A 57,671-nucleotide genomic window follows, 5' to 3' on the forward strand; every position below is an offset into this window, starting at 1 on the left:
TTGATAGAAAGTAAAAAAACACTGGCAGAGCAAGTAATCGGTACAGGCGAACAATGGCTAACCGAAATGTCAGACGAAGAATTGAAGCAACTGGTATCTCTTCAATCCGCGGAATGGGGAGCTGACGAATGAGTACTATCGAGTGGACCGTAAGCAACTGGCAAGTTGATACAGGGCAGATTCAGGCTGATGTGTATCCAGCTACAGCCAAACCTACAGCAGAGTCGAAAGTGATACTGCATATCGATCTTCCTGCTGAAGAAGAAAAGCAAAAAATGCTTCAATCGTTAAGTGCTTCAGCATGGAGCATGTATCTATTGCTAAATATGGAGTCTCCTTCTTCAACAACAGCCAAAGAGATTGAGCTTATGCCCAAACATGTGCTTCAAGATGTACATGAATGGTCTGGAGCTGGAGAAGATTTACTGCTGTATACGCCTTATTTCAAAGACCAATCGTTTTCTACTATCGATCTACCTGTGCATCAAGTGGAGAGTTCATCAGAACAACAAAACTTTCAAGTGCAAGCTCTGATCGATTACTCTGGTGAACGATTATCGGCTAATCCGTTGCTTGCATGGGAATTGGCAGGGTGGAGTCCACAAGCATTATCCAAAGATATTTTCCATATCTGGGGACAGCAAGTATCGGCTCAAGCCCAAAGTGAATTTGCTATAGAAGACGGGACAATGGCGGGACAATCTTTTTCCGATGAACCTAATCTAGGCAGTTTACTGGCTGAAGCGGCTACCGCTGGAACACTGCATCAACCCGGAGAAGGTCTGGCAGAAGTAGAAGCATATTTGAATAAATCCAACAAACAATGGAACAAACAACTAGAAGGTGCCACTGCCAAAAAATTAATTCCATTTGTCGAAAATAAAGAGTTACAATTACCAGATATCGAAGCATTATTACCAGGCGTTCAAGGAGCAAGTACAGGTTATCAAGAAGTTCGTAAACAAGTGGCAGAACGTATGATGCGGAGTCATTTTGCAAAATAAAGGAGTTTTAGAATGAATACCAAAAAGCCACTACGTGTGCAGTGGAATATGATTATTCCAGCCAGTGTGCTGTTATCAGGAGTACTATTGGCAGGTTGTGGAGCAAGTGCAGAGCAATCAGCTACGACAGCTCCAACATCAGCAAGCAATACATCTAATGCAACTACCCAGACACCGTCTTCATCAGCACAGACAACAGGCACATCCAGTGCAAATGCAACAACAGCAAGCACGACCAATAGCACAGGTGATACATTACTACAACAGCGTGAAGACAGTTCGCTTCAATCGACTATTAAAAAGATGAACGGAAAAATGGTGATCACCAACCCCGAGTCGATGACTGTGATTGTAAACAAAAAGCGGTCATTACCAGATGGGTATATTCCGCCGGATTTGGTAGTACCCAAAGTAGCGTTCTCTTATGATGGTGTATTAGAAAAAAGTCATATGCGTAAAGAAGCCGCAGGCGCATTAGAAAAACTATTCGCCGCTTCCAAAAAAGCAGGGCTTGATCTAAGAGCTGTGTCTGGTTACCGTTCATATAAGCGTCAGGTGACGATCTACAATAATAATGTAGCGACCAAAGGTCAAGCTTATACTGATCGTGTGAGTGCGAAGCCAGGAACAAGTGAACACCAGACTGGTCTAGCGATTGACGTATCAGGCCCGGGTATCGGTTATGGTCTGGAGCAGTCTTTCGGAGCAACCGCAGAAGGCAAATGGTTAGCCAAACATGCAGCAGAGTACGGATTCGTGATTCGCTACAAAAAAGGTGCAGATGCGATTACCGGTTATACATGGGAACCGTGGCATATTCGTTATATTGGCAAAGAATTAGCGGAAGATGTAACAGCTAAAAATCTAACGCTTGAAGAATATTTTGACGAAGATCAGATTCAGAAATAAAGGAGGGAAGCTATGAACCATCGGCGGAAAATGACGGTATTTGCTACTATTTTACTGTTGGAAGCGACCGGATGTGCGTTTAACCCAGGCGCATCGATTCAGAAGTCGACTCCATCTGTTGAAGCGTCAGTTGCGCCATTGGTTCAAGAAGGCAAGATCAGTCTCTATGCGAGTGAGGAAAAAGATGGGCTCTATCACAATATAGCGATTGATGAAGGTCAAGGCGAGCAAGCGCAACACTATGACTGGGAGACAGTAAGCAACCCGGGTTATGAACCGATGATTCATGAACAAGATTTGAATGGAGACGGCCAAGCAGAGATTATTGTAATCACGACAAAAGGCTATGGAACAGGGGTATACATATCCGAAGCCCATGTGATTGAACCAAAACAGCAGACAGAAGTAGCAGTGGAAGATGCACTGGCATATACCAAAGCTCATGTTTCTTTTTCTGTGGTGCATAAGTCTGGCAAATCTCTGGTCAACGCCAATGTAACAGATCAACCTGCGGTAGAATTGCCTTTAGACCCTACCGATCGGAATGAGTTACCACAATTCGGTAATATTATTGATTATCATGTAGGTGAAGATCAGACATTAACAGCAGAAGTGGCGGCTCAATTAGCCGATGGTGAAGCAGTAGGCACTGCTATTTTACATTATCGGTGGGATGAAGGAACAATGAAAGTCAGTCAGATTACATTCGAAGCTGTCGCCTCCTAATATAAATCAAAAAGCATGCGTTTCTCATCTTATGATGGAGATCGCATGCTTTTTGCGTTATAGAGATATTGTAAGTAAAGAAAACAGTATCTAAATAATCAGATTAATTGGTTGATTCTTTGCGTACATAAGGCGGTGGTGGAGTCACTGAATCGTCTAACGATAAGACTTCTTTACGCAGATTCAGCATTTTGAGATCCAATTCATCTGCGGCTTTGGCGGCTTCGGTCAGTTCATGTACGATATGTGCAGGTACCTGTTTGTCATACTTATAGAAAATAATATGTTCCAGACTCGCCCAGAAGTCCATCGCCAGTGTACGCATTTGAATCTCCACTTTGACCCAGCGTTTTCCTTCCATCAATACCAGTGGAACTGCTACAATCACATGTAGACTTTGGTATCCATTAGACTTGGGATTAGCGATATAATCTTTGATTTCAATAATCTTAATATCTTCCCGTTGCTGTAGATGATTGAACATCCGGTAGATATCTTGTACAAAAGCACACACAATACGCATCCCTGCAATATCATGAATATGTTCAAAAATATTATCAACCGTTGTATCGAGTCCTTTACGAACTAGCTTTTCGATCATACTTTTAGGATCTTTAAGACGGGTTTTGATATGTTCGATCGGGCTGAATCCATCGGTTAATTCCCATTCAGCTTGAATCAATTTGATTTTGTTCTGTAATTCTTCCAAAGCTAGTTCATATAGAATCGGTAGCTTTTTCCACTCTTCAAATTGCTTGAGTGTATCTGCATGTTCACTAATTTCTTTAAGTTTGGATAAATCCAGATTGTTTAGATTTAACGAAATAATCTTGTCTATTTCACTCATACCAGTCACCTCTGTTTCTATTGTACATGGGTTGAAAAGGTAAACAAAATTTGTGACATTAGCAATAGTCAACTTTATGATTTAAAAGCTTCGATTAAAAAGCGTGACGGAGCCACTGTTTTGCCATGATGCATAGCTGGAGAAGAGACATATAATTCTTTCTTAGCTCGTGTTACTGCAACATAAGCAATTCGGCGTTCTTCTTCCAGAGCTGCTTTCATCAAGATCCCTTCTTTGTCAGGGCCTTTCATATTTTGCGCAGCCCGTACATCTTCAGGGGCAAAGTCTTGCAAAGCCGCTTCATGCGGTAAAATGCCTTCTGAAGCTCCAAGTAGATACACACAAGGAAATTCCAATCCTTTAGCACGATGAATCGTCATCAGATGAACACCTTGAGGTGATTCTTGCTTGAGTAGTTCGGTCATTTTTTCTCGTTTCATCGACAATTCATCTGCGAATTTGACCATTTCTTCTACAGTAGCAAATTTGCCAGCAGCACTTTCCAATTCATCCAGTGTTTCACGGATCGTATCTTTGTGACGGGTTGCCGGGCCACTAAAGTCTGCACTGGCGAATTTATCATAAAATACACGCCGAATTTCTTGAATCGCATACAGTGGCTTCATTTCTTTGATCTTTTTGAGAAAAACGATTCGATCTTTCACCTGTTGACGTTGAAACGATTTGAGCCGATCCCAATGATAAAGATGAATCAGTGGATATTTCTTCGATTGCTGTTGTTCTTTCATCATAATATGATCCATACCGGCATCTCTAGAGATATACAGTGGACCAATCACTCCCGGAAGAGCATCCATACGACGCGGCTTAATCGCTAAGCGCAAATGATCCATAATCGGGCGAATCAGTGCATGATCATAAAATACAGGAGCTTCCCCGTATTGAATAAATGGAATATCTTCCATCAACAATCGCTCTGCAATCGCCCGCGTCCCACTGATTGTCCGGTGAAGTAGAGCGATATCGCCGAGCGGAATACCTTGCTTTTGTTGTTCTAACAATCGTTGTACCACTTGATCCGCTTCGGCATCTGCATGAGCTGGACGCAAATAACGTGGTGCTTGACCTGCAGCTACACCTGCTTTTAATATTTTATGATGGCGTGCGGTATTATGCGTCACAATATGTGTACCCAGACCCAGAATCTGTGGATGGCTACGATAATTAATATCCAGTGCAATAATCTTAGTTCCTGGATATTCTTGCGGAAAGTTCAAAATGTATTCTTGCTTGGCTCCGTTAAAAGAATAGATCGTCTGATCATCATCACCTACGACCATCAAATTGCGATAAGCATCTGCGATTTTGCGAACCATGCCATATTGCAGTCGATTGCTATCTTGAAACTCATCCACCATAATATATTGAAAACGCTCCTGTAATATCGCTAACGTATGCGGATCATCTAGCAATTTATCGGTACGTAGTAAGATATCATCAAAGTCTATACGGCGATATTCTTGCTTCCATTCTTCATAACGACAAAGTAAAGCGCAACGATCTCGCTCTTCAGGCGTATCTTTAGGTAGATCCTCTGCTGATCCGCCGTCTAGCTTCATTGCAGATAGCGTGGCTAACAATGTTTCCGGTGGAGTGGTACTGGTCGAACCGATCTCTCGTCGTAATCGTTGCAAAACGGCATGTTGAGCACGCGCATCTCCAAAGATTTCTTCTGTGAGATTGCCATATCGTCTCAGCATTAACAGACCGAAAGAATGAAAGGTGCGAGCTTCGACAGCACGCGCTTTGGCGGCAGAAATGCCGGGCAATGCGGCTATTCTTGATTTCATTTCAGCAGCGGCTTTGGTGGTAAAAGTCACTAACAAAATCTGACGTGGATCTATGTTACGTACAGATAATAAGTATCCTGCACGAGCAGTCAATACAGTAGTCTTGCCACAGCCTGCTCCAGCCAATGCCAAAAGTGGACCTGTGCCATGCCTTACCGCTTCAATTTGCGGAGCATTGAGTAGAATACCCTGACTTTCCAGAGCACGGAAAAACGAAGCATCTCCCTCTTCATCCGAAATAAGAGTTATACTGGTATCACGAGGTGCGCTTTCGGCAGCCGGAACAGTTGTATGCGGTTGAATACCTTGAGGTCGTGGGTAATCTTGCCATAGGGTGTCTTTCAACAGATAAATCTTCCTTTCCGGCTTATCTTTTTCAAGTACAGCAGAAATTTGGTATGATAGAAGCAACCCGTATCCGGGTACTGCTATACATATCCTTCTATTATAATGGATAGATAGCAGTTGAAGTAGTACCCTGAGTATATTCATATGAAAAATTCAATGAAACGGTAACGACTATTTATGTATGATCTATATATAAATGGTGTGAATTAGAGGAGGAGAACAGTCATGAATTTGTTGCAACGGCTCAAAAGTGGCGCAGGTAAAGCGACCGAGCGTGCACAGAATGCAGTAGAGATTAACCGGTTAAACGGTCATGTGACAGATATTGAACGCGAAATTGAGGTTCATTATTTGCGGATGGGTCAAGTATTTTACGAAGGGTACCGTGCCGGAGACATGTCCATTGCTGAAGAAGAGATGACTGATTTATGCAAAGCATGTGATCTGTTAATGGAAGAGATTGATGAAGTACACGCTAAAATTGCTGTTCTCAAAAATGAACGCGTCTGCGAATGTGGAACCGTTGTCTCATTGGAAGCTAATTTCTGTCCGAATTGTGGACGCAAAATGGAAAAGTTACCAGTCACCGTCAAACGTGAACAAGGATTCGGTGATGATCCTGATGATGAACGCAATTCACCTATCGTTTATCCAACTCAGTATGAACAAGAACTGGATGAAGAAGACGAAGAGTTGCAAGATATTCCTGTAGACGAAGAAGAATCGCGTCGTGCAGAGCGTCTACGTGAAGAGCATGAACGTCAGGAAGAATTGGATCGTCTTGTACGCTCATGGAAAGAAAATCTAGGCGTAGATGACAATGTAGATGAAGAAGATTTTTCAGGGCAACCGGAATCTAAAGTAAAATTAGAAAAAGAAGAGTTGCCACCAGAACCCGCACATAAGCCGGTCATTCCTGCTGCGGCAACTGCTACGCCAGTCACACCTACACCTACTATGGTAGAAGAAGATATGGAGTCTGAACTCGGCACAGATATGTTCAGTTGTCAGGTATGTGGAAGTGCTTTGCAAAAAGGTTCCAAATGGTGCCCTAACTGTGGAGCAGAGCAGTTATAATCTACTGATTATTGCTTGAATGATAATGAATATGCTTATCTTCAATACATCAACATCGATCGTTTGAAGACCACTCGGGAAGGATGACGAACCTGATGGAACAATTGCTTAATCATTTACGCCATCTCGGGTTTACAGAATTGGAAGCCAAAGTGATGGTAAGTCTGACTCAGCAAGGTACGCAATCCGGTTATGAAGTCGCTAAGCGACTGGGTGTATCCAGATCTAATGTATATGCTACATTGCAACGTCTGGTATCCCGGGGTGTGCTTCAGTTGACTCCGGGGGAGCCTGCTCGTTACACCATGATGCCTATCAAAGAATTTACCCACATGATCTCAGGTCAGGTGGGTGAATCTTTATCGTATTTAGAACAACATATGCCTAGTGAAACTCATGAACAACCGTCTTTTTTTATTGTAGAAGGAGAACGTAAAGTCATTGAGACATTAAATCGTGAGTTGGATAAAGCGAGCGAAGAGATTGTAGCTGGAATATGGCGGGAAGAAGCCAAATGGTCAAGGCAAGGATTAGAGCGAGCAGAGCAACGTGGTGTACGAGTCTTATGGTCTTTTGAAGGCGAAGAAGATGGCAAATTTTCAGGCATGCTACCGTTAACAGCAAGTCAACAAGGCGGACGCAAGTTCTGGTTAGTGGTCGATCGGCGTTGGTGTATTGTAGGGATGAGAGGCGATGAATTGCCTGCGCAAGCCATTGTTACCGAACATCCACTGATGGTGGAATTGTTACTTCAGCATTTTGCCCAGGAAATTATTCTATTTGAACTTGAAAATGACCTGGGTGCTGAGTTAGTTCGGCGTTATGGAGAAGGATATGAACAGATTTTGAGTAAATATATGCCTAGCTTTGTACAGAAAGAAACAGATTAAAGAGTGAGTAGCTTCTGGAAAACATCGATACAATAATTGCCTTCATGAGGAACAAATTGTTCACGCTGAACTGTGAGCTTGTGAATCATTGGTGTAGAATCTGTCGTATAGACCCCAGAAGCCATCACTTTATCGCGTGTACCTTGATATAATTCAATCATAGCTTGTAAAGGAGCTTCAAAAATACCAGACACTTCATCCACTTGTAATTGATACTGTTGAAGTTCGTACGGACTGAATGCACCGAATACACTGCTAACTTCACGATCGATAAATGCTCCATGCCGCGTACTGCCAATCGTCTCATCACGTACATCGAGCAGATGAGTTAATTGCTCATAATGTAGCGGAACCCCTAATTCTTCTTGTATTTCACGAGCGGCTTCGATAAAAGTCTCTCCAGCAGATAAATGACCTGCTGCTGTAATATCATACATATCTGGAAATGTATCTTTGTCAGGATGACGTTGTTGAAAGACCAATTGGCGCCCTTCTGAGGTATCTCGTATTAACCAGCAATGAAACGTATGATGCCAGTGACCTAGCCGATGAACTTCAGAGCGTTCACAGATGCCTAGATGTTGATCTTGTTCATCATAAATATCGAGCCATTCAGTTGTTACCATTTCGTGACACTTCCCTTCAAAGTTAAATATTTCATATTCAAACAAGTCATATTTGTTCTATTATTGAATTATAAGTTGTTTTGGCAACGTAAAAAAAACGACTTTCTACTATTATAATAGTAGAGTTCTTACAGAGAAGAAATACTATTATTCGGAGAGGATGAGAAACAATGGAATGTATTGTAAAATTTGATGTTGTTCATGACCATGAAGTGAAGTCGTTACGAGGTCTTGTATTCGTAGATGATGACAAAGTGCCAACAAACGAACAGCTTGAAGGTATGTTTAAAGATATGAAATATGAAGTGACTGTAGATCGAGGAGACTCTTTACGATTTGTGCCTACCCAATCACCTGCTTCTTTTCAGTATATTCGTATCAAAGAATTAGATACAGGCAACAAAAAGTTTACAGAAGATCGGGATTTAAAAGGAATACTGTCCAACTTGCTGCCTACCTCTAATCGTCCTATTTAAAACGAGTAGTGATACAGAGGGAGCAGAAAAATGATTACAAGGTTGCAATATGTTCTGATTCTTTAAAAAAACCTCTTTCCATAGATGCGGAAAGAGGTTTTTTGTGCGTATTCACGCAGGTGCCTTATGTAGCTCAGATGTACATTGAGGACAACGGCTTGCTTTGATCGAAATTTCAGTCATACAGTAAGGACATTCACGTGTTGTTTTCTCTGGTGCAGGTTTTTCATGTTCTTTACGTTTCATCATATTAATACCTTTGATCAGAAGAAACACACATAGCGCAACGATTAAGAAATCGATCACCGTATTGATGAATTGTCCGTATGCGATCACAGACGCTCCTGCTTTTTCAGCGTCTGCAAGAGAAGGGTACACTACCGTAGAACCGCTGAATGTTCTATCCAAGTCCCAGAATAAATTGGAAAAATTAGTACCTCCGAGCAATTTCCCGATTGGAGGCATGATGATATCATTAACGAGAGACGTTACAATCTTACCAAAAGCGGCTCCAATAATAACCCCTACGGCTAAATCAATCACATTTCCACGTACCGCAAACTCTTTAAATTCTTTCACTAAGCCCATAGTTCTTAACTCCTCTCTTTTATCATATTTGAATAAACTACATTACTTTGGGGTAATGCTCCATTATGCCTTTTAAACAATATAATTTTAACATAAGCGATAATGAGTAATAAATGGAATAATGTCATGACTACACAATTAACATCCTAAATTAATTAATGTAAAGCAGATAATAGGCGATAAACCTAAAATTTGAATTGTTAAATGAATTATTCATTATTTAATAGAGGACTAGATAATAAGACTCAATTTGGTTAGTGAAAACAAATAAAGTGAGACTTAGGTATAGTCATCCGACATTTAGTGTTTCTTTTTGCTCAGTTCAAAAGAGATAGAAAGTCGAAATTTAAATAAATAAAGTTTTATTTTTATACTAGATTTCGACATGATTTTCAGGTAACCTATTTTATAATTATTCGAAACGAATAAAAAGAGACAGGATTAACAGGAGGGAATTAATTGTGAGAAACCAGAACGTGCTTAATGAACAGTGGATGCAAAAACGGAATGGTGTTAAAACTTTCTTTCATAAACTTTCCGTAGATCCATCGCTCAAGCAGGAAAAAGAAGGAAATAAAGATTTTGATGTAAATGAATGGTTAGAGATGGCGACTTCTCCATTACCTGAAGAAATATCCCATCAGTATGGCATTTATGAAGATAAAATGTATCGTCCTTTACAAACAAATACCCATCACGGAGTGAATGTTGCTGTGTTAGTGGACTTGCTTTTCAAACAATCTGGTTTGAAATCCAGTGCGGACGATCTTGTAAAACATATGAATAATGGTGGTACACTGGAAGGATTTATTACAAAACAGGACATCTAAATTGCCTAAAAAAGTAAAATGTAAGAAAATTTGCAATTGAAAGAGGTTTACAAAATTTTCAGAACGCATTATAATGAGCGCAGGAGTTATTCAAAACGAATAACTTTTGGATTGGAAATCATATTACACAAATGTAATATTTTAGAAGCTTAACTATTAAACTAATGAAATCATACAAACAATTTTAGGAGAGGTGGGCACGTAATGAAAATCAGTTTTAAAGGTATTGATATGGAGGGTACGCCTCAAGAAGTATTTATGCTAATTCGATTGATTGACGGTCCGCTTCAAGAAAAGAATCATATAGAATCAAGGGCATCCGTTAACGAAGAAGTGTTGGAGACAAGTCAAAGTGAATGGACAGCGATTTCTACTCAATGGGCAGCTAAACAACCACTTCATACACAAACCTTTTTTCAAACTCCGTTAAATCCCTATCAGGTGTACCCGGATCATGTGGCTGATGAAGAAGTTACGACATTTGCCAACCTCGGCACCTAAGATGTTTCCTACTATGCAGAACACACAATTAGATTTATGGACAGAGTTGTGATACTCTAACGATTCCAACCCAGTCACAATAGACGGCAATCTCTCGTAATCGTAGGCATTATGTGAACGCCGTTATTTCTTATTCAAACTATGTTACAAATTTGTAATAAATAAATGACAAACTGTAACTGATTGTGCTACAACTTGGTTGGTTCGTTTTTTGAAAGTGATCATAAGGGGATATTTTCAAAATAGGAGGAGTGCGAAAAGTCATTCAATCTACAAGTAAAGAGTGATCCAACAGGTTCGTAGCCTTGAGATCAACTCAACTTATACGTAATTGGAGGTAGGATTGTGGAGATTAAACAATATTTTAATATTATTAAAAAGCGATTGTGGTTGGTACTTTTGATTATTGTGGTGATTACGGTCGGAACAGGCGTGTACGCTTATATGACAAATAGCCCGCAATACAGTGCTACAGCCAAATTGGTTGTAAACAGCAGCCCAACAGCAGGTGATGACAGTACGACAGCTAATATCGGAGCGATCAACTCTAATATTCAGTTAATCAAAACGTACAAAGAAATTATTAAAACGCCTGCCATTATGAACAAAGTGGTAAAAGAGTATCCAGATTTGAATGCCAATGCTTCACAGTTGATCAATCAAGTTAGCGTAAATGCAGTGAATGAAACACAAGTCATGTCAGTCTCAGTAGTGGATACCTCTTATGAGAATGCTGCTAAAAAAGTAAATGCAATTGCAGCGGTATTCCAACGTGAAATTCCAACACTGATGAATTTTGATAACATTATTATTTTGGATAAAGCAGACCCTAGTGTTTCTACACCGCCGATTACAACAAGCCCGATGTTATTTGTATTAATCGCATTGGTATTGTCAGTGGTTGTAGGTATTGCGATTGCCTTTTTACTGGAGTATATGGACGATTCGATCAAAAGCGAGGAAGATATCCGCGATGTTCTCGGAATGCCTGTGCTTGGAGTGATCGCCAAAATGAAAGAAGAAGACATGACGGCAAAAGAAAGAGTGCCAGCTAAGCCGTTTACAGGAGGTGGAGAACGTGCCAACCACACTTAAATGGCCGTTAATTACCAAAGAAAATCCAAAGTCATTGATCGCAGAATCTTATAAAGGTCTGCGTACTAATATTGATTTTTCCCGATTGGATGCCAAAGTGAAAAGCATTATTGTCACTTCTGCAACATTGGGCGAAGGTAAAAGTACTACTGTCGCTAATCTAGCGATTGCTTATGCAGAGACAGGACGTAGTGTTCTTATTATTGATGGAGACTTACGCAACCCGGCAATGCACCGCATTTTCAACATTTCAAACAATGTAGGGTTATCGAATGTGTTGTTTGATAAAGATGATCTATCCAAAGCGATTCAATCGACTCGCACCTTGAATCTAAGTGTTATGACTTCCGGTGCTGTACCGCCAAATCCTTCTGAGATTCTAGGGTCGAAGCGAATGGAAGCTTTGATGGACGAAGTGAAGTCAGAATACGATCTTGTCATTTTGGATACACCGCCTTTGTTACCATTTACCGATGCACAGGTGGCGACGCCGCTATGTGAGGGTGTTGTCATGGTGATCAAAGCAGGTGGAGCCAGTCGTAAAGATATTGTCAAAGCAACAGCTAGTCTTGAATTTGTAGGCGCTCATGTATTAGGAGCTGTACTGAATCAAGCGAGCCGCAAAACATTAACAACAGCGTATCATGAAGAGCAATAACTAACTTTCAACTATATAGGTCAAGCTTGGGGTAATGTCTCCTGCACCCATATCACTGGAGATACTCGGTCATGCTGTGGGCTACAGAAGTAGCCTTAGACGTTTATCGTCAAGGGTATGATGGTGAGGACGGGTTGAATGCCCGGATTCGTATAATGTTACAGAGCCGGAATGTGAATAGGCTGAAGATATGCGTTATAGTAAAAAACCATTGGAGAGAATATAACTCCTGTCTTCAGAATTCTCATCGTAACAGAAGGCTCATAAGCATCGATCTTACCTTCTATGAAAAGGTTAAGGTCGGAATGCTTACATACCTGCAACTTGGCCAGCATGATTGTAAACCACACAAAAAAACAGGATAGGGCGTGATTTTATGAAGAAGGTTCGTAAAGCTATCATTCCCGCGGCGGGGCTAGGCACACGCTTTTTGCCAGCAACCAAAGCTATGCCGAAAGAAATGCTGCCGATCGTAGACAAACCAACGATCCAATATATCGTTGAAGAAGCCATCGCTTCGGGTATTGAAGACATTATTATCGTAACCGGTAAAGGTAAACGCGCAATTGAAGATCATTTCGACAATGCTTTTGAATTGGAAGCGACTCTTTTAGAAAAAGGCAAATTGGATTTGCTGGACGAAGTTCAGAAGTCTTCTAAAGTCGATATACATTATATTCGGCAGAAAGAGCCAAAAGGATTAGGGCATGCTGTCTGGTGTGCACGTAATTTTATTGGAGACGAACCATTTGCAGTGTTATTGGGTGATGATATTGTCCAATCGGACACACCTTGTACACGTCAATTAATCGAACAATATGAGCTCACTGAGAAATCAGTCATCGGTGTACAAACGGTTGCTGAAGATCAGACACATCGATATGGAATTATTGATCCGTCGGAACAATTTGGTCGGTTGCATCAAGTTCGCCAATTTGTAGAAAAACCGCCAGCAGGTCAAGCACCATCTAATCTAGCAATCATGGGACGTTATGTACTTACACCGGAAATCTTTGAGTTCCTCGGGGAGCAAGAAGTAGGTGCAGGTGGAGAAATTCAACTGACAGATGCGATCCAACGATTGAATGAATTGCAACAAGTATTCGCTTATGACTTCCAGGGTACACGTTATGATGTAGGTGAAAAATTAGGCTTTATTCAAACAACGATTGAATTTGCTTTACGAAACGAAGACCTGAAAGCACCTTTATTGCGTTCTCTTAAAGAAACATTGGAAAGAGAGTTACTGCAAGAAGAGTTGCTCGTGGTAAGAGGTGATAGCTAATGACTCCAAGACAAGGGAGTGAAGCGGAAGCCTGGGCGAACTATAGCGAATTTTATGCAAGACATGTAGGGAAAACGTCAGCTAGATTACGTTTTTATGTACTGATGAAACGCATGTTGGATATCTTTTGCTCATTGCTCGGTCTGATTGTGTTGTCACCGCTCTTCATTGTACTTGGCATTTTGATCAAACTTGAGGACTCTAAAGGGAAAGTATTTTTCTATCAGACACGGATCGGTAAAGATGAACAGCCATTTAGGATGTACAAATTCAGATCTATGGTCTCTGACGCTGAAGAACGGCTCAAAGAACTTTTAGAAAAGAATGAAATCCAGGGTGCGATGTTCAAAATGAAAGACGATCCACGTATTACTCGTATCGGTCGCTTTATTCGCAAAACGAGTATCGATGAACTTCCACAATTGTGGAATGTCCTGCGCGGTGATATGAGTCTGGTTGGACCACGTCCTCCATTGCCAAGAGAAGTCGAAGAATATACCAAACGTGACAAATTGCGTCTAAGTGTTATACCGGGATGTACCGGATTATGGCAGGTAAGTGGACGTAACGAATTAAGCTTTGAAGAAATGGTTGATCTAGACCTGAAATATATTGAGAAAAGAGGAATCATGTTCGACATATATATCCTTTTCAAAACAGTTAGAGTCCTTTTCGGTTCTAAAGACGCGTTTTGAGAACAACATCATAAGATAAGGACGAGGTGACACATTAATGAATAAAGATGCCAAAATCTATGTGGCTGGTCATAAAGGATTGGTTGGATCTGCAATCCTGAGAGCTCTAGAAAAAGAAGGATACAATAACTTAATCTATCGCAGTAGTTCTGAATTGGACTTGCGTAAATTAGACGATGTGTATCGCTTTTTCGAACAAGAAAAGATTGATTATGTATTCCTAGCCGCAGCAAAAGTAGGCGGTATTGCGGCTAACAACGATTTCCCTGCTGATTTTATTCGTGACAATTTATTGATTCAGACGAATGTCATCGATGCAGCTCACTTTAATGGAGTGAAGAAACTGTTGTTCTTAGGATCAACTTGTATCTATCCGAAGTTCGCTCCACAACCGCTAAAAGAAGAATATCTTCTTACTGGCGAATTGGAACCAACAAACGAACCTTATGCTATCGCTAAAATCGCAGGTATCAAAATGTGTGAATCTTACAACCGTCAATACGGTTCACGATTTATCTCAGCAATGCCTACGAATATGTATGGCCCAAATGATAACTTTGATCTTAAATCATCTCATGTATTGCCAGCATTGGTACGCAAAATTCATGAAGCAAAAGAAAACAACAGCCCAACGGTTGAAATCTGGGGCACAGGAACACCAAAACGTGAATTCTTACATGCGGATGATCTTGCAGATGCGTGCTTGTTCTTAATGGACAACTACGAAGATAACCAAATCGTGAACGTCGGTGTTGGTGAAGATATCGCAATCAAAGACCTGGCATTGATGATCAAAAACATTGTTGGTTATGAAGGCGACCTTGTATTTAACTCAAGTGTACCTGATGGTACGCCACGTAAATTAGTCGATACAACTAAAATTAATGCACTAGGCTGGAAAGCAAGTATTCCTTTGGAAGAAGGTATCCGCGCAGTCTATGCTGATTTCCGTAATAGCGTTGCTGTTAATCAATAAGTAGTTTTTCTATAAACAAATGAATATCAAAAAAATAAAAACATACTGTGGAGGGAATTAACTATGAAAAGAGCACTAATTACTGGAGTAACAGGACAAGATGGATCGTACTTGGCGGAACTGCTTTTAGAAAAAGGATATCAAGTATTTGGACTTCGTCGTAGAACAAGTACACCGAACTACGAGAATGTCGCTCATATCCAAGATAAAATCGAATGGATCTCTGGTGATTTGACAGATTTGGCTTCATTGATCGAAGCGGTACGCATCTCTAACCCTGATGAAGTATACAACCTGGCAGCACAATCATTCGTAGCAGCTTCTTGGCCACAACCGATCGCAACAGGTCAATTAACAGCACTAGCTGTAACAAACATGCTAGAAGCGGTACGCATCGCTAAGCCAGATGCTCGTTTCTACCAAGCATCCAGTAGTGAAATGTTCGGTAAAGTACAAGCTATTCCACAAGTAGAGACAACACCTTTCTATCCGCGTAGCCCTTACGGCGTCGCTAAATTATATGGACACTGGATCACAGTCAACTATCGTGAAAGCTTCAATATGTTCGCTTGCTCCGGTATCTTGTTCAATCACGAATCACCACGTCGTGGTCTTGAATTCGTAACTCGTAAAGTCACTGATGGTGTAGCACAGATCAAATTGGGTCTGGCAACAGAGCTTCGTCTAGGTAATCTTGATTCTCAACGTGACTGGGGATTTGCAGGTGACTATGTGAAAGCAATGTGGTTGATGCTTCAACAAGATACACCGGACGATTTCGTTATCTCTACAGGTGAAATGCATACGGTTGAAGAGCTAGTACAAGTTGCTTTTGATCATGTGGGTCTGAATTGGAGAGACTATGTAGTAATTGATGAGAAGTTTGTTCGTCCAGCAGAAGTAGACTTGTTGCTTGGTGATTGCACAAAAGCAAAACAAGAATTGGGCTGGGAATTGGAAGTTGGTTTCAAACAATTGGTAGCTAATATGGTGGATGCCGATCTTAAACGTCATGCGGGAAGACCAGTAGAAGTACCTGTATATTAATCGATTCCTTCTACACCATTAGGAAAAGATCAGTTAAGGGGTAACTTACTGCCACGGACTTTTGCAAAATGATGAAGTGAGATGATAACCACATGGCTAACCCGATCGCCAAAATGCGAAAGAAATTTTCGATGACGCCAGAGAAACGCAAAATCTTTTTCAATACCAACTGGCAGATCATGGACAAGTTCGGACGACTTGCGATCAACATGATCACCAGTATCTGGATAGCGCGTTATCTGGGTCCCGAGCAATTTGGGCAATATAATTTCGCGATTGCTTTTGTAACGATTATTGGTGCAGTTGTTCCGTTAGGACTTGCTAATATTATCGTCAAAGAACTGGTGCAAGATCCTGATAATAAAACCGAAATTCTCGGAACAGTCTCCTTATTACGACTGTTCAGTGGATTGATTGCTTTTGCAATAACTGTTGTCGCTGCTTTTACACTGCCGGGACAAGATCCAGTCGTGCAGTGGAGTATGGTCATTATTGCCGCTAACCTTCTGTTTCAACCGCTGGATGTTATTTCCCAGTGGTTTGATTCAGTCGTGGAAGCCAAATATGCTGTCTATGCCAAAGGTGCTGCGTTTGCTTTAACAACCATTATGAAAGTATTACTTGTGGTTATGCATGCACCATTGATCTGGTTCGCTGTTTCTTATGCACTGGAGCTGATTCTTGGATTTCTTTTCCTACTATTCACACAGGGAAACAAAATTCAGTTCACCAAATGGTCATTTAACTGGCCGCTTGGTAAACGATTGATGAATAGTTCCTGGCCTTTGATCGTAGCCGGAATATCCACGATTATCTATCTCAAAATTGATCAGGTTATGCTGAATTATATGATCAATGAGACAGCCGTTGGAGTATACGCGGTTGCCGCCAGACTTTCTGAAGTATGGTACGTCATACCAACCGTAGTCGCGGCATCGTACTTTCCGAGTATGATCAAAAATAAGCAACTCGGCCCTGATATTTACAAAGCCGAACTGCAAAAGCTGTATAACATGCTTTTCTGGTTCGCACTTGCTATCTGTATCGTCGTGACATTTATGGCCAAACCGGTAATTTCCATCTTGTATGGTCAAGAATACACAGGCGCTATCAGTATTCTAGTTATTCATGTCTGGGCATGTTTATTCGTCTTTATGAGAGCAGCGTTGAATAAATGGATCATTAGCGAAGGATTGTATCGCTTCGAACTGATCAGTCAGGTAATGGGTGCTGTTGCCAAAGTCGGAATCAACTTGATTCTGATCCCATTATTCGGTGGAGTCGGCGCAGCGATGGGAACAGTCGTGGCATTTATCGTATCCAGTTACGCCTTTACTTTCTTATTCAAAGAAACCCGCGTATCCGGCATCATGATGTCCAAAACACTAATCTCTCCATTCACTGCCATCTTCAACAAACTTAGACCTGGCAAAAAACGTGAAGTTAGAACCAACAATTAATCTCTACATCAACAAGGTCTGTCTATACCATGCAGGCCGATATTATATCTTGCTTACAAATCATTTTTGAAATGGGTGTTCAAGTATCAGATAAGCGTCGGAACGAAGGGTACAAAATCATTCTGAAAGAGCGAAGCGTTCGCCTTTGTTATCGAGTCCTTACCGCAAAGCGGTGAATAAAAAGGAGTCGATAACAACAAGCGACGACAAGAACGATTTTGTTCAAGAAGTGTAGTACCTTTTCCAAGAAACTTGAGCACTTCATATTTCAAAGCATTTTAATCACAGACATAAGGAGGTAAGAGCTGATGAAAAAAGTACTATATGTCCATCATTCAGGATTCATGGGCGGAGCACCGAAAAGTCTGACTTATCTCATTAGTCATCTGGATAAGACAAAATTTGATGGTCATGTACTGACAATTCGCAACGGCCCGGCTGTAAAACTGCTGGAATCCGGTGGATTACCGGTAGAAGTCGCTAAAGGCATGTTTCCTTTCCACGGATCAACAGTATCAGGAATGAGACCGAAACTGTTTATTCGTAATCTTATTGGAGCACTACCTACGTATTTTCAAGCTAAAAAATATATCCGTAAATACAAACCGGATATCGTTCACTTGAACAGCACATGTCTGTTCCAAGTCGCTAAAGCAGTCAAAAAAGTATCTCCTGATACTAAAGTAGTCTGCCATGTACGCGAACCGCTACTCAACTCATTCGCAGGAAATATTTTAAAACGAATGAATCACAAATACGTGGATGGTTATATCTCGATCGATCAGTTCGATTCCGAGACGGTTGATAGCAATGGTAAAGAATTAGAAGTCGTATACAACTTCGTGGACTTTGGAACCTACAATCCAGATGTAAACGGGACTCCTGTTCGCAGGGAACTCGGTATAGACGATGAAGATATCGTCTTTTTGTACATTGGTCGTGTGGTAACAGGGAATGGAGTATTGGATCTGGTGAAGTCATTTAACAAAATCAGCAAAGGTCATCCGAACTTCAAGTTGATCGTTGGTGGATTTTACTTTAATAAAAATAATGCATACGAAGACAAAGTTATGGCAGAAGCTAAAGGAAATGATCAGATCATTACACTGGCTTTCCGTGACGATGTACCGCAGTTAATTGCCGCAAGTAATGTCATGATGTGCCCGTTTGTAGAACCTCACTTTTCACGCAGTATTATTGAAGCAGCCTCAATGAAGAAACCAGCGATCGCTACCAATATTGGTGGACCGAATGAACTGATTCTTCATAACAAAACAGGATTCCTGTTCGAGGATGGTAATCATCAAGCGATGGAAGATTATATGGTTAAAATCGGTACAGACAAAGCATTATACGAGAAGCTTTCTCAAAATGCATTAGCTTTTGCAGAAGAGAACTTCGATGCGCGTAAAAACACCAAGCGGACATTTGATTTCTATAACCGATTCTTCGTTAGAGAAACCGTATGATCACAAGCTTTATACGCTTCAAACGCAAAGTAGCGAAAAAGTGTTCTACCGTCTTCACCCGGAGAATGCTAAAAGAACAGCAGATCACATTTGGCAACAACTTGATCGCTGTAGGCATGCCGATTGTGGATCGAGAAAAGGGAAGCTCGATTCAGATCGGACATAACGCTATTTTGTGCTCATCCGATTATAGCAACCCGATCGGACTCAATCATCGTACAGTGATTCGTACCCTTGCAGAAGGTGCTGTGATTGAAATTGGCGATGATGTAGGGATTAGCGGAGCAAGTATCTGTGCAGTGTCTCGCGTCCGTATTGGTAATCAAGTGATGCTGGGTGTCAATGTACAGATCAGTGATACCGATTTTCATCCGATCAAGCCGGAAAATCGTCGATTCAACAAAAATCCACTGGATGTGGGCAAAGCCGATACAATCATTGAAGATAATGTATGGGTTGGTGCAAATGCGACTGTACTCAAAGGAGTAACAATCGGTCGCAATAGTGTGATTGGAGCGGGCAGTATTGTCGCAAGCTCGATTCCACCCAATTGCATCGCTGCTGGAGTACCGGCTAAAGTCATTAAGCACTTGGAAGGAGTGGAATAATATGCTGAATGCACAGAGTTTGTCGCCAAAAATAGATATTACCGTCAAAAATAAGCTCATCATCTTTATTACGATGGTACTTATTGTCATTACGTCGGGTTCTGTATTATTCGGCAAATTATATTATTCCCTCTTTATTATGATTCTGTTCGCAACAGCGGTAGTGTTTTACTTTCCGAAGCAGATTGAACCCAAGCACTTTTTGACTTTAATGGTGATCTTAGCTTTCATCTTATTCAACATGTTACTGTATCGCGATAATGTGGGCGGTTATGGTGGATTGATCCTCAAGATTCTAGCGATTTTTATGATTATCAATCGTCTGGATATCCAGCAAGCTGGTAAAAGTTATCAGTGGATTATCGTCGCTTTGGCTTTGCTAAGCTTACCGTTCTATGCTCTGGGTGTAGTTAGCCCTGAATTTGTAAGATCGACATTCCCAACAGTCGATGTATGGAATGGTGTTTATCGAATCACACCATTTTATGTATATGGGAATTGGAATATGTCACGAAATCAGGGGATCTTCTGGGAACCTGGTGCTTTTCAAGTCTTTCTGAATTTGGGCATTTTCCTGATGCTGTTCACCAACCGGAAGCTGCCCAAATGGAAATTGATTCTCGTTACCGGTACATTACTCACAACGATGTCCACTTCCGGATATATGATCTGCGGATTGATCTACTTCGCGTATCTTATCCGTAGCGGTAAACGCAAGCAAATGACGCAACTTATTATTCCGTTGTTGCTGTTAATTCCGCTGATTTATTTTGAAAGTCAAAGTGGTGTTATTGCAGATAAGTTTCAGGATGGCAATCAATCATTTGATCGCCGATCACTGGATACGACATCGAATCTGGAGCTAATGATCGAGAAACCGCTCGTCGGTTGGGGCTTCCAGAACAATAGCGTACTGATGGAACGGTATGGAATAGGTGATTCTTCAAATTCATTACTGACCTTTGGTTATCAATTTGGCTTACCGTTACTACTGATTATGTTGATCTACTATTATTCAAGATTACAGCGAGCAATCGACAGTGTGTTTCAAAGCATACTGATCTTTATTGCACTGATCATAGTCTTTTCTACTGAAAATATGATCTTTCAGCCATTGTTCGTTATGTTGATGTTTTTCGATGTAAAAGCTTCAGAACAAAAATTAAAGAGTGGTGAACAACTCCATGGAAACGAAGTCAATCGCTTACGTAGCCCCTTACGTGGACGAGCAATTGCACCAGAAAAGGGGATATAGCTCAAAACATACGGCAGGCAATAAAAAAATTGACTGTATCTTGCATGCGTTGGAGGAAGGAGATAATCAGATTACGGTTATCTCACCATTGCTACTCAAAAAGAATACATTTCGTTTTTTTAGCGCAGATCGTTATTCGATTGGACATCGAAGTGAAGTCATTTATCCAGCAACGGTGGATGCGAAATTTATCAGTCTGTTTTTGACACTGTTTACGACGTTTTTTCAACTGGTTCGTTGGAATCGGGCGCATAAAGGAGAATCACGTGCTGTGATTTTCTACAACTATCGTCTAGAAACAGCGTTACCAGCGATGTTGTTCAAAATGCTGTATCGTGTGCCGCTTATCGTTGAGTATGAAGATGGGATCTACGCTGTAACAGAAACGAATAAGTACTACAAAAAGCTAACCGTAATGGTAGAGAAATTTGCCAACAAATTGTTAGATGGTGCTGTACTTGTTACTTCTGTACTCAAGAAAAGAATTCGCACCGACAACTATACAGTGGTTCGTGGAGGTACAGTTCATCCTGCGAAGCTCAAGCCTGTGCAGGAAGTGAATCTAGGTACTGCTGATCGGCCATTCCGTATGGTGTACTCTGGACGACTCGATTACGACCGTGGTATTGAAATTCTGCTTGAAGCGCTCCCCCACGTGAACACCGAGCGCATGATTCAATTAGATATTACAGGCTATGGTCCGTTAGAAGAAAAAGTAAAACAGTTTATCGCAAGCCAGTCTAATGCACGCATCAATATCACATTCCACGGTTTTCTGGATGATAACGATTATGCAGCATTGATGGAGCAAGCGGATTTATTTGTAAATACACAACGTGAAAAGATTCTATTCAGTGAATGTTCGTTCCCTTCTAAAGTGGTCGAATATATCAAATATGGCAAATTGGTTCTAACTTCTGGCGTATCCGATATCAATCTGATTAATCAGAATATGTTTGTAACCTATGGCAATGATAATGCACAAGAATTAGCCGCAGCGATTAACGAAATTTTGCGTCATCCAGCACAATACAGTCTATATCCAGCTCGTGCGATGCAGTGGTTAATCAGCGATTGTTCGCATAAAGTCGTTGCTGACAAGTTAGACAAAGTGCTCAATCGTGCAATCAACGGAGGTACGCAAGAAAAAGTGGTTTATTCAGAATCCACTTCAATGAAATAAGCGGGAAGGAGGGATGAAGATGGTAAATATTAGACTGGATCAATATTCGCAAGCGGAGTATTCGCGCGGAAGATCAGGGCTATATTGTCTACTCTGGTGGTTTGTACAAGGAACATTATTCCGCTTCTCCCTGCATAACATGTACAACTGGAGAAGATTTCTTCTCAACAGCTTTGGAGCGAAGCTTGGACTTGGTGTTCATGTTCGTCCATCGGCTAAATTTACGTATCCATGGAAAGTTACGATCGGTGAGTATTCGTGGATTGGAGACAATGTTGAATTTTACAGTCTAGATGAGATTGTGATCGGTAGTCATTGTGTCATTTCCCAGAATTCCTATCTGTGTACAGGAAGTCATAAGCTGAACGATCCAACGTTTGGATTGATTACAAAGCCGATTACGATAAAAGATGGCGCATGGGTAGCAAGCGACGTATTTGTCTATCCAGGCGTAACGATTCACGAATTAGGTGTTGCAGGAGCACGCAGTACGATTTTTAAAGATATTCCAGCAAATGAAGTGCATATCGGTTTTCCGGCTGCTTTTCACAAGTATCGTTTTCCTGAAGAAGTGACCAAAGAAAATTCAGTGGCTTCGATTGCTCAAGTACACCGTATCAAGTAAATCAAATGAGTCCTATAGACAAAAGAGGGATGAGTGTGAAACCAAAAATAGTTTTTGTCATTAACTACTTTTATCCCGACTATGCATCAACGGGACAATTATTAACCGAGTTATGTCTGTACTTACAACATGACTTTGATATTACAGTTATTGCTGAATGTCCTCCAGGTTATGGAGGCGAAGCCGCACCGAAAGGGCGTTATATTACCGATCACCTTGAAAATATTAAAGTGATTCGTATTCGTCTTCCTGAGGTCGATAAGCAAAGTAAATTCAGCCGGATCAAGTATATTTCGACATACTTCTTCTATGCGACTTACTTGTTATTGAAGCAAAAAAATACAGACTTTATCTACACGATCTCTACACCACCGGTATTAGGTGGACTGATCGGTACGATAGGCAAATTATTCAAACGTTCTAAACATATCTACAATATTCAAGATTTCAACCCTGAGCAAGCAGAAGCTGTTGGATACACCAAGCGTCAATGGATCTTCAATGTGGCTCGTGCGATCGATAATATCAATTGCTCGATGGCAGATCATATCATTACTGTTGGTAAAGATATGCAAGAGACATTGGTTAACCGCTTTGGTGGACGCAAGCATATCGAAAATACCGTCATTAACAACTGGACGAATGAAGAAGAAATCGTTCCGTTGGACAAAAATCATCCACGAGTTGCCAAGTTTATTGCCGATCATGGCTGGCAAGACAAATTCGTTGTGATGTATTCCGGTAATCTGGGTCTGTATTATGATCTGGAAAATCTAATGACGATTATACCGGGTCTAAAAGATTGCAAAAATCTGGTCTTTGCTTTTATCGGAGAAGGTGCGGTGAAGAAAAAGATGCAGGAATATGCAGCCCAACATGGACTCGAACAATCCGGTCAAGTGTGTTTTCTCCCTTTCCAACCGAAAGAGGATTTGAAATATTCGCTTAATGCTGCTGATGTTCATCTGGTCGTGAATCAGAAAGGCATCAAAGGGGTCTCCGTTCCAAGTAAAATCTACGGCGTGATGGCGGCTGGTAAAGCAGTACTTGGTGTTCTTGAATCAGGTAGTGAAGCACATCGCCTTATTGTCGAAGGAGCTTGTGGACTGGTAGCAGAACCTCAAAATTATGAGGATATTGCGATTCAACTTCGTCGTCTGTACGAGATGGATGCTGAAGAAATTCAAGCGATCGGTCAGAATGGACGGGATTATCTGGAAAAATATTTACGCCGCGATGTATCGCTGGAAAAATATCGTCAGCTATTGTTATCCATGGCGACACAGTCCCCGTCAACAACTATGGTTTCTGAATCAAGATAAATATAGTCGGAACGACCAACCATCCGTAACATACTAAAAAAGAAATGGGAGGGATTGGAGTGAAACTTATCCTTTTATCTGGAGGTTCAGGTAAGCGTTTGTGGCCTCTGTCTAACGATGCAAGATCAAAACAATTTTTGAGAGTACTGGAAAATGAAAAAGGTGAACTGGTATCGATGGTTCAGCGTGTATGGAATCAATTGGATGCTTGTGGATTAAGCGAGTCTAGCCTTATCGCAACTGGTCAATCTCAAGTCGAGATTATGCGGAGTCAAGTCGGTGCTGATGTACCCCTTATTATTGAGCCAGAACGAAGAGATACGTTTCCTGCTATAGCACTTGCAGCAACCTATCTATATTCTATGGAAGGTGTCAGTCTGGATGAAGTCATTACGATTTTGCCAGTCGATCCTTATGTAGACAATATGTTTTTTGACACTGTAAAAAGTATGGAAATGGCACTACAAGAATCCGATGCGGATATCGCACTAATCGGTGTAGAACCAACCTATCCTTCTTCTAAATACGGATATATTATTCCGTCAGGTGAAACAACAGAAACCGGTCTACGCAAAGTAAGCCGTTTCCAAGAAAAACCGACCGAAGAATATGCAGAACAATTAATTGCTGAAAATGCACTGTGGAACTGTGGTGTATTTGCTTTCAAACTAGGCTATCTGATTAGCTTACTTGAAGAAAAAGGATTACCTATTCAATACGAGCAATTCCTTAAACAATATGATCGTTTACCAAAAATCAGTTTTGACTATGAAGTTGTCGAGCAAGCGAATAACATTATTGCTCTTCCATATACCGGCTACTGGAAAGACTTAGGTACATGGAATACATTGACCGAGGAAATGAGCAGCGTACAAATCGGACGCGGTATTATCAGTGAAGATTGTGAAAATACGCATCTCGTAAACGAAACGAACGTACCTGTTACGATTTTGGGTATGAAAGATGTTGTTGTTGCTGTTAGCCCGGACGGTATTCTGGTATCGGATAAAGCATCCAGTCCACGTCTGAAAGAATTAGTGAATTTCGATCAAGGTCCTATGTATGAAGAGCGTCAATGGGGCTGGGTCGTTGTATTGGATGATCAGAAGTATGAAGACGGACGCTGTGTACTAACGAAGCGTATCGGTCTGCAAGAAGGTAAGAACCTGAGCTATCAGTCCCATACCGATCGTGAAGAAGTGTGGACAGTCGTTAAAGGCGAAGGTGAATTTGTGCTAAACGGTAACATGATGCGGGTAAGAGCAGGGAACGTACTGCATATTCCAGTCAAAGCACTTCATAGTATCCGTGCAGTGAAGGATCTAGAAGTGATCGTTGTCCAAACGGGCTTCAATGCGCAGAACGATCAAATTGTGGAGCTATTCCATTCATGGGAAGAGATCGAACAAAACTGCATGAAGATTTGATCACCATTTGTTATTACATTTCAGATTATGGATATGGACATGCGACTCGAAGTATCGCGATTATCCGCACGATATTAGAGCGACATCAAGATGCACCTATCCGCTTAATCGTGAATTGTGGCAAAGCATTACCGTTTTTAATAGATTCGTTGCAATCACAAATGATGCCAGCGATCTCTCAAGATCACCATATCGAATTCAGAAGCATATTCTCGGATACGGGTTATGTGTTACACAACGATTCGATAGCAGCAGATATACAAGGCCTTAGACAACAATATAATCTCGATATGTCGTTGTTTGAAGAAAGAATTACCCAAGAACAGCAATTTTTAGAAAATGTGCAAGCACAACTGGTCATTAGTGATATTTCACCGATTCCATTTGTTGCAGCACAGCGTACAGGTGTAGAGTCGTTAGGTATTTCCAACTTTACATGGTACACCGCTTATCAAGATATGTTGGACAAGTCAGATCTGAATCAGTTACGCGAAGCATACGCGCAGATGGATCATTTTATCAGTCTAGCCGGTTGTGCTGAACCACAATGGGGACGCAAATGCCGGATAGATACTGGATTCTTTTGCAGACAGCCTGATCTTCAGGAAGTCGAACGTATTCGCACAGCATTAGATCCGACCGGAAAACGCAAAATTATCTTTTTTGGCTTAGGTCGTAGTATACAGGTAGATCATTGGTCAACGATGGAACTGTGGGATAGTGAAGATTGCGTATTTATCGTATCTTCCAATATGGATATTGACCATCCTAATGTCGTGCAGATTCCTGATCAATATACCGAATCACAGAATTATGTAGCTGCCGCCAATCTGGTGATAACCAAGCCAGGATGGGGCACCGTCTGTGAAGCGATCGAGTTAGCAAAGCCACTCATTTTGCTTAATCGCAGTCACTTTTATGAAGATCGTCATACGATTGCAGCTGTTCCTGTCGATCATCCTTTGTACTTGATGTCATGGGAAGAGATTCAGCAACTTACATTTGCGGCTGAGGATCGGATAGATGAGCTTGAGCATTCGCCGCCAAGCAAAGTGTCAAGCACTGATCATCATGTATCCAGCTCAACTCTGATAGAGATTGCTGATTATATTCAGAATCTTTTACATCATGTAAAAGTAGTCTGAACTTAGTGCATAACGATCCAGGCGATAGCACCCCATAATAATAGTGAAATTGCAGTGCCCCATAGGCATCCTTTTGCAAATGTTGGATTAGTTTGATATCTCATAATGGTCAGCCTCCAAATATAGAATGAGATTGAAAAATATTTGTCCAATCATAGATTGAATCCGTACTAGATTGAATCTGTCAATCTGACAAATGAATCAATTTCTTATAAATACTATATCGGTTGAACTACGGGATAGATGAATAGAGGTTTTGGAATAACATACTCAATCTGTTTTGAAATATAAAATTACAAATAAGGAACAGGAGTGGTAATGATGAATATTACTGTAATAGGTACAGGTTATGTAGGTTTGGTATCAGGTGTCTGCTTTTCAGAAATAGGAAACAACGTGCGTTGTGTGGATAAAATTGCTTCTAAGATCGAAACATTGCAAAGCGGTGGCATCCCGATCTACGAACCAGGTCTTCAAGAAATGATGATGAAGAATGTAGAAGCAGGACGACTAACATTTACAACGGACTTGAGTGGACCGGTATCCGAATCGGATCTCGTGATTATTGCAGTAGGTACTCCACCACTTCCTTCCGGTGAAGCCGATCTACAATATATCGAAGCAGCAGCTCGTGAGATTGCTCTTTCTATGAAAGGGTACACGGTTGTCGCTGTGAAAAGTACAGTCCCTGTTGGAACCAATGAGCGCGTAAACAGCATTATTGCTTCTTTGACAGATCAACCTTTTGATACAGCTTCGATTCCAGAATTTTTACGTGAAGGTTCTGCGGTTAAAGATGCATTTAATCCAGATCGTCTGGTATTGGGTGTACAGACACAACAAGCAGCAGACTTGCTACTTGAATTGCACCGTCCATTGACAGAAAATCTAGTTGTAACCGATATCCGTAGTGCAGAAATGATCAAATACGCATCGAATGCGTTCCTTGCAACAAAGATTTCATTTATCAACGAAATTGCTAATATCTGTGATAAAGTAGGCGCAGATGTTGACGAAGTCGCTAAAGGGATGGGATTGGATCGTCGTATCGGACCTTCATTCTTGAATGCGGGTATCGGTTATGGTGGTTCTTGCTTCCCGAAAGATACTCATGCTTTGATCCAAATCGCAGGTAATGTAGAGTATGACTTTAAATTACTCAAATCTGTAGTTGAAGTCAACCAAGCACAACGCTGGGGAATCGTTGATAAGTTGTTAGAAGCATTAGGTACATTGCAAGGTAAAAAAATCGCTGTCTGGGGTCTAGCGTTCAAACCAGATACAGATGATATTCGTGAAGCACCATCCTTGGAGATCGTACCGAAATTAGTAGAATTCGGTGCTCTACCACAAGTATTTGATCCAGTAGCAGCAGAAAACTTCCGTCGTGAATATGATCATGAGTCTATTACTTTTGCAGAGAGTGCGCTAGAAGCGGCTCGTGGTTGCGATGCAGTCTGCTTGTTAACCGAGTGGGGCGAGTTCGTGAATATCGATCTTAAAGAAGTCGAAGCGGTTATGAACCAATCAGTACTTGTAGATGGACGTAATGTGTATACTGCACAACGTGTGAAAGAAACAGGTTTTGATTACCATTCTATGGGTCGTCCAGCATTGCTTCGTGATAGCTTTATCGCAACTCAATCATAATCAAAGATTCTAACCTATAGCAAAAACCGACGCTGAAGATCAACTTCAGTGTCGGTTTTTTTGCTGTTGTATTCAGATATGAGGATCAGAACATCTATCGATCATCACTAGCAAATAAAAGAGCTTCAGGTGTATATCGTAGTTGATTATCAGTACGCTCGATCGGCGCTAATCAAGAGAAATAGAATGGAAATTTCACTGTGTATGGGAACGATCTCTGACAACACGCTCTAACAATTGACGAATCAATTGAAGATCTTCTTCTTCTAAAGGAACACCGTCCCAATGAAGTTGAGTATAATTTAAAAATTCGCGTGCATTCGTATTTTGTTGAGCAGGATCAAATTCTTCGGTCAAACCGAGTAAATAATCAGAAGTAGTACTCAATTTTTTAGCGATAGATTGGATCGTTTCCAAAGTGGGTTGTCTGTATCCGGACTCGTAGCCTGCATACGTGCTTTTGGCTACTCCTACATGATCTGCAACTTCCTTCATCGACATATTTCGCCTTTTGCGAAGTAGTTTGAGGCGTTTGGCGAACAATACAAAAACCCCCTAAATAACCTAAAATGTGTGCGACTTGGATGCTGTTACAGTTAGGAAAAAAGCCGCAGACAATAATACATATTATATCATGTGAAGTTATTATTGCCTATATAAATACAATTCCTAACTAGCTTGTAGTATCAATCATACTCCCTATTTCGACGATATGCGTTGTTATACGGCTATATACTAATTTAGTAGATAAATTATAAAGAGTGGAGTCTATGGGATATATATCTTAGTATATATACTGATTAGGTAAAATTGCATATGCTGTTTTATGTAAAATCTAAGTATACAACATATAACTTAACTACTTAGTTATTTATTTACTCAATAACCAAAAATTGTATATAAAAAATGTACGTAAAAATAAGGTAGTATGGATCACTTTATATATCGGAATTTAGAAAAATATTATGAACTTACTTTACATATAAATGAATAATAGTTATATAGTCCTACTATACCATTACTTTATTATTTTTTACTATGGTATTTGGACAAATAACATAAATTATTAAAAATAAATTAATTAATATTGAAGAACATCTTACAGGTAGAAGCGAAGCAGACATGATATAGTTTAGATACTTTAGCTTGATCCTATTCGTTATATTTACTCAAGGAGGAATACAATAATGGAATTGCTTCGTCAAAAAGTAATCAATGAAGGTATCGTTTTGGAAGGGCAGGTTCTGAAAGTAGATTCCTTTCTGAATCATCAGATGGATCCGCTATTAATGAAAGAAATCGGTAAAGCATTTACGCAATTATTCGCAGATACCGGTGTAACGACTATTCTGACTATTGAGTCTTCAGGAATCGCTCCCGGCATTATGACAGCATTAGAGTTTGGTGTGCCATTGATATTTGCACGTAAACAAAAGTCACTGACTCTTACTGAAGATATCTTTGTAGAAACGGTATATTCGTATACCAAAAAGCAGAGCAATGATATCACCGTCTCCAAAAAATTTATCAAGCCAGGCGACCGGGTACTTATTATTGATGACTTTCTAGCGAACGGAGAAGCCGCTTCTGGACTTGCTCGTATAGTCAAACAAGCAGGAGCAGAAGTAGTAGGAATCGGCATCGTAATCGAAAAGTCATTCCAACCAGGAGCACAATTGTTGATCGATGAAGGATATCGGTTAGAATCGCTGGTGCGAATCCGCTCATTAGATAACGGACAGGTTCAATTTGTAGACACACCGTGATAGATTCACATTCATGATGGTATTGCTCTGTGGAATAGAATAGATGCTTTGTATTATGTGTTAGCTCTACAGTGCGCTGGATCGCTCCATTGAAGTCTAATTTATAGTGGTTTGTAAATTAGGCTTGAGCGATACAGATCGTAACTGAGCAGCGTGTGCTTGAGACAGATAGCGTTCAATCAGATCATCTGCAATATAGCTTGCTGCTTGAGGAGTCTGAAGAGTTCGTAGCTGTGTCTGCATATGTTGTAGAATTTCTGGTTGATCCAGTGCTGTCATAAGCCGTTCAGCTAGAGCAGAAGAAGAGTCGCATACTTCAGCAGCTTGATACGATTGCAAATACAGTGCATTGGCTAATTCTTGTCCCGGTACAGGCTTGAGTAGAAAAAGAGGTAATTCACAATGAATACATTCAGCCACCGTCACCCCGCCAGGCTTGGTGATTACACAATCACTCATCATCATCCATTCACTCATCCGATCTGTAAAACCTATAATCGTAAACGCAGGATGTTCGCTATAGTGACTAGCTAACTCTTGTAACAAAGATTCATTTTTGCCGCAGATTACTATCACTTGTGTATCTGTACGTTCAGCAAGTTGATCACACACTTCACGAACATTTTTGAGTACCCCATAAGCACCGGCAAGCAATAGAACTGTTTTGTGTTCAGGTATTAATCCAGCTTGAATACGAAGTTGCTTGCGATCAGGTACGTCTGTTACTGGATGCTGGGCTGTGAATAGATTCCGATCAAAGTCAGCACGTAAAGGAATACCTGAAACGCTAATCCGCTCTGGTGGTACACCCTGAGCTAACATATCTTGCTTCATATCGGTAGAAGGTACATAGTAATGATCGATATGAGGATGAAGCCAGCGTCCATGTAGATCATAATCGGTTAGTATATTAACAAGTGGCATCGTTAGTTGCCAGCGCTTTTTCATAGTAGGCAACACCAATTGCGGAAACGTATGAATCACCAGATCAGGTTGTTCCTGCTCCAACATAGCTTGCAAGCTTCGTATTCCCAATGAATGAAGTGCTTTGCCAAATAACGAAGTGGCTTTCATTTTGCGGGTATTATAATACACCCATCCATATAAATGAGGAATCGTAGTGAAGCTTTGCATATAAATAAACTGGCTTATTTTGTTGATCCATGGATGAGATTCAGCCATCACATCAAGTAATGTTACATGTGGAACACCACGTTCTAACAGACTAGCTTGCAACGATTTGGCAGCTTGATAATGTCCATGACCATAGCTTGCATATACGATTAGAATCGAAGACGAATTGTGCGGCATACGAAAATTCCTTTCTAAGCCAAATGTATTCTATTTCCATAAAAAGCTGCTTCTATAGGTTGCCTGAACTTGAGCATAGCACGAGCGGTTATAGATAATCCAATATGGGCTGGATGACTATAGCAAATAGAAAAGCAAAAGCAACGTTCTCTTATTGTTTACCCTGTACAATCCTTTTAGAGACAACCTTTTTGACTACAGTGACCAAGCAACAGAATTACATATCATATACGCAATATATCCAACAAAGATTCGCCAAAAAATTAACCTATTTCGTGCCTTTTTTTAACAAACAAAAGTGCTATAATCTTAAAAAGTATGATATTATAAAATAATAAGGTGCTTAGATAAGGGTTGGCGTTGAACACGTTGCTAACAGCGACCAACACACTAGAGAGGCGCTCACATGCGCAGGGATATACCATATGCGGGTACATCAGCCTTGTACTAAGAAGATAAGAGCATTCAGCCGGATTGATTCAGCATTTCTCTTAAAGGGTATGTAATATGTCAGATGCCCGCAGAAAGTGCTAAAAGATCACAGATGAGATACAACTTCATATCTAACTACAAACACACCAAAGGATCTTTTCGGCGTTCTCAAAAACAAGGCACGTTTTGGGAGGGAATTCCATGGCAACTAAAGGACACAACGAAGTCAAGGAAAGTCTACGGGAAATGACACGCATTTTTCGGCCTAAGGATCCAAAGAAATTTGTTAAGGAATATGTTCGCAAGTATCACATAACCGGGGGATACGAAGAAGAACTCACGCTTCTTGTCGAGGATGAACTTGTTAAGCTAGATTCGTCCGTCTCTTGATTACGTATGTAAGCACATGCGACGATTATTGAAAATGTAATGATTATAATTTTATGTAACAACTGAACAATGAATGTGATGATTATTTTCGTAATTTAATGAAAGCAAGACATACCGTCCTTTGGCGACTGACCGCCAGAGGACTTTTTTTTTGCTTTTTTGAGACAGAATTTATATTTAAAATAGTATAACAACGTAAATTGATGATTTTTAATGATATAGATCATCATCTCTCCAAAATAAAAAAAGGAATATCTCCAAATCTATTGACAGTGTATATATACAATGTATACTGTGTATATAGATATATACAGTATATACACTGGATGGAGGGTATATTGATGAGCGAGAATTTCAAGTCTGGTTGGATATTGGCTCGTAAAGATTTTTCGAACAATCGGATGATGTTTGTCTGGTCTACGATCTTTGTACTTTATATGGGCGGAGTATTAGGTTTACTTTTTTATACAGGTACACTGGCTGGGAAAAATCACTTTTTACAATCCAGTACAACTGATTTTATTATGCTGATCTGTGCACCGTTGTTAGGAACTGATTTTTCTAGACGAGCGTTTAATTTGCAAAAAGAAGATACTTACACCAAAAATTTAATCTATCTTCGCATTTTACCTGTTTCTTCAACAGCGATTATATGGGGAAGAGTTCAGCAGATGGCGCTTATCTTTTTATATAATTGGACATTGTTTTTCTCTATTTTGTATATTATGAGAATTCGTTTTGAAGTAGATATTTCATTTGTTTCTTATATTGCTTTTGCGCTCACTTGGGCTGGCTTTTGTATAGCATTAATGAGTTTTTATTTATATTTTGAATTTAGTCTTTCCGGTAAAAAGTATATCAAATTTACGTTTGTCGTTATTTTTGTACTGATTCTCTTGTCGATCGGGAGTGTCTGGTTAGATTGGAATATCACGAATAACTTTTTATTAGTAGCGATGAAATATAGATTAGCGTCACCGCTGATGTGGAGTGCTATTGGGGTCGGTATAGTGTGTATGACGTTATCTATTTATGGCATTCGGCGTACATTACGGCATAGAGATTTGGTATAAGATAATGTATTTGAGAGTGCAACGGTTAGGAGGGGTAGAGGTATGAAGATACCTGTGCAGATCAATGAAGATAGTGCTGAGCCATTATATCGGCAGGTGGAGAATCAATTACGTTCTCTCATTATTGGAGGAACATTACAAGAAGGTACATTATTACCCTCTATTCGTGAATTTGCCGCCGATCTGAAATGTAGTGTGATTACGATTCGACGCGTCTATCAAGACTTGGAGAACGAAGGATGGTTACGCACACGTCAAGGAACAGGAACATTTGTGATGAAAGTCGAACAAGGGCAACTTACCCAGATGAGTGAAGAGAATGTACGTAAAATTTTGAATGAAGCTATTCAGAAAAGTGCCGCTCTAGGCTGGGATCAACAGCAGTTGCAACAATTGTTTGCAGAGTTATTACAACAACATTTTACAACATAACAACACTATTGAATGATAAGCCTATTATATAGCTAAGGAGGAAAAAGCTATGCAGGAACAATCAGTCATTTCATTACACGAAGTCTACAAAACACGAGGTCAACATACGATTGGCCCGATTAATTTTGAATTGCCTCAAGGATATATCACTGTTCTTGTCGGTGAAAATGGAGCAGGAAAAAGTACCTTATTAAATCTGATGATGCAGACGATTTATCCAGATCAAGGATGGATGACATGGTTCGGTCAATCCGAGAAAGATGAGTTACCTCTTCATATTCGGCAGCGGATCGCTTATGTATCAGAGCATTCATCGATTGAAGAAAATCGAATGACAGCGTTAGAAGCCGCTCGCTTCCGTTCTCATTGGTATCCTAAATGGAATCAAAAAAAGTTTGAACAGTTGTTGATTGAATTTCAAGTACCATCCAATACCCATCTAAGCAAAGTCTCCAAAGGGCAACGACAAAAGTTTGAATTTGCCGCAGCTATTGCGACTACACCGGACTTGCTACTGATGGATGAACCTTCTTCCGGGCTAGACCCGTTTGCCTGGAAAGATATGATCCGTACATTGCACCAACTTATGGATACCAGTGATCTTAGTATCCTCATTACAACTCACCGGATGGAAGAAGTAGAACGACTTGCTGATTATGTCATGCTGATGAATGACGGCATCATCTACGGAATAGAAGAAAAAGATACACTTTATCAACAATGGAAAGAAATATGGATCAATGCTGGCGCAGGCGATACCGACGTAATCCATAACTTGCGCGACTGCGATGGTATTATCGCATGGGAAGTACAATCCGATCTATCTGTACGCATCATCACCACAGATGCTCTACAACTAGAAGCCGCCGCCGCTGAAAACGGAATCCCTACCCAGACCAGAGGGCTAGAATGGGAAGACTTGTTATACTATTGGCGTAGCGCTTGGAACCAAAAGCGCGACCAAAGTAAAATAAAAAAGTGATTTTTGCGTCAGCAAAATATCTTACGATAAGCGCTTGGCTCCATAAGCGCAACCCAAGTCCAAAGAAAAAATGATTTTGCGTTAGCCAAATATCTTAAAGGAGCGATCAAGCGATGAAACCATTGGTATTGAATCAAATTATCAAACATTATGCAGGGACAACAGCGGTAGACAACTTGTCCTTAGAAGTAGAAGCAGGAGAGATTTACGGCTTACTAGGAGCAAATGGAGCGGGTAAAACGACAACAATGCGCATGGTACTCGGACTGATTTATCCAGACGAAGGTGAAATTTTGTATAATGGTAGGCCATATCGGACAGAGTTACAACACAAAATGGGCTATCTTCCAGAAGAACGTGGATTGTATCCTAAAATTAAAATTAGTGATCAGCTAGTCTATCTCGGACAATTACGTGGTATGACTCACAAAGATGCAGTGCAAAGTCTTAAAAAGTGGTTGGAACGATTTGATGCGATGGAATATTTGGATAAACGGATCGAAGAACTTTCCAAAGGGAATCAGCAGAAAATGGGCTTTATCGCTGCGGTTATTCATCATCCCAGTATTCTTATTTTAGATGAAGCATTTAGTGGACTTGATCCGGTGAATGTGGAAATGCTCAAAGAAGTCATTCAAGAATTACGAGATGAAGGAACAGCGATCTTATTTTCAACTCACCGGATGGAACATGTAGAAGAACTATGCCGTAATATGACGATACTACGTCGCTCCAAGCCGGTACTACAAGGTAATTTAAGAGAAATTAAACATACGTATCCGCGCGAAAAAGTTGTTTTGCGTACAGCACATCCACTTGTCGGTTTACAAGATATCGCAGGAGTTACAAATGTAGAACCACAAGATGAAAATGGTCGTTATCTGATTCATATCAATCAAGAAGAAGCGACACAACAGATTTTACAATTAGCGATGCAACAGGGAAGTGTAGAACAGTTCGAGATCAAAGAACCAACATTAAACGAAATCTTTATTAAGGTGGTGGGCAATAATGAATAAGCTAGGGCATGTAATTAGCTTTACCTATCGTAATAAAGTTAAAAACAAATCATTTCGTTGGACAACGTTATCACTTGCCGTATTATTGCTGATTGGACTAAATATTCCGTATTTTATTCAGTTATTTTCAGGTAACAACGGGGAAGATAATCTGAAGATTGCTATCGCAAGCAGTAATTATGATGAGATTGCTACTCAAATTCAGCAAGCTGCGCAAAAGCAACAACAAGCTAAGTCTTCTACAGACAATCCAATGATGAATGCAAGTAGTGACTTACAGGATACAAAGCTACAATGGCAAGATCAATTTGAATCCGAAGCCACTTTGCGGAAGCAAGTAGAAGATGGCAAGATTGGCGGATATTTATTATTACAAAAGCCGTCTCAAGGCGATCCTGCGTTCCCTGCCGTTACGTATGTGAGTGAAAAAAATGATGTTGTTATTCAAAGTCTATTACAGACGGCTACACAAACAGCCAAAGTGCAATATATTGCCGCAGGCAAGTTAACCAATACACAGTTAGAACAGATCGGTACGCCGGTCACAGTGAATCATACTTCTCCAGATGATCTTAATGGCAATGCCAATTCCAAAAAAGAAAATCCAATCAAGTCTAACACTGAGAATTATATTCTGGTCTATTTACTTATGGTGCTATTCTTCTTCTCGCTGACGATTACAGGCAATATGATTGCATCCGAGATTACAGCAGAGAAAAGTTCGCGGGTAATGGAGATATTAATTTCCAGTCTGTCTCCACTGACGCAAATGTTCGGTAAAATTATCGGTGTTTTCTTAGTCGGACTCACACAGATTGCTTCATACGGTATCGTGATCGCAGTTAACTTATCTCTACCATATTATCAAGAAGTACTCGCTAAGTTCGATCTGCATGTTAGTAATCTATCTTTGAATATTGTTGGATTTGGATTGTTGTATTATGTGTTAGGTTACTTCTTGTATGCGACCTTGTTCGCGGCGATTGGATCGATCGTAAGTCGTACAGAAGATTTGGGACAAGCGATCTCTCCGATTACGATGTTAACATTGGCTGCATTTTATATCGGAATATTTAGTATCTCCAATTCAGATTCGTTATTAATGCGTATCTCTTCGTATATTCCGTTCTTCTCGCCGACAACATCTATTGTACGAATTGGGCTTGGCTCTATGCCAATCTGGGAAATCGCGATATCTATCGGTATTTTACTGGTATCTATCCTGTTCTTCGGCTGGTTATCTGCCAAAATCTATCGCACCGGTGTATTGATGTATGGAAAACGTCCAAGCTTGAAAGAACTACGCAAAGCAATGAAATCTTATAAAATTTAGTAAGTAAGAGGTGCAATAATATGAAAAAAAACAATAACGTAACATGGATGCATTACAGTAAATGGGCGTTAGCGCTTGGAGCACTCACAGTGGCAATTACAGCTTGTAGTGGTACGAATACAGCCCAACCAGCTACAACAGTGGATACAACGACTCCAACTACAGCTACAGAGCAACCGACTACGCCAACAGCTAAGCTTACAGCAGAAGAAGTTCCAACTGCCTTGCTAGAAGGCCAATATAAAGAAGTATATGCTCAATTTAGCGATAATTTTAAAAAGCAAATCTCTGAAAAAGATTTTGTCAGTTCAGCTGAAGCCTCTCTTCAATCTGTCAAAGCATTTAATAAAGCCGCAGATATGGAGATCAACGATGCAGATGTGCGTTCATGGGTTAGTGATTCAGGAAATATAGGGCTTAACCTAACAATAGACCAGCAGGGAACGATTCTAGGGCTACAAGCCAAAGCCTTAACGCCTAAACCTGCAACCGATAAAGTTACGACCAAAAATGAATATGCGTTTCCATTTAAAGGCGACTGGTTTGTGTTCTGGGGTGGGAATAATGCGTTGATCAATTACCATTATGAGTACGAAAGTCAGCGTTATGCGTATGACTTTATCCAGCGCAAAGATGGATTTTCTTACAAAGGCGATCCACTCAAAAATGAAAGCTATTATGCTTTTGGACAACCGCTATATGCACCTGCGGATGGTAAAGTGGTATCGGTATTAAGTAATATTCCAGATAACGAGCCTGTAGGTAAAATGAACCCGAAAGTACCTGCGGGTAACGAGATAGTTATTGCGCATAGCAATGGTGAATACAGTGTGATTGGTCATATGAAAAAAGGATCGGCATTAGTAAAAGTCGGAGATAGGGTCAAGACTGGCGATAAGCTAGGATTGGTTGGGAACTCTGGTAATTCCAGCGAAGCGCATTTACATTATCAGGTGTCTGATGGGGCAGACTTGTTCAAGTCCAAAGCGATTCAGATCAAGTGGCAAGATGGAAGTAAGCCTGTGCAGGGCGAGACGGTTAAAAATTGAATTATAATTGCTTGATAAATATTATAAAATAATGAATAAAAGAAGCGCTAGAATAATAATCTAGTGCTTCTTTTATGTTTTTTATAGTAAATTTTTAATTTAATTTTATTATGAAAAGATCAAATTAATGAACGAATGTTCCCATTCTGAAAAAGGGAATTTTATAAAACCAATAGTGTTATTCATAAAGAATATATTATTAAATTTTTCCGACTTGAATAGTCCGAAATTTTCAATCAAATTCTAATATGTTAATAGAACTCATAAGAATATTCATTTTAAATAAACTTAATAGATCTAAAATGAGAAATTAAATATAAAGTGAGAAAATGATAGTGATTATTAGTCTGCTAAGAAGCTGGGATGCTCGTATAATAAAAAATTATTTCAGAGCAGACGAAGCAATAAAAAAATGATTTATTAAATTTACTTTTTTTAAATTGCTTGCAAGAAAATATGTTCTTACAGCATTTGAATTTTTCTTAATTATTATTAATTTTGAAATGGTAACTATGCCTCTTGTAACAAGAATATTTTTCTTGATATTTATAATTATACCGTATACAAGAATTACATATTTTCAAATAAAAAAAGTTAAAAAACAAAAAAATATGTTAGTGAGAGTAGAAACATTTTTTTTAATAGTGATAGATATGATTGGAAACAAAGGCTATATTTAAACAGAAAAAAATAAAATTATTTTTTAATTTCTGTATTGTATTTATGCTTTTTATCTATTTCTTAATGCCCTTTTTTTATGAAGCAAATAATAGTAAAAAACCTTTAGAATCGATTATGCAACTAGGATTACGATATTGCCATCGTTCTATTATAGAAGAATTAAGAATGAATGATAATAATGAAAATAATGAGAAAAGACAGTATACAAAAAATACAGCACAGTTTCTAAACATTCATTATCCAGAATCATATTGATCGTTAAAAGTACTTTGGGCAAAGCTAATTTTGGATGTGTGGCAACGGAAGAAGTTAAGTGAAATTATTCTAGAAATAAAGAAAAAATATCATGAATTAATTGAAGAAATGCTACCAGAAATTTTTTTGTAATAAATCTATCTTGTGTTGATACATTAAGAAGTCATTTAGTTCGATTCATGGAGTAAAAGGAGAAACACATTTTGCAACTTTAATGTTAGAGTCAACCGGACCGACTGGAACAAATCAATATTCAATTTTTTAATAGGTGATCATCAGCCACAAATGATTGAGAATCCTAATATAGAAGATATTTTTAAATTAGCTTATGTAGCTTTGAGCCGCCCATGATACTTTATTGATATAGCTATGCATGAAGATAACCTATCTGATTTAGAAGCAATGCAGCAAAATCGTATGGATGGAAAATTGTCAAACTTTCTGATATTCCTAAATTCTCCATAAATTAATTTGTTTAAGTTCAAAGATATTTATATATGAAAAGACTTAGCTATAAACAATAGCAACCAAATTCTATGAAAATTCGTATAAAAAGTTGCAAGTGAAGCGAATATTAATCTTGAGAATCTTTTATCTTCGGATAATTATAAAAGGGTTCAATAATATACAGGTAGTTAAAAAATTTCCTATTTAATATTGTTTTCAGAGTTACAAAGAAGCCATTATCATTTTAGTAGCTTCTTTGTAGCTTTATTTTTTGATAAAGTGAACAGTTTTTATAATAAAAGATATTTAAAATTTAATTAACTATAGTGTATCTTATAAGTTCTACTCTAAAACAAGTAAATAATTATCTGTCTATAAAATTGTGATTATACATATAAGTACGTGATTTTTTTATCCTTATCAACAAAGTAGTCTTCCTCAGTATTTGTATTCTTATCTTTAGCAAGTTTTCCTATCCTATCAATTCCAATCTGTGAGAAATGTTCTTCATTTGAGCTTTGAGTAGATATTAGAAACAAATGAACTCCTTTTATGTTTGTGTATCATTTGAATCAATAATTATTTTCTCAGGATATTGAAATTGGAAAATTTCAACATTCACCTTATTTTTTTCTTTTTTAATTATATTTGTTATAAATGTTTCAATATTTTGGATACTTATATATTTTTTTATTACCTATGGTGCTAGTTAAAAATAGCCTTTGCCCAGAAAAATATTTCGGCATGCTTCTTTATGTGCCAACTTGTTCAAACAGCAAAAAAGAAAAATGGACGCAGCTCTTACACGCTGGATGCAACGAAAACGTAAATAAATCGAAACCTTATTTTACATCTTAGTCAGTCGTTTTGCTCTTACTTCGATTCATTCGAAGAATCTAACGAGATTCGAGACCAATCTAGATGGGATTTTTCTAGCATATATTCTCTGGAAAACAGGTATGATCCAAAATTGTGTGGAACTAGCAAGCACCATGGATTTTTCTTTATCTACCTAGATATTAATTTCAAAGCAGTTTTGTTTATGATAAAATATAAGAACACATGTTCCTATTTTTTAGTAATGAGTTGTAAAAACTATATTTCATTTCTCTTTATTAAATAGGAGTACTCTCTTTATTAAGTAGGAGTAATCTCTTTATAAGGAAGGGAGGTGATTATATTGAATAAGCATGATGAGTTAAATGCTCGTTTTATCAAGTATATGGCTAATCTTATTCACTATAACTCTATCAATTATGACAAAAAGAGACGACTTAAGGACAACCGATTTCCTTTGACACTAGACAAAGATGAAAACTTAGAATCTGTCTTACTTACTGTTTATGATTCAGAATCTGTGCCATCAAATTTAAAAGATCACATTACGGATTATTCACTTTATCAAGCTTATGAATCTCTCTCAGCAAAACAAAAACAGGTTTTATCTTTTGCTTATGTACAAGAATTAAATGACAATGAAATAGCTAGAATATTGGAAGTATCCCAACAAAATGTATCGAAACACCGCTTAAAAGCTCTAACTAAATTGCGTAGCTTAATAACGGAAGGGGAATGAATGATGATGGAGGGGGACATTGCTACTTTTATTGCTAATTTAGGCTTCCCGATTGCAATTACTTTGTATCTACTTATCCGTTTTGAAAAAAAATATCTGATCTAAGCAGTGCCATTAATAGCTTGAAGAATGAAATACAAAAAAACGTAAAGCGGTGATTTTATGTTAGCAAAACTTTTAATACAAGCACAGCAACATCAGGATCCGGAAGTAACGTTACATATCCTAGAATCTTTCACACCAAAGATCAAAGCCTCTTTGCGACAAGTATCCGCTGATTATCGAGATGATTTAAAACAGGAACTCTATCTCAAAATGATTGAGGTTATACAAACTTTTGATATTAGAGGGGACCAAAAAAAAAATGAGAAGTAGGTTGTTATTAAACGAAGTAAATACTCTTTTATAAGTGTAAGCGAGAAGAGAGGCAAAATATTAACCTCTTATCTCAAAAAATACAACGCTGATTAGCAAATTAAATTGCGGGATACAATTTGGTTCTGCTACTATCCCAACAGCGAAGTATTATAAAATTCAAACAAAAAAGGAGAAATACATTATGGGCTATGTTTCAGCCGAGTACGTTCAACGAGTTACGCTTAACTTGCAAGAAGCAAAAGATGCAGTAACAGTACAAAAAGCTATCATTAATCAAGGTTTCCCTGGACAGACAGCGCAGATGGTTACTGTTATTGGTGGAGTACTTCTGGGGCTTTTATCACTGGTTTTCAAACTCCCTACCGCTGTAACCTTTGGAGCGGGAGTATCATCGACTGTAGCAGGTTTGCTACCAAATGAAAGACAGGCTCTCACGGACATGGCGAATCAAGGGCTTATCGGATTTCAAAACGCTGTGAATTCAATGGCTGGTACTAATTATGATTTGATCGAATTTGATGTTCCCAAAATCAGATTTAAACATAATGACAGCAGCAAGAACTGGGAGATGGCTACAGGAAATATCAGAGTAATACGCATGCATAGTAAAAATGGTGGCTGGATTCTAGCATAACTTCAGTATAACCTAACTGTCGTTATACAAGCTTTTGATATTAGAGGGGACCAAAAAAAAAATGAGAAGTAGGTTGTTATTAAACGAAGTAAATACTCTTTTATAAGTGTAAGCGAGAAGAGAGGCAAAATATTAACCTCTTATCTCAAAAAATACAACGCTGATTAGCAAATTAAATTGCGGGATACAATTTGGTTCTGCTACTATCCTAACAGCGAAGTATTATAAAATTCAAACAAAAAAGGAGAAATACATTATGGGCTATGTTTCAGCCGAGTACGTTCAACGAGTTACGCTTAACTTACAAGAAGCAAAAGATGCAGTAACAGTACAAAAAGCTATCATTAATCAAGGTTTCCCTGGACAGACAGCGCAGATGGTTACTGTTATTGGTGGAGTACTTCTGGGGCTTTTATCACTGGTTTTCAAACTCCCTACCGCTGTAACCTTTGGAGCGGGAGTATCATCGACTGTAGCAGGTTTGCTACCAAATGAAAGACAGGCTCTCACGGACATGGCGAATCAAGGGCTTATCGGATTTCAAAACGCTGTGAATTCAATGGCTGGTACTAATTATGATTTGATCGAATTTGATGTTCCCAAAATCAGATTTAAACATAATGACAGCAGCAAGAACTGGGAGATGGCTACAGGAAATATCAGAGTAATACGCATGCATAGTAAAAATGGTGGCTGGATTCTAGCATAACTCCAGTATAACCTAACGATAAAAGAATAATGAAATACTAAAAGAACGAAAGAGCTAAGGTTTGTAAATACCTAGCTCTTTCGTTCTTTACGTTTATTGCTGCACCTTCAATGAAGAATAGTATCCCATTATAAAAGTGGTCTTAACAAGGGGCCAGTCAAAGAGATGGACTGTTTTTGTTTCCATTTCCAAAAAACTTCTTAATTTTATTAAGATCAAAATCATTTTCTATTTCATATTGTTGAACAGAATTATTTTTAAAATCAGTAATTACCATATACTTTGAATCAGATAAAATCAATGAGAACAAATTTTCCGTTTGACCCTTAATATTAATATAATAATCTTCTTTAGAAGTATCGGGGGATTCACTCACTTTTTTTAAATTTAAAACAGCTAAAGAATCCAGAATATAATCTATATCCGCCCTATTTTTTAAGGTAACTACATCCTCATTTTCAGTCCCATCCATTAACAACAAAGAAGAGATTTCCTTATTTTCAATCTTTTCAGTAACTTCTTTTTTAAACGTTGTGTTAGGGAACATACGATTCTTTATCTCCGCGGAATTAAAAAAATTAATAACTACTATAGTAAGTATAATAATCAGGATAACGTAAATAACAGATCGAAAACTTTTCTTCAAAAAAATCACACTCCTACTAAAATTAATATTTTCTTGTATTTGCTCTTGTTTTCTTAAGATTCGTAAATCGACATTCTTAAAAGATAAAGATATCATGCTGAGATGACTAGTGGTTGAGCCCTGTTTACCAATCTATGGATACACATTTGTATGATCGTACTTTGCATACCAATACTATTCCCTCGACGGTTTACCCTCCCATTAATCTTCAATAGCCTCTCGGCATTCGCAAAGGCAGATGAGACAAGGGTTCCCAGTTCCTCTGGAGGACGGATCTTTCTGTTGTCACAACTTTACTCTTGGTTGAGTATTCCCCTCAACAGAATCACCCTTGGATATCCTTGGCAATAACAACATCACTACACCAAGCTCCTTTTCAACACTATGTCCCCCCTTTCATCTACGTAGCAAAAATTATATCAGAGCAATTGGCTAATGAATGACATAAGATTAACATTATTTATATCTGCGGTGCTAGTTTTAACTAATTTTGGATTAAACTATATGAATCGATTTACATATTTTAATCCATAATAGTGACTCTTTTTCATTTGAAATACAGAAGCAGCCTCTTAAAGGCTACTCATAGAATAACTGTTGTTTTTATTAACCCTCTTTGAAATTTACTGAATACCTATATTTTTAATTTCCTGCTGCAGTTTAGCTTGATTGTAAGAGTCGTAATAAGCTTCTTCATCTTTTTTATCTAACCTTAATCCAGAAATATTCATTGCATCTAACAATTTCACTTCATTATTCGATGTTTTTACAAAAATATAAGAATGTGAAAGTGAAACACCATTTAGAGTAACAAAATATACAGGAATAATTAATGAATGAGCATCTATATAAGGATAATATTTTTCCTCAGCTTGATCACTATGTACTTTAAAATTGTTTGCAGAAAGATGTAACTTAGCTTGGCGATCTACATAAGAAGTGTTTCTAATGGATGAACTGATGATTCTTTATACAGAAATCCTTTTGTCTTTATTCGATCACTTAATTCATCCCTAGCTAATCTCAAGTCATCATACGTTTTAAGCACTTTTCCATCTAATTCATTTAACATTCCAATATAGGTATTGGTTATCTCAACCGCTTTCTCACTATCTTCTGAGTTAAATATATTTTGAGTTGTTTTTAAATCGCTGTGAATTTCTGTTGAAATGTCCTGTATCTGGAACCATGATAATTTAAATTAAAGTATATCTATTTCATGGGAAAATAATCAATTAGATATTATACGTTGCAATATAAAAGAAGATAATTTTAAGAGCGAAGAAGATTGTATTATATCTTTTCGTAAAGAAAATGATAAGATTTTTTTGTCAATACAAAGTATATATGAGAATGATAAATTAAAAGCAAAAGAACGGGAAAGACAACTAATTGAAGAATACGTAAAATTGTTAACTTATAATGTATAACAACAAAATCTTGATTCTTACAAGTTCCCCATCAAATTTATTTATAACATTAAAGATATTACAGTTACTGAGAAACTCTATAATAAATATAATCTATTAATGGTAGGACTAAACCGAAGTAAAACTAAATATCAGCAAAAAGATCGTCTGAATTTATCGGATTCTATTATGAGTAAAATTAATATATTAATTGAGGTGAAAAATGCGAAAAATCTTAGAGAAGACATTGGTGATAACAAGTATCTCTAGTTTTTGATTACAAGTTTTTATAAAGCTCTTGGACAAACTGATTTAAAGAGTAAATATTTTAATTTGTTTATTATCATAGAGTATATTGAGCAAAATATTCCATATGAATCAGTAAATACTAAGTTATATAATGAGGATCAATCAAAAAAATTAGCAGAGAATATCTCTAAAGTGATAGACAATTCTAGCACAAATAATAAAAATATAAAAAACAGAATTAAAAGTATACTCTCATCTGCAACTAAAGAAAGTAGACAAGAGAAGCTTTACAGTATACTAACTGAATCATTAAACATTTTAGAATTTTAAATATCCTCAGAACTTAAAAAAGTATCAAAAGAATTTGTGAAACAAATTATTGATAAAAGAAATAAACTGTTTCATGCTAAAAATTTTAATAATGAAGAGATTAAAGAGTAAGAGGATTTAAGTAATTATTTACTATTTTTTTGCGAAGTAATAATTAATAAATTGATTGATAAAAGTGAGCCTAAACTTGAAAATACCAATAACTCTTAGTATCTATAACATTATGACTATATTTCAGTATTATTTATTTGAAACTGTTGACTTCTTGGAAGCATTTTCAGATTTAAGCAGACTAATATGATTAATATCTATAAATGCAACTATTCTTAAATTATCTAAATTTTAGAAGCCCCTATATAATTTCAAAAAACAGTTGTATGAGTTATTGATATTATCAGCAGAAGCTTTATAATAATTAAAATTCTTACGAAAGAAAAATTCAATATTATATGTACTTTTTTTGGGGAATCTAATTAGTAAATGTAAATTATACGAAAAGTCTCAAAACTAAATGTAGAAAGTCTCATTTATTATTCAAATAAACATATTATATTAGCCATTCTAATCTCATTTATAGATGTTACTCACAATAATATGAAAAAAACAATAACGTAACATGGATGCATTACAGTAAATGGGCATTAGCGCTTGGAGCACTCACAGTGGCAATTACAGCTTGTAGTGGTACAAATACAACCCAACCAGCTACAACAGTGGATACAACGACTCCAACTACAGCTACAGAGCAACCGACTACGCCAACAGCTAAGCTTACAGCAGAAGAAGTTCCAACTGCCTTGCTAGAAGGCCAATATAAAGAAGTGTATGCTCAATTTAGCGATAATTTTAAAAAGCAAATCTCTGAAAAAGATTTTGTTAGTTCAGCTGAAGCATCTCTTCAATCTGTCAAAGCATTTAATAAAGCCGCTGATATGGAGATCAACGATGCAGATGTGCGTTCATGGGTTAGTGATTCAGGAAATATAGGGCTTAACCTAACAATAGACCAGCAGGGAACGATTCTAGGGCTACAAGCCAAAGCTTTAACGCCTACACCTGCAACCGATAAAGTTACCACCAAAAATGAATATGCGTTTCCATTTAAAGGCGACTGGTTTGTGTTCTGGGGTGGGAATAATGCGTTGATCAATTACCACTATGAGTACGAAAGTCAGCGTTACGCGTATGACTTTATCCAGCGCAAAGATGGATTTTCTTACAAAGGCGATCCACTCAAAAATGAAAGCTATTATGCTTTTGGACAACCGCTATATGCACCTGCGGATGGTAAAGTGGTATCGGTATTAAGTAATATTCCAGATAACGAGCCTGTAGGTAAAATGAACCCGAAAGTGCCTGCGGGTAACGAGATAGTTATTGCGCATAGTAATGGTGAATACAGCGTAATCGGTCATATGAAAAAAGGATCGGCATTGGTGAAAGTGGGGGATAGGGTCAAGACTGGCGATAAGCTAGGATTGGTTGGGAACTCAGGCAATTCCAGCGAAGCGCATTTACATTATCAGGTGTCTGATGGGGCAGATCTGTTCAAGTCCAAAGCGATTCAGATCAAGTGGCAAGATGGAAGTAAACCTGTACAAGGTGAGACGATTACAGCCAAATAAATCAAATATGCCAAAAAAGGGATAGTCATCATGACTATCCCTTTTTGTTTTCTATCCTACATTGATACTCTAACATTAATAATTATTTATTCTGCAAAATCTGCGTTTATCGTTGTCTCTTTCCAATCTTCAATCGTTTGAAGTAAAGTGGTGAATTTATGAGTAGCTGCTTGATAGGCTGCTTTTCCTAATAGAAGGCGAAGTGGAGGATTATCCGACTCAATTACTTTTAAAATAGCTAGCGCTGCTTTTTCAGGATCACCGGGTTCTTGACCGCTTGCTTGTTCCATATGATCCAACATCGGACTCAAGGTTTCTTGATAAGCCGAAATAGTTGGTTTGGTTTTGACCGAGGAACGACCACCCCAGTCTGTTCGGAAAGAACTGGGCTCGATAAGTGTAACATGAATATGAAATGGGCTGACTTCTTGAGCAAGGCTTTCTGAGATCCCTTCAACAGCATACTTTGTGGCATGATAGTAACCGAGAGTTGGGAACGAAGTGAGCCCACCGATCGAAGATAAATTAATGATATGACCTGATTGTTGGTTCCGCATAAATGGGAGTACCGCATTTGTAGCGTTCATAAGTCCCCAGAAGTTAATTTCGAACATTTTACGTGTTTGTTCTTCAATACTTTCTTCCACAGAAGCAAAATAGCCGATACCTGCATTATTAATTAACACATCAATTTTTCCAAAATGGTCTACAGCAGTATCAACAGCATGTTTAATTTGTTCCGGGTTCGTTACGTCCAGTTCAAGAACAAGAATGTTAGATGTATATTGTTCTGCTAAGCTTTTTAGTGTATCTGTATTTCTAGCTGTTGCGATAACATTATAGCCTTCAGCTAATGCTTTTTCCGTAATAGAACGTCCAAAACCACTTGAACTTCCTGTAATAAAAATAACTTTTTGACTAGATATCAATTTCCTTCACTCCTTTAAGTGGTATAGATTGAGAATACATCTTAAAGGAAGCTTTATGTCAAATCGTTATTGAAAGTAATCTTTATTAAGTACTTTAAGATCATAATACGTTATTTTTTGAATGATTTTTTCTAAGTTTTGATGAATTTGTTTGAGATGTTCTTCTACTTTTTGTTTGTGGTCTACTAAAAATTCGCGTCTTTCAAGTAGCGTATCATCTCCAACCACAATTAAATCAATATAGCTTTTTATATCTTTTAGACTCATACCGGTTTCTTTCATCGCAATAACAAGCTTTAACCACTCGATTTGTTCTTTAGAATATATGCGTCGTCCTATATCATTGCGTGCTATAGCAAGCAAAATTCCTTCTTTTTCATAATAGCGAATAGTAGAAGCATTGATACCAAATAATGCTTGAACTTCTCCAATAGTATACATTGATCTTCCTCCAGACTTAAAGTTAACTTTAAGTCCCATTATAATTTTCACAAAGTGTATTATCAATCATTGTCGCAAAATGAAAGTATTGAAGCATCAGTAGTGATTCAGATGATTAGAAACAAATATGCAACATGTTAATAAACTTTAAACATTTTATAATTATCTTCATAGTACGACATAATAAAGTCGCGAAAATCTCTTGCTGAAGAAGATAACGTTTTATGTTTTACCCAGGATAAGCTTACCGGATAGGTCGTAGAATCGTCTGTCACTTGTACATAATTTAACCCCAGTGTTCTACACACGGAAATAGGAAGTAAAGCGACACCCTGATCAAGCTTGATAATTTCGACCAGCAAATGGGAATCGACCTCAAACGCGATATTGGGGATAAAGCCAGCTTGCTCACAAAGAGAAGTCGTGAAATCACTATACTCTACATTATTAGCTAAAGTGATAAACGGTTCATCGGCGACATGACTTAACGAAATTTCATGTTTGCCTGTTAATCGGTGGTTGGAAGGTAGCACGAGAACAATATCTTCATCGACCAGTAAACAACTTTCTAGCTCCTCATCTTGAATCGGATGACCGGTTATTCCTAAATCTATCTCTCCTTTTTTTAAACTTGTTAATATTTCGCTTTTCACTCCAATCGACTGAAGAATTTTTGATGTAGGAAAGTGGTTAATATGTTCACTGATTAGACCGGTTAGGAATCTTGGATTGGAAATAGATATTTTGATAGTGTTAGCAATGTGATGTTCCTGAGATAGAATTTCTATTTGTGCATTTTCAATCTCTATAAAAATCCGGTTTACATGCTTTAGAAGAATTTTCCCAGATGAACTTAGTTGAATATTTCTGCCTTTCCGATCAAATAGATTAGTTCCTAATTCGTCTTCAAGTCTTTTGATCGTAAGGCTTAAAGAAGGCTGTGCGATATTTAATTGTTGGGCTGCTTTAGAAATGTGTTCTGTATAAGCAACAGTCTGAAAGTATTTGAGCTGGAGCAATTCCATAGATACACCTCGCTTATTTATTGGGATAAATGTATATATACATTATTATATATTAGATTATATGTAAATATAGATGTAAGATGATTATAGAAGATAGATGATCAAAGACTAACGATAAGCAAACAAATATAAAAAATATGAGTAAAAGGAAGGTGCATTATGAGAATAGATATAAATAATATTGCCCAAAATCTTAACACACCATTAACCGCACCCGCTTACCCTATGCCACCTTATAAATTTGTTAACCGTGAATATCTGAATATTATTTACCGCACAGATGCCAAAGCTTTACGAGCAGCAGTACCGGAACCTCTTGAAATAATCGGCGATCCTCTGGTCAAATTCGAAGTGATGTGGATGCCAGACGTATCGGGATTAGGCGCTTATACTGAAGCTGGACAAGTGATTCCTGTCCGGTTTAATGGTGAAGATGGAGATTATACGCATTCGATGTACGTCGATAATTTTCCAGCGATTGCAAGTGGTCGGGAACTGACTGCGTATCCTAAGAAGTTAGGTGCACCGAAGCTTTATGTCGATTCAGATACGCTAGTAGGTACGCTGGATTACGGTTCACTTCGTGTAGCTACTGCTACGATGGGATATAAGCATGTTGAGATGGATAAAGAAATTGCTAAAAATGAAATTTGTCGACCTACTTTTATGGTTAAGATTGCTACAGATTACAATGGAAATTTGAAGATTTGCGATTTGGTACGAACACAGATAACGAATATAGACGTGAAAGGGGCTTGGAGTGGGCCGGCTAGACTGCAATTATTTGAACATGCACTAGCTCCACTTGCAGACTTGCCTGTATTAGAAGTTGTTTCAGCATCTCATATTCTGACGGATTTAACGTTGAATGCTGCACAACCTGTATATAATTACCTAGAAGAAAAATAAGGGAGATTTTGAAATGAGAATTGCAGTTTTAGGAGCAGGTTCATTAGGAACTATCGTTGGAGCATATCTTGCTGCTGGAGGAATAGATGTTGAGTTAATTGATTCATATCAAGAACATGTAGATACTCTCAATCAAGTAGGTGCTAAAGTCATTGGAACGACAGAATTTCAGGCTAAAGTGAAAGCTATCACCCCTGAAAACAAGTCAGGAAAGTATGATTTAGTCTTACTGTTAACCAAACAATTATATAACGACGCTGTTCTGCAAGAGTTGCTACCTTTTTTAAAAGAAGATAGTGTTGTCTGTTCTTTGCAAAATGGTATACCTGAAAACAACGTGGCTTCTATCGTTGGGGAAAAACGTGTTATAGCAGGTTCTGTTGAATTTGGAGCTACTTTTATCGAACCCGGCGTATCTCAACTTACAACCGAGTATAACCAGTTTAAAGAGTACGCTTTTCAAATTGGAGAATTAAACGGTAAAACGACAGAAAGAATCCAGCAGATCAAATCCGTGTTAGATCTTGTAGGCGGAACACATATTTCCGATAACTTAGTTGGAACAAAGTGGTCCAAATTACTGATTAACAATGCATTCAGTGGGTTGTCAGCAGCATTGAACGGAGAATATGGATCTATTCTTGATCATGAAGTTGGTATTGTTAGTGCCGTTCATATCGCTGATGAGACGATAAAAGTTGGACACGCCAATGGTGTCGCTTTTGCTAAAATGGGTGGATTTGATATAGAATCTTTGGAATTAAACAGCGAAAATGATATCCCTGAACGTATCCAAACCTTTAGAGTAGTGATGGAACCATCCAGATTGCTAAGAGCAAGTATGCTTCAGGATCTGGAGAAAAAACGTAAAACAGAAATCGATTATATTAATGGCGTTGTTCCAACAATGGCAGAAGGTACTGGCATCCCAACACCTTTTAACGATTTGGTTATAGCACAAGTCAAATCTGCCGAAGAATCTCAAACGGTGCCTACATTTGATACAAATATAAAAGCTTTTGAACAGTTATTGAGTATTAAGCAGAAAGTATAATATCTAAATAAAGCATGCCAAATCATTAGGTTAGTCGTTAATTATAATAGGAATTTTGATGCTATAAATAGCATATCTACTGCAAAAATAGAATAACTAAAGCGAAAAAAAGAACACCAGACTGCTATGCTGGTGTTCTTTTCTAGGTAAAAGTAGTAAAAGTCTATATTGTTGTAAAAGTATAGCTATATTTTATTTACATCACAATTCCACTCTCAAGTTACCGAGCATCTTAGCGGTTTCGGGATCAAGATAGGATAAGAAAAGGCTTGCTGCTGTATCCAGAGTAGCAATCTGCTCCATATCTTCTACACTTAGCTCAAAGTCGAAAATATCAAAGTTCTCAGCAAGACGTTCTCGACGTACTGACTTGGGAATTACGACAACATCGCGTTGAACAAGCCAGCGTAATATAACTTGGGCGACTGATTTGGAATGCTTTTCAGCAATAGAAGTTAGCAATTCGTTACTAAACATCTGGTTACGTCCTTCTGCAAAAGGCCCCCACGATTGGATCTGTACACCTTGTTCTTGCATAAAAGTAGCGTTATCGATCTGTTGATGAAAAGGATGGGTTTCGACTTGATTGATCGCAGGTACGATATCATTATGCACGATCAGATCCATTAAGCGATCAGGCAAAAAGTTGCTAACACCGATCGCTTTGATTTTCCCTTCTTTATAAAGTTCTTCCATCGCTCGCCAAGCTCCATAATAATCACCAAATGGCTGATGAATTAGATATAGATCTAGATAGTCGACTTGAAGTTTGTGTAAAGACTTGGCAAAAGCGGCTTTGGCACTCTCGTAGCCAGCATCTTGAATCCACAGCTTGGTCGTAATAAATATTTCTTCGCGGGGCACACTACTACGCTTGATAGCACGTCCTACCGCTTCTTCGTTCATATAGCCAGCCGCTGTATCAATCAAACGATATCCAATCTGTAACGCTTCATAGACAGCATTTTCACATTCTTCTGCATCTGGAATCTGATAGACACCAAAGCCTAAGATGGGCATAGTAACACCATTATTCAATGTGACAGTTTGCATGATTATTCCTCCTGTACTGGTTTTGTATTTGAAATAGCAAATGATCACTTCTATATACATAACGCGTGAATATAGATTCTGCTTGTGATGTGTTTGCAGTATAATGAGCTTATTCCCTTCGTGCTACACGAAGTCAAGCGATTCTCTATCATGAATTTGGAAAGGTGGATATGGCGATGCTTACTGTAAAAGAAGCTGCTCTGATGACAGGACTTACCGAACATGCTGTACGCTTTTACACTGATAAAGGATTAGTGCCTAGTGTCCAACGTAACAAAAATAATATTCGGTTATTTGATGAAGAATCGATTAACTGGTTGTATGGAGCAAGATGTCTCAAGCAGACAGGAATGCCGATTGAAACGATCAAATTATACGTTGACCTGTGCTTAGAAGGAGATGCGACTATTCCTCAGCGCAATGAAATGATGATGGAATACAAAGAAGTGGCTTTGATCCAACTACAAGAAGCACAGAAGCGAGTAGCCCATTTGGAACAAAAAACGATTCAATATCAGGCTATTCTTACGGAGGGTATTGCTGATACGACTAATCCTCGTACATGGGGAAAAGATAAAGCGATATCTGCAACGCCCACACATTCCTAAGTTTTAGTGATAACAAGGAAAGATTTGTCTCATACTCAAAGTCGTTGGACTGTCTTATTACTTTAAAATAGATCATCAAAAAGCTCTTTAGTACTTTATAGACTAAAGAGCTTTTTAATATATAGATCTGCTTATTTTTAATGATTTATTGAAAGAAGTGGCAGTGAATAATAATGAAATTCAGCGGAAATTTCAAATCCGACAGACGTGTAAAGACGTAATGCATGTCGATTTGCTGTGACTACACTTAAGCGAATTTGAGTGTATTGTTGATCTTGTAATAAAGTAATCAGTTGAGTAAGAATATCTCGACCATAGCCTTTACCTTGCTCTGTAGGAAGTACACAAAAATCATGTATAACCGCGGTATGAGCTTGAATGGTATTGACTCGAATCATTCCGACAGGATTGGATTGGTGTAGAGCCAGATAAGTTAATCGGCTAGGCTCTTGACTTGTGTTCTCCAGATACTCCTTAGTCCAGGACTCTGAATCTTCAAAAGCTTGCGCAAAACAGTAGATAAGAAAGGCAGTATCCTTTTTGTTGGCAACTCTTATAGTAAGATGATTGTAGTAGGGCATCCTATCTTGTATAGAATTAAAAGTCATCGAGAATTGAGAATGACTAAAATCAGCGTCGATATGCCCTATACAATCGATACCTGATTGTGAGTTAGAAGGGACTCTAAAAAGACAATGTTGTATATTTACAAGATGCATATCTGCAACTGCATGATTCAATAAATTTCTAAAAATACCATTACGACGGAACTCTGGATGAACCATAGCATTGATATTAGCTTCAATCCTGTCTGAAGTATACCAGCTTAGAAAACCGATAAGCTGATCTTCGTTATAGCACAGAAAAGCCTCATCTCCATGTATTGCTTTCAAACTTTCTACCCCAACTCGTAAGTCTGATGCGTCAGAAAGTGCACATATTTGTTCTAATAATCGAATTTGATCAATTTGCTGATTTGAAAAATCAGTCATTTTACTAATCGTATACGTTGGCATAACTTTGTTTATCCTCTAAGAGTCGGAAATACGTAGTTTATGGACGAATAGACGTTATCCTTCTCGTTTCTGTCCAGATCATTATAGTTACCAATAGCAACGCCCCCTAGAATGATAATGAGTTTAGTATTGCTTAAATGATAGCGAGAATCAACAACAAAATAGAACGGATACATTGCTATTTCATCGGTTTGGCTCCAATTAGCTAGGTGAGAGAGTGAAATTTGTATCATTTGGATGAATACATAGAATACAATAATTGTAGATTTACATAGCAAGGAGCGATGCAGAGATGAACACTATACAGTCGATCAAAAAACGATATGATCTACTATTTCCAGATAATGTGATCACACCACAGGTAGTAGCTAAGATGGAACAGCAACTACAGTTGCAATTACCTGACGATTTTAAAGAGATTGCTTTATTTTTTAATGGAGGGTTGATTGGAGGTATTTCTATATTTAGTTATGATCACTATACACCCAATATAATAGAAGAAACGCTTCGCTTGCGAAAAGATATTCAGTTTCCTCATTCTTTGCTATTTCTAGCAGAGCCTGCCGAAAGTATAATCGTACTGGATACAGCACAGACTCCAGCAGTGATCTGGTGCGATAGTATAGATGTACATCAACTACATGATCGCTCTTTTCAGATAGCGCCGGATACGTGGCATACATTTGGTGACTTTTTTGAATATCTATTAACACAAGAAGAAGCAGAACAAGAATAATAAATATAAAAATCATCTCATGTTATAACATGGGTATAACAGAATGATTGAAAAGATAGCAGATAGTTGAGTTGATTAGCATCTATCTACAGATATACAGCTTTTCCTCAATATCGACCGTCAAGTAGATGTATATCTTTGCCTATTGTTCTACAATAAATAAAATCGTATAGAGCAGTGGGGGAAACATATGGGTATTGAACAGGAAAAAACGTATAGATATTTGATCCGTATATTTGGAACGATCGCACTGATGATTACCAGTTATAACGAATATGTAAGTTATGGAGCAGTAAATCAGTATGGCACATTATTGATCTTATTTCTGTATATATTGATTATTTGGGTTCCGAAAATATGGCGTAGTCGAACGATCTATATTATTCTTTCCATCATCATTATCAGCACAGCGTTATATCTTCATTATCAATACGGATCTGTGAATTCAAGCCTATTATGGCCATTGTTGTTTTTGAGTGTATTTATTAATCGAGATTATCGGTATGTGACTATCATCGTTAGTCTGGTAACGATTACTGTGATTGCATTAGTATACGCTTTTTCTTTTGGTAGTTTGCTAGCGATTATTGGTATTTTTCTAGTGGTACGTAGTTCTCAGATACGTCAAAATGCACATGCTTTAACAAAATCCCATCTCGATCAATTGGATCAAGCTCATCGAGAGTTACAAGAAGCTCATCTAGAACTGCAAGAAGCAAGCGCACATTCGGTACGTTATGCAGCATTGGAAGAGCGAACCCGTCTGGCAAGAGAAATACATGATGGATTAGGGCATCAACTGACATCGTTGATTATTCAATTACAGGCTTTGGAGATTATGCAATCGACAGAACCAGAGCATATGCCAGAGCGTATTAAGCAACTGATCTCGATTGCTCGTCAGGCGCTGACAGAAGTACGCATAGCCGTCAAAGAATGGTCAAACGATGAGATGGGCTTAGGATTGGTCGCTTTGAAAGGATTGATCACGCAGACAGGGCAACGCTCTGCACTCAAGCTTACATTTGTAGAAGATTCTCCGATTACCGAATGGTCGATTCAGACCAGTATTGTCTTGTACCGGGTGCTACAAGAATCGTTAACCAATGTGCTTCGTCATGCACAAGCAGATACCGCTTCTGTACATATTCAGGAGAAAGACCATAATGTGTATTTGCGTATTTCAGATAATGGTGTATATACCGATACAGATTCATTGAAGATAGGCTATGGATTAAAAAATATGAAAGAACGCTGTGAGCAACAGGGCGGAACCTGTCAGTTTGAGCCTGTGTTACCTCATGGTTTGTCTATTCAAGCTGTAATCCCTATCGGAAATCCAACCCAATCATAAGGAGAAATAATCATGAGTGTTCCGTCTAATATTCGAATCGTGCTTGTCGATGATCAGCCGATTGTACGTCAAGGATTACAGTATATTATTAATGCTCAATCGGATATGGAATGTGTTGGTGAAGCCAGTAATGGACATCAGGCGTTAGAAGTTACAATAGAGCAACAGCCTGATATGGTATTGATGGATATTCAGATGCCTGAATGCTCTGGGTTAGAAGCAACAGAACAGATTTTGCGTGTATTGCCTGATATGAAGATTGTATTGCTGACTACTTTTGATGTGCAAGACTATATTAAGGAAGGCATTCGCGCAGGGGCTAGCGGATTTCTACTCAAAGACGCAGATACTCAAGAATTACTGGCAGGGATTCGTGCAGTGTATAAAGGAGAAGCATTGTACAAAACACCGCTAGCAAGCAAAGCACTCGCTGAAGCACTTAAAAAGGCAGAACCAGCACCGCCATCAACTCCCGCCAAGTATGAACTGATCGAACCGTTAACCGATCAAGAATTGATTGTGTTACAACAAATGGCGTATGGCAAACGTAATTCAGAGATTGCACTGGCGCTACACATTTCACATGGCACTGTTAAAACGCATGCTCATCGTATTTTTCAAAAGTTGGATGTGGAAGATCGGACACAAGCTGTTGTGCTAGCGATACGCCAAGGATTGGTCAAGTAATTGATGTTGATGTATATCGCTAGATAGATCAATGGATGCTCAAAGATCAATCTGCAAGTAGACGTATACATACTGTTGAATCTTTAGAATAAAGGTATAACCACATTCTAAGGAGGTCAACATATGTATTCTAATATAGTTACAACATTACTTGTGATTGGTATGATCATCTGGATTGTTTTACGTCAATTGCGTCCCAAACCGGTCAAAAAATTATTTTTTATTGTGTTGCCATTGATTGCTTTGTATGAGGTGTATCAGACATTTCCCCGGCAACAGGTGCCTGTAACGCAGTGGATCGAGTGTATCTTAGTGGTCGTAGCTGCTTTGATCGCTGGAACGATTCAGGCATGGCACAGCAAAGTATATATTCAGAATCATATTGTGTATGTTCAAGGCACTACGATTACATTGATTACATGGGCAAGCTTTATATTGATTCGAATCGCATTAGGTTTTGCTTTCGGAGAGTTCACAACAGGGTATCATCGTATTCAGTGGATATTGTGGGTCGGCATTGCTGTTATTTTCGCTACACGTAGTTTAATATTATATGCCAAATTTCCTGAGATCAAGCATGTATTTGCACCTTCCAAAGTT

58 protein-coding genes (2 of these 58 running past the window's edge) are annotated in these 57,671 nt (G+C 38.5%); 46 read left to right on the plus strand and 12 right to left on the minus strand.

Translation table 11 applies throughout. The features are described from left to right. The 4 genes in view from PQ456_RS02310 to PQ456_RS02325 are tightly spaced (at most 12 nt apart) and all read left to right on the plus strand, a layout consistent with a single transcriptional unit that may run on beyond the window. Window positions 1-132: the end of a DEAD/DEAH box helicase gene (locus PQ456_RS02310; RefSeq protein WP_273614679.1), read on the plus strand. The gene continues 3,015 nt to the left of window position 1, outside the view; 132 of the gene's 3,147 nt are visible here — the last part of the coding sequence; its start codon lies beyond the left edge, outside the window; the stop codon is at window positions 130-132. Beyond that, on the plus strand, window positions 129-1,004 hold the full coding sequence (locus PQ456_RS02315) for a hypothetical protein (RefSeq protein WP_273614680.1): 876 nt from the start codon (window positions 129-131) through the stop codon (window positions 1,002-1,004). Before PQ456_RS02310 ends, PQ456_RS02315 begins: the two co-directional genes overlap by 4 nt. Window positions 1,005-1,016: 12 nt before the next feature. Then, complete coding sequence (locus tag PQ456_RS02320) at window positions 1,017-1,913, plus strand: M15 family metallopeptidase (RefSeq protein WP_273614681.1); 897 nt, start codon at window positions 1,017-1,019, stop codon at window positions 1,911-1,913. 12 nt (window positions 1,914-1,925) lie between these two features. Then, a complete protein-coding gene (locus PQ456_RS02325) occupies window positions 1,926-2,639 on the plus strand; it encodes a hypothetical protein (protein ID WP_273614682.1) in 714 nt (237 codons plus the stop codon). A gap of 103 nt (window positions 2,640-2,742) precedes the next feature. Here PQ456_RS02325 and PQ456_RS02330 read toward each other — a convergent pair whose 3' ends face one another. Together PQ456_RS02330 and PQ456_RS02335 are read right to left on the minus strand one after the other, a co-directional pair. Next, on the minus strand, window positions 2,743-3,486 hold the full coding sequence (locus PQ456_RS02330) for a GTP pyrophosphokinase (protein WP_273614683.1): 744 nt from the start codon (window positions 3,484-3,486) through the stop codon (window positions 2,743-2,745). 74 nt (window positions 3,487-3,560) lie between these two features. After that, window positions 3,561-5,642, minus strand: coding sequence for an ATP-dependent helicase (locus PQ456_RS02335; protein ID WP_273614684.1), 2,082 nt, complete (start codon window positions 5,640-5,642; stop codon window positions 3,561-3,563). 228 nt (window positions 5,643-5,870) lie between these two features. Between PQ456_RS02335 and PQ456_RS02340 the strand changes: the two genes are divergently transcribed. Beyond that, window positions 5,871-6,722: a zinc ribbon domain-containing protein gene (locus tag PQ456_RS02340; RefSeq protein ID WP_273614685.1), complete on the plus strand. Its 852-nt coding sequence runs from the start codon at window positions 5,871-5,873 to the stop codon at window positions 6,720-6,722. 95 nt (window positions 6,723-6,817) lie between these two features. Then, entirely contained in the window at window positions 6,818-7,612 is a 795-nt protein-coding gene (locus PQ456_RS02345; RefSeq protein WP_273614686.1) for a TrmB family transcriptional regulator, read from the plus strand. On the opposite strand, the gene PQ456_RS02350 is transcribed toward PQ456_RS02345, so the two are convergent. Then, entirely contained in the window at window positions 7,609-8,238 is a 630-nt protein-coding gene (locus PQ456_RS02350) for an NUDIX hydrolase (RefSeq protein ID WP_273614687.1), read from the minus strand. The two genes, PQ456_RS02345 and PQ456_RS02350, sit on opposite strands and share 4 nt — an antisense overlap. 170 nt (window positions 8,239-8,408) lie before the next feature. Between PQ456_RS02350 and PQ456_RS02355 the strand changes: the two genes are divergently transcribed. Further along, window positions 8,409-8,714 carry a hypothetical protein gene (locus PQ456_RS02355; protein WP_273614688.1) on the plus strand — a complete coding sequence of 102 codons (306 nt, stop codon included), beginning with the start codon at window positions 8,409-8,411 and terminating at the stop codon, window positions 8,712-8,714. A 111-nt stretch (window positions 8,715-8,825) separates the two neighbouring features. Here the strand turns inward: PQ456_RS02355 and mscL are convergent, their stop codons facing one another. After that, window positions 8,826-9,302: a large conductance mechanosensitive channel protein MscL gene (gene mscL, locus PQ456_RS02360; protein WP_273614689.1), complete on the minus strand. Its 477-nt coding sequence runs from the start codon at window positions 9,300-9,302 to the stop codon at window positions 8,826-8,828. Window positions 9,303-9,763: 461 nt separating this feature from the next. Here mscL and PQ456_RS02365 point away from each other — a divergent pair, with 461 nt between their 5' ends. The 18 genes from PQ456_RS02365 to PQ456_RS02450 all read left to right on the plus strand — a co-directional run bounded on the left by PQ456_RS02365 (window position 9,764) and on the right by PQ456_RS02450 (window position 28,533). Further along, the gene (locus PQ456_RS02365) at window positions 9,764-10,132 is read left to right on the plus strand and encodes a hypothetical protein (RefSeq protein WP_273614690.1); all 369 of its coding nucleotides are present in this window, start codon (window positions 9,764-9,766) and stop codon (window positions 10,130-10,132) included. A gap of 204 nt (window positions 10,133-10,336) precedes the next feature. Beyond that, a complete protein-coding gene (locus tag PQ456_RS02370; RefSeq protein WP_273614691.1) occupies window positions 10,337-10,633 on the plus strand; it encodes a hypothetical protein in 297 nt (98 codons plus the stop codon). Window positions 10,634-10,978: 345 nt separating this feature from the next. Then, window positions 10,979-11,728, plus strand: coding sequence for a YveK family protein (locus PQ456_RS02375; protein WP_273614692.1), 750 nt, complete (start codon window positions 10,979-10,981; stop codon window positions 11,726-11,728). Continuing rightward, window positions 11,712-12,386, plus strand: a complete 675-nt coding sequence (locus PQ456_RS02380; RefSeq protein WP_273614693.1) for a CpsD/CapB family tyrosine-protein kinase — start codon at window positions 11,712-11,714, stop codon at window positions 12,384-12,386. The genes PQ456_RS02375 and PQ456_RS02380 overlap by 17 nt, the downstream gene beginning before the upstream one ends. A 376-nt stretch (window positions 12,387-12,762) precedes the next feature. Beyond that, complete coding sequence (gene galU, locus PQ456_RS02385; protein ID WP_069329505.1) at window positions 12,763-13,671, plus strand: UTP--glucose-1-phosphate uridylyltransferase GalU; 909 nt, start codon at window positions 12,763-12,765, stop codon at window positions 13,669-13,671. After that, entirely contained in the window at window positions 13,671-14,366 is a 696-nt protein-coding gene (locus PQ456_RS02390; RefSeq protein WP_273614694.1) for a sugar transferase, read from the plus strand. Before galU ends, PQ456_RS02390 begins: the two co-directional genes overlap by 1 nt. A gap of 37 nt (window positions 14,367-14,403) precedes the next feature. Continuing rightward, complete coding sequence (locus tag PQ456_RS02395) at window positions 14,404-15,342, plus strand: GDP-L-fucose synthase family protein (protein WP_204826524.1); 939 nt, start codon at window positions 14,404-14,406, stop codon at window positions 15,340-15,342. Between the two features lie 63 nt (window positions 15,343-15,405). Continuing rightward, window positions 15,406-16,389 (plus strand): GDP-mannose 4,6-dehydratase, encoded by a 984-nt coding sequence (gmd, locus tag PQ456_RS02400; protein WP_273614695.1) that lies wholly within the window; start codon window positions 15,406-15,408, stop codon window positions 16,387-16,389. Window positions 16,390-16,481: 92 nt separating this feature from the next. Next, window positions 16,482-17,849, plus strand: a complete 1,368-nt coding sequence (locus PQ456_RS02405; protein WP_273614696.1) for a flippase — start codon at window positions 16,482-16,484, stop codon at window positions 17,847-17,849. 308 nt (window positions 17,850-18,157) lie between these two features. Continuing rightward, window positions 18,158-19,318, plus strand: a complete 1,161-nt coding sequence (locus PQ456_RS02410) for a glycosyltransferase family 4 protein (protein ID WP_273614697.1) — start codon at window positions 18,158-18,160, stop codon at window positions 19,316-19,318. Window positions 19,319-19,383: 65 nt separating this feature from the next. After that, the gene (locus PQ456_RS02415) at window positions 19,384-19,926 is read left to right on the plus strand and encodes a DapH/DapD/GlmU-related protein (protein ID WP_273614698.1); all 543 of its coding nucleotides are present in this window, start codon (window positions 19,384-19,386) and stop codon (window positions 19,924-19,926) included. A 1-nt stretch (window position 19,927) separates the two neighbouring features. After that, window positions 19,928-21,181, plus strand: a complete 1,254-nt coding sequence (locus PQ456_RS02420) for a hypothetical protein (protein ID WP_273614699.1) — start codon at window positions 19,928-19,930, stop codon at window positions 21,179-21,181. Then, on the plus strand, window positions 21,111-22,364 hold the full coding sequence (locus tag PQ456_RS02425) for a glycosyltransferase (protein ID WP_273614700.1): 1,254 nt from the start codon (window positions 21,111-21,113) through the stop codon (window positions 22,362-22,364). Before PQ456_RS02420 ends, PQ456_RS02425 begins: the two co-directional genes overlap by 71 nt. Window positions 22,365-22,383: 19 nt before the next feature. Continuing rightward, the gene (locus PQ456_RS02430) at window positions 22,384-22,989 is read left to right on the plus strand and encodes a putative colanic acid biosynthesis acetyltransferase (RefSeq protein WP_273614701.1); all 606 of its coding nucleotides are present in this window, start codon (window positions 22,384-22,386) and stop codon (window positions 22,987-22,989) included. A 35-nt stretch (window positions 22,990-23,024) separates the two neighbouring features. Then, window positions 23,025-24,311, plus strand: coding sequence for a glycosyltransferase family 4 protein (locus tag PQ456_RS02435; RefSeq protein ID WP_273614702.1), 1,287 nt, complete (start codon window positions 23,025-23,027; stop codon window positions 24,309-24,311). Window positions 24,312-24,370: 59 nt separating this feature from the next. Continuing rightward, window positions 24,371-25,738: a sugar phosphate nucleotidyltransferase gene (locus PQ456_RS02440; RefSeq protein ID WP_273614703.1), complete on the plus strand. Its 1,368-nt coding sequence runs from the start codon at window positions 24,371-24,373 to the stop codon at window positions 25,736-25,738. Next, the gene (locus PQ456_RS02445; RefSeq protein ID WP_273614704.1) at window positions 25,702-26,883 is read left to right on the plus strand and encodes a glycosyltransferase family protein; all 1,182 of its coding nucleotides are present in this window, start codon (window positions 25,702-25,704) and stop codon (window positions 26,881-26,883) included. The genes PQ456_RS02440 and PQ456_RS02445 overlap by 37 nt, the downstream gene beginning before the upstream one ends. 321 nt (window positions 26,884-27,204) lie before the next feature. Beyond that, window positions 27,205-28,533 carry a UDP-glucose dehydrogenase family protein gene (locus tag PQ456_RS02450; protein ID WP_273614705.1) on the plus strand — a complete coding sequence of 443 codons (1,329 nt, stop codon included), beginning with the start codon at window positions 27,205-27,207 and terminating at the stop codon, window positions 28,531-28,533. Between the two features lie 195 nt (window positions 28,534-28,728). Here PQ456_RS02450 and PQ456_RS02455 read toward each other — a convergent pair whose 3' ends face one another. Then, on the minus strand, window positions 28,729-29,076 hold the full coding sequence (locus tag PQ456_RS02455) for a helix-turn-helix domain-containing protein (protein WP_204826536.1): 348 nt from the start codon (window positions 29,074-29,076) through the stop codon (window positions 28,729-28,731). A gap of 644 nt (window positions 29,077-29,720) precedes the next feature. Between PQ456_RS02455 and PQ456_RS02460 the strand changes: the two genes are divergently transcribed. Next, window positions 29,721-30,299 (plus strand): xanthine phosphoribosyltransferase, encoded by a 579-nt coding sequence (locus tag PQ456_RS02460; protein ID WP_273614706.1) that lies wholly within the window; start codon window positions 29,721-29,723, stop codon window positions 30,297-30,299. 96 nt (window positions 30,300-30,395) lie between these two features. Here the strand turns inward: PQ456_RS02460 and PQ456_RS02465 are convergent, their stop codons facing one another. After that, the gene (locus PQ456_RS02465) at window positions 30,396-31,610 is read right to left on the minus strand and encodes an MGDG synthase family glycosyltransferase (protein WP_273614707.1); all 1,215 of its coding nucleotides are present in this window, start codon (window positions 31,608-31,610) and stop codon (window positions 30,396-30,398) included. Window positions 31,611-32,243: 633 nt separating this feature from the next. Between PQ456_RS02465 and PQ456_RS02470 the strand changes: the two genes are divergently transcribed. The 12 genes from PQ456_RS02470 to PQ456_RS02525 all read left to right on the plus strand — a co-directional run bounded on the left by PQ456_RS02470 (window position 32,244) and on the right by PQ456_RS02525 (window position 43,000). Next, window positions 32,244-32,432, plus strand: coding sequence for a hypothetical protein (locus PQ456_RS02470; protein ID WP_069329489.1), 189 nt, complete (start codon window positions 32,244-32,246; stop codon window positions 32,430-32,432). A gap of 341 nt (window positions 32,433-32,773) precedes the next feature. After that, the gene (locus PQ456_RS02475; RefSeq protein WP_273614708.1) at window positions 32,774-33,505 is read left to right on the plus strand and encodes a hypothetical protein; all 732 of its coding nucleotides are present in this window, start codon (window positions 32,774-32,776) and stop codon (window positions 33,503-33,505) included. 42 nt (window positions 33,506-33,547) lie between these two features. Then, entirely contained in the window at window positions 33,548-33,937 is a 390-nt protein-coding gene (locus tag PQ456_RS02480) for a GntR family transcriptional regulator (RefSeq protein ID WP_273614709.1), read from the plus strand. A 49-nt stretch (window positions 33,938-33,986) separates the two neighbouring features. Continuing rightward, window positions 33,987-34,919: an ATP-binding cassette domain-containing protein gene (locus PQ456_RS02485; protein ID WP_273614710.1), complete on the plus strand. Its 933-nt coding sequence runs from the start codon at window positions 33,987-33,989 to the stop codon at window positions 34,917-34,919. A gap of 113 nt (window positions 34,920-35,032) precedes the next feature. Then, window positions 35,033-35,938 carry an ABC transporter ATP-binding protein gene (locus tag PQ456_RS02490; RefSeq protein WP_273614711.1) on the plus strand — a complete coding sequence of 302 codons (906 nt, stop codon included), beginning with the start codon at window positions 35,033-35,035 and terminating at the stop codon, window positions 35,936-35,938. Then, the gene (locus PQ456_RS02495; RefSeq protein WP_273614712.1) at window positions 35,931-37,271 is read left to right on the plus strand and encodes an ABC transporter permease; all 1,341 of its coding nucleotides are present in this window, start codon (window positions 35,931-35,933) and stop codon (window positions 37,269-37,271) included. Before PQ456_RS02490 ends, PQ456_RS02495 begins: the two co-directional genes overlap by 8 nt. A gap of 20 nt (window positions 37,272-37,291) precedes the next feature. After that, window positions 37,292-38,320, plus strand: coding sequence for a peptidoglycan DD-metalloendopeptidase family protein (locus PQ456_RS02500; protein WP_273614713.1), 1,029 nt, complete (start codon window positions 37,292-37,294; stop codon window positions 38,318-38,320). A gap of 2,563 nt (window positions 38,321-40,883) precedes the next feature. Then, window positions 40,884-41,279: a sigma-70 family RNA polymerase sigma factor gene (locus PQ456_RS02505; RefSeq protein WP_273614714.1), complete on the plus strand. Its 396-nt coding sequence runs from the start codon at window positions 40,884-40,886 to the stop codon at window positions 41,277-41,279. A gap of 6 nt (window positions 41,280-41,285) precedes the next feature. After that, window positions 41,286-41,384 (plus strand): YvrJ family protein, encoded by a 99-nt coding sequence (locus tag PQ456_RS02510; RefSeq protein WP_273616221.1) that lies wholly within the window; start codon window positions 41,286-41,288, stop codon window positions 41,382-41,384. Between the two features lie 57 nt (window positions 41,385-41,441). Next, the gene (locus tag PQ456_RS02515) at window positions 41,442-41,654 is read left to right on the plus strand and encodes a helix-turn-helix domain-containing protein (protein ID WP_273614715.1); all 213 of its coding nucleotides are present in this window, start codon (window positions 41,442-41,444) and stop codon (window positions 41,652-41,654) included. 184 nt (window positions 41,655-41,838) lie between these two features. Further along, a complete protein-coding gene (locus tag PQ456_RS02520) occupies window positions 41,839-42,291 on the plus strand; it encodes a hypothetical protein (RefSeq protein ID WP_273614716.1) in 453 nt (150 codons plus the stop codon). A 256-nt stretch (window positions 42,292-42,547) separates the two neighbouring features. After that, window positions 42,548-43,000 carry a hypothetical protein gene (locus PQ456_RS02525; protein WP_273614716.1) on the plus strand — a complete coding sequence of 151 codons (453 nt, stop codon included), beginning with the start codon at window positions 42,548-42,550 and terminating at the stop codon, window positions 42,998-43,000. 157 nt (window positions 43,001-43,157) lie between these two features. Here the strand turns inward: PQ456_RS02525 and PQ456_RS02530 are convergent, their stop codons facing one another. After that, window positions 43,158-43,646 (minus strand): hypothetical protein, encoded by a 489-nt coding sequence (locus PQ456_RS02530; protein ID WP_273614717.1) that lies wholly within the window; start codon window positions 43,644-43,646, stop codon window positions 43,158-43,160. Window positions 43,647-46,296: 2,650 nt separating this feature from the next. Between PQ456_RS02530 and PQ456_RS02535 the strand changes: the two genes are divergently transcribed. Continuing rightward, window positions 46,297-47,259 carry a peptidoglycan DD-metalloendopeptidase family protein gene (locus tag PQ456_RS02535; protein ID WP_273614718.1) on the plus strand — a complete coding sequence of 321 codons (963 nt, stop codon included), beginning with the start codon at window positions 46,297-46,299 and terminating at the stop codon, window positions 47,257-47,259. A gap of 86 nt (window positions 47,260-47,345) precedes the next feature. Here PQ456_RS02535 and PQ456_RS02540 read toward each other — a convergent pair whose 3' ends face one another. The 3 genes from PQ456_RS02540 to PQ456_RS02550 form a co-directional block, all read right to left on the minus strand. Further along, window positions 47,346-48,188, minus strand: coding sequence for an oxidoreductase (locus PQ456_RS02540; protein ID WP_273614719.1), 843 nt, complete (start codon window positions 48,186-48,188; stop codon window positions 47,346-47,348). A 66-nt stretch (window positions 48,189-48,254) separates the two neighbouring features. Further along, window positions 48,255-48,629: a MerR family transcriptional regulator gene (locus tag PQ456_RS02545; RefSeq protein WP_273614720.1), complete on the minus strand. Its 375-nt coding sequence runs from the start codon at window positions 48,627-48,629 to the stop codon at window positions 48,255-48,257. A 137-nt stretch (window positions 48,630-48,766) separates the two neighbouring features. Beyond that, entirely contained in the window at window positions 48,767-49,654 is an 888-nt protein-coding gene (locus PQ456_RS02550) for a LysR family transcriptional regulator (RefSeq protein WP_273614721.1), read from the minus strand. A 159-nt stretch (window positions 49,655-49,813) separates the two neighbouring features. Here PQ456_RS02550 and PQ456_RS02555 point away from each other — a divergent pair, with 159 nt between their 5' ends. Next, window positions 49,814-50,563, plus strand: coding sequence for an acetoacetate decarboxylase (locus PQ456_RS02555; protein WP_273614722.1), 750 nt, complete (start codon window positions 49,814-49,816; stop codon window positions 50,561-50,563). Window positions 50,564-50,576: 13 nt separating this feature from the next. Beyond that, on the plus strand, window positions 50,577-51,617 hold the full coding sequence (locus PQ456_RS02560; RefSeq protein ID WP_273614723.1) for a ketopantoate reductase family protein: 1,041 nt from the start codon (window positions 50,577-50,579) through the stop codon (window positions 51,615-51,617). Window positions 51,618-51,818: 201 nt separating this feature from the next. Here PQ456_RS02560 and PQ456_RS02565 read toward each other — a convergent pair whose 3' ends face one another. Continuing rightward, window positions 51,819-52,670 (minus strand): aldo/keto reductase, encoded by an 852-nt coding sequence (locus PQ456_RS02565; RefSeq protein WP_273614724.1) that lies wholly within the window; start codon window positions 52,668-52,670, stop codon window positions 51,819-51,821. A gap of 176 nt (window positions 52,671-52,846) precedes the next feature. Between PQ456_RS02565 and PQ456_RS02570 the strand changes: the two genes are divergently transcribed. Continuing rightward, window positions 52,847-53,278 carry a MerR family transcriptional regulator gene (locus PQ456_RS02570; RefSeq protein WP_273614725.1) on the plus strand — a complete coding sequence of 144 codons (432 nt, stop codon included), beginning with the start codon at window positions 52,847-52,849 and terminating at the stop codon, window positions 53,276-53,278. Between the two features lie 137 nt (window positions 53,279-53,415). Here PQ456_RS02570 and PQ456_RS02575 read toward each other — a convergent pair whose 3' ends face one another. Next, window positions 53,416-54,294 carry a GNAT family N-acetyltransferase gene (locus PQ456_RS02575; RefSeq protein WP_273614726.1) on the minus strand — a complete coding sequence of 293 codons (879 nt, stop codon included), beginning with the start codon at window positions 54,292-54,294 and terminating at the stop codon, window positions 53,416-53,418. 292 nt (window positions 54,295-54,586) lie between these two features. On the opposite strand from PQ456_RS02575, the gene PQ456_RS02580 reads away from it, so the two are divergent. The 4 genes from PQ456_RS02580 to PQ456_RS02595 form a co-directional block, all read left to right on the plus strand. Further along, on the plus strand, window positions 54,587-55,030 hold the full coding sequence (locus PQ456_RS02580) for an SMI1/KNR4 family protein (protein ID WP_273614727.1): 444 nt from the start codon (window positions 54,587-54,589) through the stop codon (window positions 55,028-55,030). Between the two features lie 190 nt (window positions 55,031-55,220). Further along, window positions 55,221-56,384, plus strand: a complete 1,164-nt coding sequence (locus PQ456_RS02585; RefSeq protein WP_273614728.1) for a sensor histidine kinase — start codon at window positions 55,221-55,223, stop codon at window positions 56,382-56,384. A gap of 12 nt (window positions 56,385-56,396) precedes the next feature. Continuing rightward, window positions 56,397-57,071, plus strand: coding sequence for a response regulator transcription factor (locus tag PQ456_RS02590; RefSeq protein WP_273614729.1), 675 nt, complete (start codon window positions 56,397-56,399; stop codon window positions 57,069-57,071). Between the two features lie 123 nt (window positions 57,072-57,194). Further along, a protein-coding gene (locus tag PQ456_RS02595; RefSeq protein WP_273614730.1) for a hypothetical protein crosses the window boundary here: on the plus strand, window positions 57,195-57,671 show its 5' portion. 9 nt of this gene lie beyond the right edge of the window; only the first 477 of its 486 coding nucleotides appear in the window; it begins with the start codon at window positions 57,195-57,197; the stop codon falls past the right edge of the window.

Origin of the sequence: Paenibacillus kyungheensis (genome assembly GCF_028606985.1) — a bacterium.
GTDB lineage: Bacteria > Bacillota > Bacilli > Paenibacillales > Paenibacillaceae > Saccharibacillus > Saccharibacillus kyungheensis.

Bases quoted from the DNA above. Each gene is read 5' to 3' on its own strand.
- PQ456_RS02320 (WP_273614681.1), top strand. From the start codon at position 1,017: ATGAATACCAAAAAGCCACTACGTGTGCAGTGGAATATGATTATTCCA.
- PQ456_RS02445 (WP_273614704.1), top strand. From the start codon at position 25,702: ATGGGAAGAGATCGAACAAAACTGCATGAAGATTTGATCACCATTTGT.
- PQ456_RS02315 (WP_273614680.1), top strand. From the start codon at position 129: ATGAGTACTATCGAGTGGACCGTAAGCAACTGGCAAGTTGATACAGGG.
- PQ456_RS02355 (WP_273614688.1), top strand. From the start codon at position 8,409: ATGGAATGTATTGTAAAATTTGATGTTGTTCATGACCATGAAGTGAAG.
- PQ456_RS02340 (WP_273614685.1), top strand. From the start codon at position 5,871: ATGAATTTGTTGCAACGGCTCAAAAGTGGCGCAGGTAAAGCGACCGAG.
- PQ456_RS02420 (WP_273614699.1), top strand. From the start codon at position 19,928: ATGCTGAATGCACAGAGTTTGTCGCCAAAAATAGATATTACCGTCAAA.
- PQ456_RS02490 (WP_273614711.1), top strand. From the start codon at position 35,033: ATGAAACCATTGGTATTGAATCAAATTATCAAACATTATGCAGGGACA.
- PQ456_RS02345 (WP_273614686.1), top strand. From the start codon at position 6,818: ATGGAACAATTGCTTAATCATTTACGCCATCTCGGGTTTACAGAATTG.
- PQ456_RS02415 (WP_273614698.1), top strand. From the start codon at position 19,384: ATGCTAAAAGAACAGCAGATCACATTTGGCAACAACTTGATCGCTGTA.
- PQ456_RS02370 (WP_273614691.1), top strand. From the start codon at position 10,337: ATGAAAATCAGTTTTAAAGGTATTGATATGGAGGGTACGCCTCAAGAA.
- PQ456_RS02570 (WP_273614725.1), top strand. From the start codon at position 52,847: ATGCTTACTGTAAAAGAAGCTGCTCTGATGACAGGACTTACCGAACAT.
- PQ456_RS02545 (WP_273614720.1), bottom strand. From the start codon at position 48,629: ATGTATACTATTGGAGAAGTTCAAGCATTATTTGGTATCAATGCTTCT.
- PQ456_RS02555 (WP_273614722.1), top strand. From the start codon at position 49,814: ATGAGAATAGATATAAATAATATTGCCCAAAATCTTAACACACCATTA.
- PQ456_RS02500 (WP_273614713.1), top strand. From the start codon at position 37,292: ATGAAAAAAAACAATAACGTAACATGGATGCATTACAGTAAATGGGCG.
- PQ456_RS02460 (WP_273614706.1), top strand. From the start codon at position 29,721: ATGGAATTGCTTCGTCAAAAAGTAATCAATGAAGGTATCGTTTTGGAA.
- PQ456_RS02585 (WP_273614728.1), top strand. From the start codon at position 55,221: ATGGGTATTGAACAGGAAAAAACGTATAGATATTTGATCCGTATATTT.
- PQ456_RS02510 (WP_273616221.1), top strand. From the start codon at position 41,286: ATGGAGGGGGACATTGCTACTTTTATTGCTAATTTAGGCTTCCCGATT.
- PQ456_RS02410 (WP_273614697.1), top strand. From the start codon at position 18,158: ATGAAAAAAGTACTATATGTCCATCATTCAGGATTCATGGGCGGAGCA.
- PQ456_RS02560 (WP_273614723.1), top strand. From the start codon at position 50,577: ATGAGAATTGCAGTTTTAGGAGCAGGTTCATTAGGAACTATCGTTGGA.
- PQ456_RS02395 (WP_204826524.1), top strand. From the start codon at position 14,404: ATGAATAAAGATGCCAAAATCTATGTGGCTGGTCATAAAGGATTGGTT.
- PQ456_RS02580 (WP_273614727.1), top strand. From the start codon at position 54,587: ATGAACACTATACAGTCGATCAAAAAACGATATGATCTACTATTTCCA.
- PQ456_RS02350 (WP_273614687.1), bottom strand. From the start codon at position 8,238: ATGGTAACAACTGAATGGCTCGATATTTATGATGAACAAGATCAACAT.
- PQ456_RS02590 (WP_273614729.1), top strand. From the start codon at position 56,397: ATGAGTGTTCCGTCTAATATTCGAATCGTGCTTGTCGATGATCAGCCG.
- PQ456_RS02520 (WP_273614716.1), top strand. From the start codon at position 41,839: ATGGGCTATGTTTCAGCCGAGTACGTTCAACGAGTTACGCTTAACTTG.
- PQ456_RS02550 (WP_273614721.1), bottom strand. From the start codon at position 49,654: ATGGAATTGCTCCAGCTCAAATACTTTCAGACTGTTGCTTATACAGAA.
- PQ456_RS02485 (WP_273614710.1), top strand. From the start codon at position 33,987: ATGCAGGAACAATCAGTCATTTCATTACACGAAGTCTACAAAACACGA.
- gmd (WP_273614695.1), top strand. From the start codon at position 15,406: ATGAAAAGAGCACTAATTACTGGAGTAACAGGACAAGATGGATCGTAC.
- PQ456_RS02565 (WP_273614724.1), bottom strand. From the start codon at position 52,670: ATGCAAACTGTCACATTGAATAATGGTGTTACTATGCCCATCTTAGGC.
- mscL (WP_273614689.1), bottom strand. From the start codon at position 9,302: ATGGGCTTAGTGAAAGAATTTAAAGAGTTTGCGGTACGTGGAAATGTG.
- PQ456_RS02450 (WP_273614705.1), top strand. From the start codon at position 27,205: ATGAATATTACTGTAATAGGTACAGGTTATGTAGGTTTGGTATCAGGT.
- PQ456_RS02470 (WP_069329489.1), top strand. From the start codon at position 32,244: ATGGCAACTAAAGGACACAACGAAGTCAAGGAAAGTCTACGGGAAATG.
- PQ456_RS02495 (WP_273614712.1), top strand. From the start codon at position 35,931: ATGAATAAGCTAGGGCATGTAATTAGCTTTACCTATCGTAATAAAGTT.
- PQ456_RS02390 (WP_273614694.1), top strand. From the start codon at position 13,671: ATGACTCCAAGACAAGGGAGTGAAGCGGAAGCCTGGGCGAACTATAGC.
- PQ456_RS02480 (WP_273614709.1), top strand. From the start codon at position 33,548: ATGAAGATACCTGTGCAGATCAATGAAGATAGTGCTGAGCCATTATAT.
- PQ456_RS02575 (WP_273614726.1), bottom strand. From the start codon at position 54,294: ATGCCAACGTATACGATTAGTAAAATGACTGATTTTTCAAATCAGCAA.
- PQ456_RS02525 (WP_273614716.1), top strand. From the start codon at position 42,548: ATGGGCTATGTTTCAGCCGAGTACGTTCAACGAGTTACGCTTAACTTA.
- PQ456_RS02475 (WP_273614708.1), top strand. From the start codon at position 32,774: ATGAGCGAGAATTTCAAGTCTGGTTGGATATTGGCTCGTAAAGATTTT.
- PQ456_RS02515 (WP_273614715.1), top strand. From the start codon at position 41,442: ATGTTAGCAAAACTTTTAATACAAGCACAGCAACATCAGGATCCGGAA.
- PQ456_RS02330 (WP_273614683.1), bottom strand. From the start codon at position 3,486: ATGAGTGAAATAGACAAGATTATTTCGTTAAATCTAAACAATCTGGAT.
- PQ456_RS02405 (WP_273614696.1), top strand. From the start codon at position 16,482: ATGGCTAACCCGATCGCCAAAATGCGAAAGAAATTTTCGATGACGCCA.
- galU (WP_069329505.1), top strand. From the start codon at position 12,763: ATGAAGAAGGTTCGTAAAGCTATCATTCCCGCGGCGGGGCTAGGCACA.
- PQ456_RS02430 (WP_273614701.1), top strand. From the start codon at position 22,384: ATGGTAAATATTAGACTGGATCAATATTCGCAAGCGGAGTATTCGCGC.
- PQ456_RS02325 (WP_273614682.1), top strand. From the start codon at position 1,926: ATGAACCATCGGCGGAAAATGACGGTATTTGCTACTATTTTACTGTTG.
- PQ456_RS02465 (WP_273614707.1), bottom strand. From the start codon at position 31,610: ATGCCGCACAATTCGTCTTCGATTCTAATCGTATATGCAAGCTATGGT.
- PQ456_RS02425 (WP_273614700.1), top strand. From the start codon at position 21,111: ATGGAAACGAAGTCAATCGCTTACGTAGCCCCTTACGTGGACGAGCAA.